Here is a 56501-nt window from a genome sequence, read left to right as displayed (position 1 = left end):
TGAGGACCGTGAACTTGCGGATCGACTCGGCGCGGGAGACGGCCTGGTTCGCGCGCGTGACCGCGGCGTCGAGGGCGGCGAGGACGTCCGGGTCCTTGGCCGCCTGCTCGACGGTCAGGGACTCCTTGCCGTGCATGCTGGCCCAGCCGGGCAGGCCCTCCGGGTCGATCGTCACCAGGGCGCCGATGAACGGCTTCTGGTCGCCGACGACGACGCACTGCGAGACGAGCGCGTGCGCGCGGATCCGGTCCTCGAGGACGGCGGGCGCGACGTTCTTCCCGCCCGCGGTGACGATGATCTCCTTCTTGCGCCCGGTGATGCGCAGGAAGCCGTCCTCGTCGAGCGAGCCGAGGTCGCCGGTGCGGAACCAGCCGTCGACGAACGCGTCCGCGGTCGCCTGGTCGTTGTTGTGGTAGCCGCGGAAGATGTGGTCGCCCCGCAGGAGGATCTCGCCGTCCTCGGCGATCCGGGCGCCGCAGCCCGGGAGCTGCTCGCCGACGGTCCCGATCTTCGTGTTCCCGGGGCGGTTGACGCTCGTCGGTGCCGTCGACTCGGTGAGACCGTAGCCCTCGAGGATCCGCACGCCGATGCCGCGGTAGAAGTGGCCGAGGCGCTCGCCGAGCGGCGCGCCGCCGGAGACGGCGTACTTCGCGCGGCCGCCGAGCGCGTGCCGGAGCTTCTTGAAGACGAGCGCGTCGGCGACCTTGTGCTGCAGGCGCAGCCCGACGCCCGGCCCGGACGGCTCGTCGAGCGCGCGCGAGTACGCGATCGCGGTCGCGGCGGCCCAGTGGAAGATCTTCAGCTTGCCGCCCGCGGCCGCCTTCTGCTCCGAGGAGTTGTAGACCTTCTCGAAGACGCGCGGCACCGAGAGGATGTACGTCGGCTTGAACGTGCCGAGGTCCTCCAGCAGCGTCTTGGTGTCCGGCGTGTGGCCCAGCACCGTGCCGCCGGCCACGACGAGCACGCCGATGAACCGCGCGAACACGTGGGCGAGCGGCATGAACAGCAGCGTGCGGCCGCCCGGCTCCCCGAAGACCTCGGGCACCGCGGCCACGGCGTTGACCGTGAGGGAGTAGAAGTTCTGGTGGGTGAGCTCCGCGCCCTTGGGGCGGCCCGTCGTGCCGGACGTGTAGATGATCGTCGCGACGTCCGCGAGGTCGGCGAGGCCGCGCCGGCGCACGATCTCGGCGTCGTCCACGCCGGCGCCGTCGGCCGTGAGCGTGGCGATCGCGCCGGAGTCGATCGCGAGCACGTCCCGCAGCCCGGGGGCCTGGTCGCGCACCTCCTCGACCGTCGCCGCGTGCGCCTCGGTCTCCACGACGAGCAGGCGCACGTCCGCGTCCGAGAGGATCCACTGCACCTGCTCCGGGCTCGACGTCTCGTAGAGCGGCACGAGCACCGCGCCCGCCGCCCACGTCGCCCAGTCGAGGAGCGTCCACTCGTAGCGCGTGCGCGACATGATGCCCACGTGGTCGCCGGGCTCGATGCCGCGGGCGACGAGCCCCTTCGCGACCGCGACGACCTCGGCGTCGAACTCGCGCGCGCTGAGCGCCTGCCACGCACCGTCGGCACCCGTGCGGCGCTCGACCATCGGCGCGGCCGGGTCGGCCGCGACGCGGCTCGCGAGGAGGTCGTTGAGGTTCTTCGAGGGATCGACTTCGACGATCCGTGGGGCGCTGATCTCGTCCATTCTGGCTCCAGTGGCAGTAGTCGACGGTGGGAGAACCCTACCCAGTGGCGGCGTGTGCCCGAGACCTGCCGTTGTCGGTAGGCTTCAGGTGCTGTGCGCTGCTTGCGCAACGTTTCGCGCGGGCGCGGAGTTCCGGTGGCCCGACCCGTGGCGCGGGGTCGAGGCCCCGTCGTCGTGCGTGGTCCGTGAGCGGGCGAGCACCCGCAGCGAGACCTTGCAGTCAGCGGAACCGAGCGAGTAGAGGACGGGACATGCACGCCATCGGGGTGGACATCGGCGGGACGAAGATCGCGGCCGGGGTCGTCGACGAGAAGGGCGAGATCCTCGTCCAGACGCGCCGCGACACCGAGCCCGACGACGTCGCGAGCATCGACCGCGCCATCGCCGACGTCTATGCCGAGCTCACCGCCGACCACGAGGTCGGCGCGATGGGCCTCGCGGCGGCCGGCTTCGTCAGCCCCGACCGCACCTCGGTGCTCTTCGCGCCGAACATCGCCTGGCGCGAGTACCCGCTGGCGCGCAACGTGCGCGAGCTCATCGGCGACGTCGACGTCCCGATCGTCGTCGAGAACGACGCGAACGCGGCGGGCTGGGCGGAGTTCCAGTTCGGCGTCGCGCGCGACGCGACGGACATGCTCATGCTCACGGTCGGCACGGGGCTCGGGGGCGCGATCGTCGTCGACCGCGAGCTCGTGCGCGGCAAGTGGGGCGTCGCGGCGGAGGTCGGCCACATGCGCGTCGTCCCGGGCGGGCACTACTGCGGCTGCGGCCACGAGGGCTGCTGGGAGCAGTACGCGTCCGGGCGCGCCCTCGTCCGGGACGGGCAGAACGCCCTCATCGCCCAGCCGGACCGCGCGACGCGCCTGCTCGAGATCTGCGGCGGCGACCCGGACAAGCTCAACGGTCCCCAGATCACCCAGGCCGCGCAGGAGGGTGACGACCTCGCGGTCGAGCTGCTCGCGAACCTCGGCCGCTGGATCGGCGAGGGCGCGGCGTCGGTCACGGCGCTGCTCGACCCGGAGCTCATCGTCATCGGCGGCGGTGTCGGCGCGGCGGGCGACCTCCTGCTCCAGCCGGTGCGGCGCGCGTTCGCCGACCAGCTCTCCGCGCGCGGGCACCGCCCGGAGGCGCGGATCGAGCTCGCCGAGCACGGCAACGAGGCGGGCATCGTCGGCGCCGCGGACCTCGCCCGCCGCTGACGGGCGGCACGGGCGCGGTGCGGGGGAGGCGCGGGCGTCAGACGACGGCGCCCGGCCCTCGGTCGTCGTCGTCCCGCCGGTGCGGCATGCGCCAGAGCAGGATCGCCAGCCCCACGAGGAAGGCGCCGCCGCCCACCTGCGCGACGATCACGGGGTACGGGCGCGCCACGACGAGCACGACGAGCAGCAGGATCGGCACGCCGACGACGAGCGCCCACGCCATCGTCAGGAGCGGGTCGCGCCCGAGGACGAGCGGCGGGTCCGGGGGCACGAAGTGGCTCTCGGCCTCCTCGAGATCCTCGACCTCGGGCGTCGTGGGCCAGTCCCGCGGGCCGGTCGGGCGCACCCAGGGCGCCACGGGCACGGACCCGAGCACGTCGCGGCCGCTGCGCGGGGAGCCCTCGGTCGCCCCGGCCGCCGGGTCCTCCGCGGCCCCGGGATCGTCGCCCGGCCGGGCGCCCGGGTCGGACCGGTCGAGCTCGGAGAGGTCGGAGAGCTCGGCCACGATGCCGGCCCACCGGGCGTCGACGTCGAGCGCGGGCTCGGGCGCCTCGTCGTGCGACGCCGTCGCCTCCCCGTCGGCGGCGGCAGGGTGGTCCGCACCCGGCGCCGCGTCGTCGGGCGTGGGGTCGGGGACGTCGTCGGGCTGCGGGGAGTCCGGCTGGGCGTTCGGTGCGGCCATGGGAATCACTCTAGAGTCGGATGCACGTCCCGCGCCGGGACCCCGCGAGGAGGAACGTTGTTCTACTGGTTCATGAAGCAGGTGATGGTCGGCCCGATCCTGCGGCTCCTGTACCGTCCCTGGACGCGGGGCGTCGAGCACGTGCCGGACGAGGGCGGTGCCATCCTCGCGAGCAACCACCTCGCGGTGATCGACTCGTTCATCCTGCCGCTCGTCCTCGACCGCAAGGTCCAGTTCCTCGGCAAGTCCGACTACTTCACGGGCACGGGCGTCAAAGGGCGTCTGACCGCCGGCTTCATGCGCGGCGTGGGCACGATCCCCGTGGACCGGGCCGGTGGCAAGGCGAGCGAGGCCGCGCTCGAGACGGGCCTGCGCGTCCTGCGCGAGGGCGACCTGTTCGGCATCTACCCGGAGGGCACGCGCAGCCCGGACGGGCGGCTGTACCGCGGCAAGACGGGCGTCGCGCGCCTCGCGCTCGAGTCGGGCGCCCCGGTGGTCCCGGTCGCGATGGTCGGGACGAACATCGCCCAGCCGATCGGCAAGGTCATCCCCACGCCCATGCGCATCGGGGTCGTCATCGGCGAGCCGCTCGACTTCTCGCGCTACCGCGGCATGGAGAACGACCGCTTCATCCTGCGCGCCGTCGCCGACGAGATCCAGTACGCGATCATGCGGCTGTCCGGGCAGGAGTACGTCGACATCTACGCGGCCACGGCGAAGGCGCGCCTCGCGGCGGGCCACACCGAGTCCGAGGTGGCGGGCGGTGCGCCCGGCGGGCGTCCCGCTCCCGACGTCCAGGTCCCGGAACCGCCGCCGGAGCCCGGCGCGGCGTCAGTAGACTGAGCGACGGCCGGTCGTGCCGGGCCCGCAGGCCCGAGCCCCGTCGCCGCCACCCCGCCGGACCGCGTCCGTCCGGCCAGGATCCGTCCTACGAGAGGTTCTGAGTTCACATGTCGGTTCGTCGCGTCGCCCTCCTCACTGCGGGCGGTTTCGCCCCGTGCCTGTCCTCCGCGGTCGGGGGTCTCATCGAGCGGTACACGGAGCTCGACCCGGAGATCGAGATCATCGCCTACCAGTACGGCTACCACGGCCTGCTGACCGGCACGAAGATCGTCGTGGACTCCGAGGGGCGCAAGCAGGCCGGGATCCTGCACCGCTTCGGCGGCTCGCCGATCGGCAACTCGCGCGTCAAGCTCACCAACGCGGCCGACTGCGTCAAGCGCGGCCTCGTCCAGGAGGGCCAGGACCCGCTGCAGGTCGCCGCGGAGCAGCTCAAGGCGGACGGCGTCGACGTGCTGCACACGATCGGCGGCGACGACACGAACACGACCGCGGCCGACCTCGCCGCGTACCTCCACGAGAACGGTTACGAGCTCACGGTCGTGGGCCTGCCGAAGACGATCGACAACGACGTGATCCCGATCCGTCAGTCGCTCGGTGCGTGGACCGCCGCCGAGGAGGCCGCGGGCTTCGCCGCCAACGTCATCGGCGAGCACCGCTCGGGCCCGCGCATGCTCATCGTGCACGAGGTCATGGGGCGGCACTGCGGGTGGCTCACCGCGGCGTCCGCCGCCGAGTACCGCAAGTGGCTCGACGCCCAGGAGTGGGCCCCGGCCCTCGGTCTGACGCGCGAGCGCTGGGACGTCCACGCGGTCTTCCTGCCGGAGCTCGCGCTCGACATCGACGCCGAGGCCGAGCGCCTCAAGGCGATCATGGACGAGCAGGGCAACGTGAACATCTTCCTGTCCGAGGGCGCCGGCATGCACGAGATCGTGGCGCAGCTCGAGGCGGCGGGCGAGGAGGTCCAGCGCGACCCGTTCGGCCACGTCAAGCTCGACACGGTCAACCCGGGCCAGTGGTTCGCCAAGCAGTTCGCCGAGAAGCTGGGCGCCGAGAAGGTCATGGTCCAGAAGTCCGGCTACTTCTCGCGCGCGGCCGCCGCGAACGCCGAGGACCTGCGCCTCATCAAGTCGATGACGGACCTCGCGGTCGAGTGCGCGCTGCGCGGCGAGTCGGGCGTCATCGGCCACGACGAGGAGAACGGCGACCGCCTGCGCGCCATCGAGTTCCCGCGGATCGCCGGCGGCAAGGCGTTCGACGTGTCGCAGCAGTGGTTCGGCGAGCTCCTCGAGGGCATCGGCCAGCCGCTCGTGCCCGCGGCGCCCGCGGCCCACTGACCGGCACCACCGCACCAGGAACCTCGTCAGGGGACGCCGTATGACCACCACGAGCGAGCCGGGGACCGACTCCGGGCTCGACCACTTCCGCACGCTCGTCGCGCTCCAGCAGCCGACGTGGCCGGACGAGGCGGCGCTCGACGCCGTCCGTGACCGGCTGGCGGCCTCCGCGCCGCTCGTGGTGCCGGCGGCGGCCGACACGCTGCGCTCCCGCCTGGCCGCGGCCGGGCGGGGCGAGGCGTTCCTCCTGCAGGGGGGCGACTGCGCCGAGACGTTCGCCGAGGCGAACGCCGACCGGATCCGCAACAAGATCCGCACCATCCTGCAGATGGCGGTCATCCTCACGCACGGCGCGAGCATGCCCGTCGTGAAGATGGGCCGCATGGCCGGGCAGTACGCCAAGCCGCGCAGCTCCGACTCGGAGACGCGCGACGGCGTGACCCTGCCCGCCTACCGGGGCGACATGATCAACGGGCACGCGTTCACGCCCGAGGCGCGCATCCCGGACCCCGAGCGCCTCGTGCAGGCGTACCAGATCTCGGCGGCGACGTGGAACGTCGTGCGCGCGTTCACGACGGGCGGCTTCGCCGACCTGCGCCAGGTCCACGAGTGGAACCGCGGCTTCATGCGCAACCCCGCCTACGCGCGGTACGAGCGGACGGCGTCCGAGATCGACCGCGCGATCCGCTTCATGGACGCGTGCGGCGCCGACTTCGACGCGCTGCGCACCGTCGAGTTCTTCGTCAGCCACGAGGCGCTCGTGCTGGACTACGAGCGCGCCCTCACGCGCCGCGATGCGCGCACCGGGGACGCGTACGACACGTCCGCCCACTTCCTGTGGATCGGGGAGCGCACGCGCCAGCTCGACGGCGCGCACGTGGACTTCCTCTCGCGCGTCGCGAACCCGATCGGGGTCAAGCTCGGCCCGACGACGACGCCCGACGTCGCGCTCGAGCTCGCTCGCCGTCTGAACCCGGACGACGTCGAGGGCCGCCTGACCTTCGTCACGCGCATGGGCGCCGGCAACGTGCGGGACGCGCTCCCGCCGCTCGTCGAGGCCGTCGCGCGCGCGGGCGTGCCCGTCACGTGGGTCACGGACCCCATGCACGGGAACACCATCACGTCGGCGAGCGGCTACAAGACGCGCCGGTTCGACGACGTCCTCGACGAGGTGCGCGGCTTCTTCGAGGTGCACCGCGCCGCGGGGACCGTGCCGGGCGGGCTGCACGTCGAGCTCACGGGCGACGACGTCACCGAGGTGCTGGGCGGGAGCGAGGAGATCGACGACGCGGGGCTCGCCCTGCGCTACGAGACCCTCGTCGACCCGCGCCTCAACCACCAGCAGTCGCTGGAGATGGCCTTCCAGGTCGCGGAGATGCTGCGCGGCTGAGACCGCGGGGGGAGCCGGTCGTCTCCCGTCGAGCGCAGGGCCGTGGCCCGTCCCGTGGTCGGGGCGGGCCACGGCCGTCCGCGCGGGACGCGAGGTCAGAAGACGTTGAGGACGATCGTCGAACCCTTGGGCGCGGTGCGCCCGTCCCCGCCCGGCGGGTCCTGGGCGTAGACGATGTTGAGCGGGTGGATGCCCTGCGGGTAGCGGATCTCCACCTGGAAGCCCGCGTCCTTCAGGGCCTTCTCGGCGTCCCCGACGTTGCGCGTGCTGACGTTCGGGACCTCGACGAGCGGGGGGCCGAGCGACACCACGACGTTCACGGTGTCCTTCCGGTGGGCGTCGGAGCCCTGTTCGGGGTCCTGGCGGATCACGAGCCCCGCGCCGACGGTCTCGGAGTACTCCTCGGTGACCGCGGGGACGAGGCCCTGCTCCTCGAGCGCGGCGACGGCGGCGTCCTTCGCGGAGCCCGTGACCTGCGGCACGACGACGGGCGCAGGCCCGGACGAGACGGTGAGCACGACCGGCACGTCGTGCCGGATCGTGGCGCCCTCCTCGATGGCGTTGCCGTCGGGGTCCTTCACGGCCATGACCTGGCCCGACGGCACCTCGTCGTGCGGCTCGGCGACGGGGTCGCCGAGCGTGAGGTCGGCGCCCTCGATCGCGGCGGTCGCCTCCTCCTGCGTCGCGCCCACGAGGCCCGTCGGCACCGTGAGCATCCGCACGCCCTTCGACACGACGAGCTGCACGCTGCCGTCCTTGCGCACGTCCTCGCCGGACGCCGGGTCGGTCGCCACGACGGCGCCCTCGGGCACGGCGTCGTCGTAGCGCTCCTCGACCGTGTGGGAGAGGCCCGCGCCGTCGAGGATCGCGACCGCCTCCGGACGCGGCGCCTCGACGAGGCCGTCCGGGACCTGGGTGTAGGCGCCCGGACCGGACGAGAACCACCACGCGGCACCGCCGCCGACGCCCGCGAGGACGAGGAGGACGACGAGCGACCAGACGACCACGCGGCCGTGGCCACGTCGCCGCGCCGGGGCCGGGGGAGCAGGGGGCGGCGGGCCGGGCCGCGTCGTCGGCGCGACGACGTGCCCGACCGCGAGCGGCTCCGTGAGGCCCGCGGCCTCGCGGTCGCGCAGGCTGAGCGCCGCGAGGGACGCCGTCGCGGCGGCGGACGGGTCGACCGGCGCGGTCCGCGGGCCCGGACCCGGCGGGGGCGGCACGACGGCGGTCGACCCGGCGGGCGGGTCGACGCGGCGCTCGAGGTCGGCGGGGTCGAGCGCCGCCCGGGTCGAGCGCACGAGCGCGAGCGCGGCGCCCGCGTCGGCCGGGCGGTCGGCGGGGTCGCGCGCGGCGAGCGCGCAGAGCAGGTCGTCGACCTCGGGCGGGATCCACGGGGCGACGTCCGACGGCGGCGGCACGTCGTTGTTCACGTGCTGGAACGCGACCTGGATCGGCGTCGTCCCGGTGTGGGGGACGGTGCCGAGCAGCATCTCGTACGCGAGGATGCCCGCGGCGTAGACGTCGGTGCGGGCGTCGCACGTGCCGGTCGCGATGAGCTCGGGGGAGAGGTAGGCGACGGTCCCGAGGATCGTGCCCGTCGTCGTCGCGGTCACCTCGTTCACGGCGCGCGCGAGACCGAAGTCGGTGACCTTGAGCCGACCCTCGGTGTCGAGCAGGACGTTCTCGGGCTTGATGTCGCGGTGCACGAGCCCCGCGCGGTGGGCCGCGGCGAGCGCGTCGAGCACGTGCTCGAGCACGTCGAGCGTGCGACCCAGCGTCAGGGTGCGCTCGGTGAGCATGGTGCGGCGCAGGTTCGACCCCGCCACGTACTCCATGGTCAGGTAGCTCGTGTCGCCGTCGAGGCCCTGGTCGTACACGGCGACGAGGCCCGGGTGGGTGAGCCGGGCGGCGGCGCGCGCCTCGCGGCGGAAGCGGGAGACGAAGTCGGCGCCGGACGCGCCCTCGGCGAGGTGGGCGTGCATCACCTTGAGCGCGACCTCGCGCTCGAGCCGGCGGTCGATCGCCAGGTACACCGTCGCCATGCCGCCTCGCGCGATGCGCGAGACGACCTCGTACCGCCCGTCGACCAGGCGGCCGACGAGGGGATCGGTCGTCACGGTGGCCACGGGGAGAGTCTAGGTGGCCGGGTGTCACGATCCGGTGAGCGCGGCGCGCACGGCGTGGGTGTCGTGTGGAGGCACGCCGTAGGCTTGCCCGGTGACCGATCGCGACACCAGCCCCCGCCCCACGCTCGACGACCTGGTCGGCGAGTGGCTGACCCTCCCCGACGTCGCCGAGGCGCTCGGCACCGACGTCGGCAAGGTGCGCCGCCTCGTGCAGGAGCGGCGCGTCGTCGGCGTGAAGCGTGGCGAGCGCACGACGTTCCAGGTCCCGGCGCGCTTCCTCGTGCCGCTGCACCTCGTGGACCCGGCGAACGCCGGCCGCCCGGACGAGAGCGGCCGCGTGGGCGTCCTGTCGAGCCTGCAGGGCACGATCGTGGTGCTCACCGACGCCGGGTTCGACGACGCCGAGATCCTCGAGTGGCTCTTCACGCCGCACGACGAGCTCGGTGAGGCCCCGTTCGACACGCTCCTCAGCGGGCACAAGGCGCGCGTGCGCCGCGTGGCGCAGTCCGAGCTCTGACGCGCTCCGCCGTCGGCCCGGGAGCCCGGGCCGACGGGCGGCAGCGCGGTCAGGCGGTGCGCTCGACGGCGGCGCGCGCGAGCAGCGCGAGCATCGTCGCGCCCGGCTCCGCGAGCCCGGCCCCGTCGAGGGCGGTCGCCGCGCGCTCGGTGAGCTCGGCGATGAGGGACTCGACGGCGTCGCGCGCGCCCGTCTCGACGAGGACGGCGCGCAGGTCCTCCACCGTGGCCGGGTCGAGGTCCGGGTCGCCCAGGTGGGTGAGCAGGAGCTCGCGCTGCGCGGGCGTCGCCGCCGCCAGCGCGCGCACGACGAGCACCGTCCGCTTGCCCTCGCGCAGGTCGTCGCCCGCCGGCTTGCCCGTGACCTGCGCGTCGCCGAAGACGCCGAGCACGTCGTCGCGGAGCTGGAACGCCTCGCCCACGGGCAGGCCGAACGCGCTCGTCGCAGCGACCGCGTCGTCGTCGGCCCCGGCGAGCGCGGCGCCGAGCGCGATGGGGTGCTCGACGCTGTAGCGCGCGGACTTCGAACGGATGACGGCCCGGGCCCGCTCCTCGTCGGCCGCCGGGTCCTCGCCCCACGGCAGGACCTGCGCGTGCACGTCGAGGTATTGGCCGGCGGTGACCTCCGTCTGCATGCGGCCGAAGACGCGTCGCGACCGCGTCGCGACCGCGGGCGTCAGGTCGTCGAGCGCGTCGCCGAGCTCCCGGTGGCTCGCGATGAGCGCGAGGTCGCCGAGCAGGATCGCGGCGTTCTCGCCGTACCGACCGCCGTCGCCGGACCAGCCGAGGTCGCGGTGGCGCGCCGCGAACGCGCGGTGCGCCGTCGGACGGCCCCGCCGGGTGTCCGAGGAGTCCATGACGTCGTCGTGGAAGAGCGCCGCCGCCTGGAACAGCTCGAGCGCCGCGCCGGCGCGCAGCACCGTGGACCGGTGCGGGCCCGCGGCGTCACCGCCGTGCGCGCGCCACGACCAGTAGCAGAACGCGGCGCGCAGGCGCTTGCCGCCCGCGAGCAGCTCCTGCGTCGCGTCGGCGAGCAGGTCCGTGTCCGGGTGGGTCTCGGCGAGCTCGGCGCGCAGCGCCGCGGTCGAGGCGTGCAGCGCGTCGTCGACACCGACGCGCACCCCCTCGCGGTCGACGAGCGCGGCGGGGCTCGGGTCGGTGAGGTCCTCGGACGCCTGGGGAGGGACGGAGGGCGAGGTCGGCAGCGACGGGTTCGGCACGGGGGCAGCCTATGCGGAGCGAGGACCACCCTGCCCGCCCGGACTCGTGGCGGTGGTGCGGCGCGGCACGTCAGGCGGGGGCGACCTGGCCGCTGATCGTCACGAGGCGTTCCGTCTCGTCGTCGAAGACGCCGACGGCGACCGACTCGGTGGGGGCCTCGGGCGCCGTCGTGCGGACGAACGTGGTGAGCGACGTGAGCGCGCTCGGCACGGTCGACGGGGAGACCACGAACCCGGCCGCGCCCAGCGCCTCGGTGTAGTAGGCGGTGAGCGCCTCGACCGTCTCGGTCGAGCGCAGGTTCAGCGTGAGGTCCACGAGCGTGCCGTCCTGCGACGGCCGCGCCGAGCTCGCGAGCACCTCGGCCCCCGGCGCGACCGGGACGAGCGTGGTCGGGAACCCCTCGACGAGGTCCCCGACCGCCGACGCGGCGTCGTAGTCGGGCAGCGGGGTCCCCGGCGAGCCGGCGCCGGCCTCCGGTGCCGGCTGCTCCTCGCGGGGTGCCGCGGCGCCCTGCACGTCGGCCAGGTCCGCCTGGCACCCCGCGAGCGCCGTGCTCAGCACGGCCGCGACGAGGACGACGGCGGCCCGTCCGACGGGGGAGGGCGCCGGGTGCGCGGCGGCGCGGGTTCGTGGTGGCACGCGCACACCGTAGTCACCCGCGCGTGCGCGAGCCACCACCAGGGTCGGGGGCCGACCACAGCGACCGGCGTGCGCTTCGCGTCGTCCACAGCCGGGCGGCGGGCGCTCCGCACGCCGCGCGCACCGGCTGGGATGGGCGCATGACGACCCTCATCCGGGCCCAGAGCCCGCGCGAGCTCCTCGCCTACGTCCCCTTCCGGCTCGGCTACCGACCGCAGGACAGCGTCGTCCTCGTGGGGCTGCGGCCACCGCGCGGCCGCATCGGTCTCGTCGTGCGCGTCGACGTCGCCGACGCGGCGGACGTCGAGCACGGCCCGCAGCTCGCCCGGTCCGTCGTCGGGCACCTCGCGGCCGACGGCGCGCGGCGCGTCGTGCTCGTCGTCTACTCCGACGCGCCGCTGCGCGCGGCAGGGGTCGCCGCGGCCCGGGCGCGGGCCGCCGTCGAGCACTGCCGCGAGGCCGCCGAGCCGCACCACGGGCCCGTCGAGACGTGGGTCGTGTCGTCGACGGGCTGGTACGCGCTCGACTGCGACGAGGACGACTGCTGCCCGCCCGCGGGGCGGTCGCTGCGCGAGCTCGAGTCGAGCGAGGTCGGCGCGCACATGGTGCTGTCCGGGACGGCGCTCGCGGACTCCCGCGAGGAAGCCCTGCGCATCCCGCGCGCGGGGCCGGACGCACGGCGCCGTGCCGCACGCGCCGCACGCCGGGTGCACGACCGCGCCCGGGCGGAGGGGTCCGGCGCCGGCCGCGACGCCGGGACCGCGGCCCGGTCGGCCGCCCTCGCCCTGTGGCGCGCGGCGGTCGCGCAGGCCGCCGCGCACGAGGCGTCACGGGCCGACGGACCCACGCCGCACGAGGGAGGGGGTGCTGCGGCTCCCGCCGCGACGGTCCTCGGGCGCCTGGCCGCCGGGCTCGAGTCGGTCCCCGTGCGCGACGCCGTGCTCCTGTCCCTCGTGCCCGGGACGGGCGACCTGCCGGACCGGACCGTGCGGGGCGGGGACGTGGACGCCGGCACAGGCCGCGCCATCGCCGTGGTGGTGGACCCGGGTGCGGGGCTCGCGCCCGACCCGGCGCTCACCGGCCCGGCCCGCGCCGTGCTGGAGGCCGTCGTGGCGCACGCCCCGCGCGGGAGCACCGCGCCCGCGCTGACGCTCCTCGCGCTCGTGGCGTGGTGGCACGGCGACGGCGGCCGAGCGCGGCGCCGGCTCGACGAGGCGCTCGCCGAGGACCCGGCCTACCGCCTCGCGCTGCTGCTCGCGAGCGCGCTCGACGCGGGGGTCCCGCCGGGCTGGATCCGCGCCGACGCGTGCGCCGACACGCACGAGGTCGGGTAGGTTCGACGCAACACGACCTGCGGTCGCCCCCGCGGCCGGCCGCACCCACGAGCCGTCTCCGGAGGACACATGAGCGTCGTCGTCGCGCACCTGAGCACGCCCGAGGGCCGCGAGGCTCTCGACAGCGCGGCCACCGAGGCCGTCCGGCGCGGCACCGAGCTCGTCGTCGTCGTGACCGAGGCCTCCACGTCGACCCCCGAGCTCGCCGCCGCGCACGAGGACGACCTGCGACGCGTGGAGGCCCGCCTCGAGGGGACGGGCACGACGCTGCGTCGTGAGCAGGGCTCGTCGGACCTCGCGGACGACCTCGTGAGCGCCGCGGAGCGGTCGTCGGCGGACCTCATCGTCATCGGGCTGCGTCGGCGCAGCCCCGTGGGCAAGCTGATCCTCGGCTCGAACGCCCAGCGCATCCTGCTCGACGCCCCCTGCCCCGTGCTGGCCGTCAAGCCCGAGCGGCCCGCCGGCGTCTGACCCGGTCGGCGCCGCGAGGGGGAATCTTCCGAGGGCCCGGCCCGTTGTACACGTCACGAACCGGGTGACGAGACGCCGTGCGACGTGGTGCGCCGGGCCGTCGAGAGGCGGTCAGGTCCGACATCACCCCGTGTCGCGGCGTCCGGCGCACGGATCGCCGGTACAATATAGGTAGTCCGCCAGAGCCCGACGACTCACCGTGAGAGTCCAGAGCAGCCCGCACTTCACGGTTCACGTCCCCGCTCCGGCGGCCCTACCGCCCCCCATGATTGCCGAAAGGTCGGTTTGTGGCGCCCTCAACCCCGATTTCCGCACTCCCGCGAGAGTTCGAGCACCCCGCCCTGCAGGAGCTCCTGCGGCGCGGCAGCGCGAACGGTCGCGTCGACGCCGAGAGCTTCCGCACCGCGTGCGAGCAGGCTGCCGTCAACGACGCCAAGCGGCTGAAGGCGGTCTTCCGCGCGCTCGCGGGCGCCGGCGTCGAGGTCGACATCCCGACCACGACGAAGGTGGCCGCGGCGGCTTCCCCGCGCAGCACGACGACGGCGCGCACCAAGCCCGCCGCGACGAAGTCCGCGTCGGCGACCAAGCGCACGACCACGACGAAGGCCGCCCCGGCGGCCGACGCCGAGGGTGCGGAGACCCCGTCGACCGGCCCCGCGAAGCCTGCCGCGCGCAAGACCGCGGCCAAGGCCCCCGTCAAGTCCAAGGCGACGCCCGCGCGCGCCAAGAAGAAGGACGACGACGAGGACGACGCCGAGGTCGAGATCGAGGACCTCGAGATCGACGTGGCCGAGGACGAGGAGGCCGCGGAGCCGGGCGCCAAGAAGGCTGCCGCCGCCGCGCCGAGCGACGAGCCCGAGGAGACCGGCTTCGTCGTCTCCGACGCGGACGAGGACGACGCCCCGGTCCAGCAGGTCGTGACCGCGGGTGCGACGGCCGACCCGGTCAAGGACTACCTCAAGCAGATCGGCAAGGTCGCGCTGCTGAACGCGGAGCAGGAGGTCGAGCTCGCGAAGCGGATCGAGGCCGGTCTGTTCGCGGAGGAGAAGCTCGCGGCCGAGGGCGACGACCTGGACCGCAAGCTCAAGCGTGAGCTCCAGTGGATCGCGCACGACGGCAAGCGGGCGAAGAACCACCTGCTGGAGGCGAACCTGCGTCTGGTGGTGTCGCTGGCCAAGCGGTACACGGGTCGCGGCATGCTGTTCCTGGACCTGATCCAGGAGGGCAACCTCGGTCTGATCCGTGCAGTCGAGAAGTTCGACTACACCAAGGGCTACAAGTTCTCGACGTACGCGACGTGGTGGATCCGGCAGGCGATCACGCGAGCGATGGCGGACCAGGCGCGCACCATCCGTATCCCGGTGCACATGGTCGAGGTCATCAACAAGCTCGCGCGCGTGCAGCGCCAGATGCTGCAGGACCTGGGCCGGGAGCCCACGCCCGAGGAGCTCGCCAAGGAGCTCGACATGACCCCCGAGAAGGTCGTCGAGGTCCAGAAGTACGGCCGCGAGCCCATCTCGCTGCACACGCCGCTCGGCGAGGACGGCGACTCCGAGTTCGGTGACCTCATCGAGGACTCCGAGGCCATCGTCCCCGCGGACGCGGTGAGCTTCACGCTCCTACAGGAGCAGCTGCACCAGGTGCTCGACACGCTGAGCGAGCGCGAGGCGGGCGTCGTCTCGATGCGGTTCGGCCTCTCGGACGGCCAGCCCAAGACGCTCGACGAGATCGGCAAGGTCTACGGCGTGACGCGTGAGCGCATCCGCCAGATCGAGTCGAAGACCATGTCGAAGCTGCGCCACCCGAGCCGCTCGCAGGTGCTGCGGGACTACCTCGACTGACGCGTCGCGGCGGGCGGCCGGTGCGCACCACCGGTCGCCCGCCGTCGTCGCACGACGAAGGCCCCGAGGAGATCTCCTCGGGGCCTTCGTCGTGTCTGGGTCTGTGTCTGAGGTGGTCGTCGCGGGGGACCGGGCGGTGGAGCCGGGCCTCGCGGTCGTGCGCTCCTGGCGCGGGACGGTGCTCGGTGGGCCGGCGCGTCAGCGCGCGCCGTGCTCCGCGAGCAGCTTGTCGGTCTCGTCCTGGATGGACGTCGCGAGGTCGGTGTAGGCATCCGCGTGCGCCCGCGCGTGGTGGCCGCAGAACAGCAGCTCGCCGCTCGGCAGGACCACACGGACGTACGCCTGGGCCCCGCAGCGGTCGCAGCGGTCGGCCGCGGTCAGCGGTTCGGTGGTGGTCGTCGTAGCAGTCACATGAACATCAAACCATCACCTCCCGCGGTTTCGTCCCGGGGGAGCGCCGGGTTCGCTACCCGCGAAGCGCGCTCACCCGCGCCGCCCTAGCCTCCCGTCGGCATCCCGCCCGATCGCGCGGCGTCCGCGGCACCGCGGCGGGGCAGCACCGCGGTGTGGGCGCCCTCGTCTAGGCTTGCCGCCGTGACGACCACCTCCGCTGAGTCCAGCTACACCGCTCGGCACCTGTCCGTGCTCGAGGGCCTCGAGGCCGTGCGCAAGCGCCCGGGCATGTACATCGGCACGACCGACTCGCGCGGTCTCATGCACTGCCTCTGGGAGATCATCGACAACTCGGTCGACGAGGCGCTGGCGGGCAACTGCTCGAAGATCCGGGTGGTGCTGCACGCCGACACCTCTGTGACGGTCGAGGACGACGGCCGCGGCATCCCCGTGGACATCGAGCCCAAGACCGGCCTGTCCGGCGTCGAGGTCGTCTTCACGAAGCTCCACGCGGGCGGCAAGTTCGGCGGCGGGTCGTACACCGCGTCGGGCGGCCTGCACGGTGTCGGCGCGTCCGTCGTCAACGCGCTGTCCTCGCGCCTCGACGTCGAGGTCGACCGCGGCGGCAAGACGCACCGCATGACCTTCCACCGCGGCGAGCCCGGCGTGTTCAGCGACCCGAAGACGGGCCCGACGCCGGACGCCCCGTTCGAGCCGTTCGTGTCCGGGTCCGAGCTCGCGGTCGTCGGGAAGACGAAGCGCGGCGTCACCGGCACGCGCGTCCGCTACTGGGCGGACCGCCAGATCTTCCTCAAGACGGCCGTCTTCTCCTACGACGAGCTCGTCACGCGCGTGCGCCAGACGACGTTCCTCGTCCCCGGCCTCGAGATCACGGTGCGCGACGAGCGCGGCGTGCCCGGGACGCCGGGGGAGTCCGGGCCGCACGAGGAGACGTTCGTGCACACGGGCGGGTCGGTCGACTTCGTCGACTTCCTCGCGCCGGACACCCCCGTCACCGCGACGTGGCGCCTCACGGGCTCGGGCTCGTTCACGGAGACCGTCCCGGTGCTCGACGACCGCGGACACATGACCCCGCAGGCGGTGCAGCGCGACTGCGAGGTCGACGTCGCGCTGCGCTGGGGCACCGGCTACGAGACCGAGGTCCGCAGCTTCGTCAACATCATCGCCACGCCCAAGGGCGGCTCCCACCTCGGCGGCTTCGAGCAGGGACTGCTCAAGGTGCTGCGCAAGGCGGTCGAGACGAACGCGCGCCGTCTCAAGGTGTCGACGAAGGACGCGTCCGAGCGCATCGAGAAGGACGACGTGCTCGCCGGTCTGACGGCCGTCGTCACCGTGCGCCTCGCCGAGCCGCAGTTCGAGGGCCAGACGAAGGAGGTGCTCGGTACGGCGCCGGTGCGCGGCATCGTGGCGCGCGTCGTGGAGAAGGAGCTGAACGCGCTCCTCACCTCCACCAAGCGCGACGAGAAGACGCAGGCCGCGCTGCTGCTCGACAAGGTCGTGGCCGAGATGCGCGCGCGCATCACCGCGCGCAAGCAGAAGGAGATCTCCCGGCGCAAGAACGCGCTCGAGACGTCGTCCCTGCCCGCCAAGCTCGTCGACTGCCGCAGCGACGACGTCGAGCGCAGCGAGCTGTTCATCGTCGAGGGCGACAGCGCGCTCGGCACCGCGCGCCTCGCGCGCAGCTCCGACTTCCAGGCGCTCCTGCCGATCCGCGGCAAGATCCTCAACGTGCAGAAGGCGTCCGTGAGCGACATGCTGCGCAACGCCGAGTGCACCGCCATCATCCAGGTGCTCGGCGCCGGGTCCGGTCGCTCGTTCGACCTCGAGGCGGCGCGCTACGGCAAGATCGTGCTCATGACGGACGCCGACGTCGACGGCGCCCACATCCGCACCCTGCTGCTCACCCTCTTCTACCGCTACATGAAGCCGCTCGTCGAGGCGGGGCGCGTGTTCGCGGCCGTGCCGCCGCTGCACCGGATCGAGGTCATCGGCGCCGGACGTCGCAAGAACGAGTACATCTACACGTACTCCGAGGCCGAGCTCGCCGCGACGCTCAAGAAGCTCGACAAGGCCGGCCGCCGCTACAAGGACGACATCCAGCGGTACAAGGGCCTGGGGGAGATGGACGCCGACCAGCTCGCCGAGACGACGATGGACCCGCGCCACCGCACCCTGCGTCGCGTCACGGCCGAGCACGCCGAGGCGGCGGAGCGCGTGTTCGAGCTGCTCATGGGCAGCGACGTCGCGCCGCGCAAGGAGTTCATCGTCGCCGGCGCGGCCGAGCTGGACCACGCCCGCATCGACGTCTGACGATGTCCGGCGGGCAGGACGCGCGCCTGGTGGGCGACCCAGACGTGATCCGCCTGCTGCGGCGCACCGTCCTGCTGGTCGCCGGCCTCAACCTCGCGTACTTCGTCGTCGAGCTCACGGTCGCGCTCGCCGCGGGGTCGGTGTCCCTGCTCGCCGACAGCGTGGACTTCCTCGAGGACACCGCGATCAACCTGCTCATCGCCGTCGCGCTGGGCTTCCCGCTCGCGCGGCGCGCGCTCCTGGGCAAGGCGCTGGCCCTGCTCATCCTCGTCCCCGCGCTGTTCGCCGCCTGGGAGGTCGTGCGCCGGTTCGGGGACCCGCCCGCACCCGAGGTGCTGCCGATCGTCCTCGCCTCGCTCGGGGCGGTCGTCGTCAACGGGGCGTGCGCGTGGCTCCTCGTCCGGGTCCGCCACCACGGCGGGTCGCTGAGCCGGGCCGCGTTCCTGTCGGCCCGCAACGACGTCCTCGTCAACGTCGCCGTCATCGCGATGGGGATCGTGACCGCGTGGACGGGGTCCGGCTGGCCGGACCTCGTGCTGGGGTGCGGGATCATCCTCCTCGCGGGCCACTCCGCGTACGAGGTGTGGGAGGTCAGCGAGGAGGAGCGGCTGGCGGCCAAGGCCGTCGCGGGCGAGGAGATCGGGTGAGGGGCCGTCGTCCGACAGGCGGGCGACCCGGCGCGAGCCGGGCGGCGCTCCGTACGCTGGCGAGGTGACCCTCCGAACGCTCCGCGCCACGTCCGCGCGCCCGCTCACCGCCCTGACCGCCGTCCTGCTCGCCGCGGGCCTGCTGGCCGGGTGCTCGTCCGCCGACGAGCCCGCCGCCGACACCACGTCGACCTCCACGGCGACTGCGGGCGAGGAGTCGAGCGCCCCGGCCGACGACGCGACGGACGAGGCGTCCGACGACGAGTCCGGCGACGACGAGGACGCGCCCGAGCTCTCCTACGAGGGGCGCGAGGGCGCGACGGCCCTCGACCTGCTCCTCGAGGCGGACCCGTCCGCCCAGGTGACCGGTGAGGGCGAGAACGCGTTCGTCACGGCGATCGACGGCGTCGCCGCCGACCCCGACAGCGAGTTCTGGGCCCTGTACGTCAACGACGAGATGGCTACCGTGGGAGCAGGATCCCTCGAGACGAAGGACGGGGACGAGATCACGTGGAAGCTCGAGACGTTCACCTCGTGACGCGCCCGGAGAGCACGGCGCTGCGCTGGTGGCGCCCGGCGCTCGTCGTCACGCTCGCGGCGCTCGCCGTCGTCTGGCGGCTCGTGCGCGCCGACCTCGGCGCACCTCCGAACCTCGAGCTCGTCACCGCGGCGACGTTCGCGGGGACGATCCTGCTGCGCTCGCGGTGGGCGTTCGCCGTGCCGCTCGCGGTGACGGTCGTGTCCGACGTCGTGCTCGGCAACACGGCGATCGCGCTGTTCACGTGGAGCGCGTGGCTCGTCGTCGGGCTGGGGTCGCTGCTCGCGCGGAACACCACCGGCTGGCGCCGCGTCGGCGCGGGCGCGGCGTTCGGCGTGGCGGGCTCGCTGTGGTTCTTCGCGTGGACGAACTTCGGCGTCTGGCTGCAGGGGCGTGGCGTCTGGTATCCGGCGGGAGCGGACGGGCTCGTCGCGAGCTACGTCGCGGGTCTGCCGTTCCTGCGCACCATGCTGCTCGGCAACCTCGTGCTCGTGCCGCTCGTCGCGGCCGGGACGCTGCTCGTCGACCGGCTCGAGGCGTCGCACGGGATGGTCGGCGCCCGTACCGTCCCCGCCGCGCGGTAGCGTGGTTCGCGCCGGGCGGCGCACGGGCTGAGCCGGCGACGGGCTCGACCGGGGCAGGAGGAGGACACCCATGGCGGGACACCGGATCTTCGGCATGAGCTTCGCGAGCCTCTACCCGCTCTACGTGACCAAGGTGGAGCGCAAGGGGCGCACGACGGACGAGCTCGACCAGGTCATCGGCTGGCTCACCGGCTACGACGACGCCGGCCTGGCGCAGGCGATCGCCGACGAGATCACGCTCGAGGAGTTCTTCGACCGGGCGCCCGCGTGGAACCCGAACGCCTCGCTCATCACCGGGGTGATCTGCGGCGTCCGCGTCGAGGACATCGAGGACCCGCTGATGCAGAAGGTCCGCTACCTCGACAAGCTCGTCGACGAGGTCGCGCGCGGCAAGAAGATGTCGTCGATCCTGCGCGGCGAGGCGGCCACCGCCTCCTAGCGGCGCCCGGGGCTCACCCGAGCTCTTCCGCGAGCCCGACGATGATGCCGCCGGGTCCCCGCAGGTAGCAGAGCCGGTACGCGTCCTCGAAGCGCACGATCTCCCGCAGCACCGCTCCGCCGTGGCGGGCGAGGCGCTCGACCGTGTCGTCGAGGTCGTCCACGGCGAACATCACCCTATGCAGGCCCAGCACGTTCGGCGACGCCGTGCTCAGGCCGAGGTCGAGCGGCGCCGGCGCGTGGTACCGCGTGAGCTCCAGCCGCCCAGGGCCGTCGGGGACACGCATCATCGCGATCTCCGACCGCAGGCCGTCGAGCCCGACGACGCGCTCCGCCCACCGCCCCTCGATCGTCATCCGGTTCTCGAGCTCCATCCCGAGCTCGGCGAAGAACGCGACGGCCGCGTCGAGATCGTCGACGACGACGGCCACGTTGTCGAGGCGCTGGATCGCCACGGGTGCCTCCTGAGGTCTGGTGTCGGTGGGTCGTCCAGGGTGCCGGGCTGCCGTGCCGGGCGGCGGTCTCCCCGGGTCAGGTGTCCTGCCCGACGCCGCGTTCCGGCTCGCTCATGTCGCCCGTCCCGGGTGTGCCGTCCGCGAGGCCGTAGCGCAGCAGGACCGTGCCGGTCGGGCTGGGTACCGGTGGTTCGAGGAGCGTGAGGTTGGTGGGGACGGTACCGCCGTCGAACACGGTCTTGCCCGTGCCGAGCACGATCGGGTGCACCCACAGGTCGAGCCGGTCGAACAGCCTCTCGCGCAGCAGCGTCTGCACCAGGTCGAGACTGCCGACGACCTTGACGTGCTCGTGCCGGTCGCGCACCTCGCGCACCGCGGCGGGCAGGTCCGGGCCGAGAAGCGTCGACCCGGCCCATGACAGGTCCGGCGTGCCGCGCGACGCGACGTACTTGGGGATGCGGTTGAACAGGGCCGCGAAGTCGTCGTCCTGCCCGCCCTCCTGGAACGGCCAGTACGACGCGAAGATGTCGTACGTGCGGCGCCCGAGCAGCAGCGCGTCCGTGCCCTCGTACGCCGCGGCGATCTGCGCGCCCGCGACGTCGTCGAGCAGCGGCGCCTGCCACCCGCCGAACGCGAACCCGCCCTCCGGGTCCTCCTCGGGCCCGCCGGGCGCCTGCCCGACGAGGTCGAGGGTCGTGAACAGCTCGATCTCGATGGCTCCCATGGCTCGGCTCCCGTGGTGTGGTGGTCTCGGTCACGGGTAAGACGTCGTCCGGTCGCCGAACTCATCGACGCGGCGGTCGAGGCGGGTCAGGAGGCGGGCGGACCCGCGTCGTCGGGCTCGTCCGGGACCCACCGGAGGACGTCGCCGGGCTGGCACCCGAGGACGCGGCAGACGGCGTCGAGCGTCGAGAAGCGCACGGCCTTGGCGCGCCCGTTCTTCAGGACGGCGACGTTCGCCGGAGTGATGCCGACCGCGGCGGCGAAGTCGCCGACGGACAGCTGCCTCCGCTCCAGGAGGACGTCGAGGTCGATGACGATCGGCACCTAGATCACCGCGGCCAGCTCGCGGCGGTCGGTGGTCGCGGCGCGGAGGAGCTCGCGCAGGACCACGACGAGCAGGGCCAGCGCGCCCCCGCCCACGAGCGAGCCCAGGAGGCCGAGCAGCACGAGCGGGCCGCCGACCTGCGCGCCGAAGGTCAGGTGACCGAAGGCCGTCGCGGCGAGGGTCGCGACCGTGGCCACGCACCCGATCACCACGGTGACCGAACGCAGGGCGCGCGGGTCGAACACCTCGTCACGGGCGGCGAGGCCGAGGAGGCGCCACACCGCTACGAGCGCGACCTCGACCGCGAGCAGCGCCAGCACGGCCAGGACGGAGTACGGGACCACGAGGCCGCGGACCTCCGGGTACTGCGCGCCGACCTCGGCCGCGAGGAGCGGGGCGAGGAACATCGACAGAGCGGTGCCGAGGGCCACGAGGACGAGGAGCGTTCGTGTGCACGCGACGAGAGGACGTTTCATCTATCGATTGTCGATAGATGACGTGCTGGTGTCAACGAACGAGGCACGACCGTGGCGCGGAGGGAATCGCGTGGCCCGACCGTCCTCGGCAGCGCGGCACCCGCCGACGCCCCCGGCCTCCGCCGTTCTCTCGTCCGTGAGACGGACGATCAGCCGAGTCACAGCGTGTCGCCCGAGGCACCCGCGGATCCAAGCCTGTGGATAACCGGTGCCCTCGTCGTCGCGGCGTCTACCGTCCGGTCGAGGAGCCCACGACCAGGAGGATCATCATGCTCGACCAGCACGAGCGCACGAGCCAGCCCGAGCGATCGGCCGGGGTGCCTCGTACGGGGCACCGTCCCCGTGCTTCCCTCGCCGCCCGTCGGAGAGCCGCCGTCGACCGTGTGCTCTCAGGACTCGTGGTCGCCGTCGTCCTCGCGGTCGTCCCCGGGTGCGCGCTGCCGATCGTCGAGACCGACGACGGCGCGACCCCTGTGGCGGCAGCGTCATCCCGGGGCGAGAACGAGTCGAGCGAGGGCGAGTCGGCGACCCCCGGACCTGCCTCGGGAGCGGAGCACGCGATCGTGTCGGGCCAGCCGATCCGGACGCCGTGCTGGTCCTACGAGGGTCCTGAGGCCTTCGTGAACAACGTGTCCACGGAGGAGGAGGACCGCTGCCACGGGGCCCTCGAGCTCTGGGGCGAGGTCGTCGACGGGGCGGTGGTGCCCACGGGCGTCGGGACGGTCTACGGGCAGGTGTCGGTCCAACCGGTGCGGGTCGCGACGTCCGAGGCGTGGGGGGTCGGGACCGATCTCGGGGGAGCGGTCGACCTCCTCGCGGACTCGTACTTCGCGGAGAACGGCAGCATCCTCAGCCTGCACGAGGCGACCACCCTCGACGGCGTCCCGGCGAACATCACCCGGGTCGACGGAACCTTCGAGGAGACGCGGACGAAGGCCTTCGTCACGGCCTTCGCACCCGAGCGGTTCACGACGGGCACCGACGAGGTGCAGTTCTTCGTGATCGCGATCATCACCCCCTACGACAACGGCGACGAGCTCATCGAGCAGGTGGCGGGTTCGTGGACGTGGTCCTGACGCGGCACCTCGTGCGCTCGGGGACGTCGTCCCCAGGAACGTCAGACGCTGAAGTACTTGGCCTCGGGGTGATGGAACACGAAACAGTCTGTCGACTGCTCGGGGTGGAGCTGGAGCTCCGCGGAGAGCTCGACACCCACGCGCTCGGGGCGCAGGAGCTCGACGACCTTCGTGCGGTCCTCCATGTCCGGGCAGGCGGGGTAACCGAGCGAGAAGCGTGCCCCGCGGTACTCGAGCTTGAACATGCCCTCGACCTCGCTCGGGTCCTCGTCGGCGAACCCGAGCTCGGCGCGCACGCGCGAGTGCCACATCTCGGCCAGCGCCTCGGTGAGCTGCACCGAGAGGCCGTGCAGCTCCATGTACTCGCGGTAGTGGTTCCCGGCGAACAGCTTCGCCGTGTGGTGGTCGACGCTCGCGCCCATGGTCACGAGCTGGACGGGCAGCACGTCGTAGCGGCCGGTCTCCTCGACCCACGACCGCGGCTTGACGAAGTCGGCGAGGCACAGGTGGCGGTCGCGGCGCTGGCGCGGGAAGGTGAAGCGCAGCCGCTCGGTCCCGGGCTCGCCGCCCGACCCGCCGTCGGGCGCGCCGATCCCCGCGAGCCCGGCGCCGTGGTGCGCGACGACGACGTCGTCACCCTCCGACCACACCGGGAAGTACCCGTACACGACCGACGGGTCGACGACGCCCTCGGTGCGGATCCGCTCGTACCAGGCGTTGAGGCGCGGGCGACCCTCGGTCTCGACGAGCTCCTCGTACGACGCCCCGTCGTCGCCACGCCCCGGCTTGAGACCCCACTGGCCCATGAACGTCGCGCGCTCGTCGAGGAACGCCGCGTACTCGGCGAGCTGGACGCCCTTGACGAGGCGCGTGCCCCAGAACGGGGGAGCGGGCACCGGGTTGTCGGCCGCGACGTCGGACCGCGCGGGCAGGTCCTCGACGGGCGTCTCGGTCACGGTGACCACCGCGTGCCGGCGCTTCTTCAGCGCGGGCAGCCCGACGGCGTCGGGCGACTCGCCGCGCGCGACGCGCACGAGCGGCTCCATGAGGCGCAGGCCCTCGAACGCGTCGCGCGCGTACCGGACCACGCCCGGGAACTGGCCCGCGAGGTCGTCCTCGACGTACGTGCGCGTGAGCGCCGCGCCACCGAGCAGGACCGGCCAGCGGCCGGCGAGCCCGCGCGACGCGAGCTCCGCGAGGTTCTCCTTCATGACGACGGTGGACTTCACGAGGAGCCCGGACATGCCGATGACGTCGGCGTCGTGCTCCTCGGCGGCCTCGATCATCGCGGAGATCGGCTGCTTGATGCCGATGTTCACGACCGTGTAGCCGTTGTTGGTGAGGATGATGTCGACGAGGTTCTTGCCGATGTCGTGCACGTCGCCGCGCACGGTCGCGAGCACGATCGTGCCCTTGGACCCGCTCGCGCCCTCGACCTTCTCCATGTGCGGCTCGAGATAGGCGACCGCCGTCTTCATGACCTCGGCCGACTGGAGCACGAAGGGGAGCTGCATCTCACCGCGCCCGAACAGGTCGCCCACGACCTTCATGCCCTCGAGCAGGTGCTCGTTGACGATGTCGAGCGCCGAGATGCCCGACGCCATCGCGGCGTCGAGGTCGTCCTCCAGTCCCTTGCGCGCGCCGTCGACGATCCGGCGCTCGAGCCGCTCGCCGACGGGGAGCGCCGCGAGCTCGGCCGCGCGCTGGTCCTTGAGCGCCGCCGAGTCCACGCCCTCGAACAGCTCGAGCAACCGGGCGAGCGGGTCGTGCACGAGGTTCCCCTCGTCGTCGTACCGCCGCCGGTCCCACACGAGGTCGAGCGCTGCCTCGCGCTGCTCGTCGGGGATCTGCGCGAGGGGGAGGATCTTCGCGGCGTGCACGATCGCGGAGTCCAGCCCGGCCTCGACCGCCTCGTGGAGGAACACCGAGTTGAGCACCGTGCGGGCCGCGGGGTTGAGGCCGAACGACACGTTCGAGACGCCGAGCGTCGTGTGGATGCCGGGGTAGCGGCGCGTGATCTCGCGGATCGCCTCGATCGTCTCGATCGCGTCGCGCCGCGTCTCCTCCTGACCCGTGGCGATGGGGAACGTGAGGGCGTCGACGATGATGTCGTCCACGCGCAGGCCCCAGTCACGCGTCAGCGTCTCGACGAGCCGGGTCGCGATCTCCACCTTGCCCGACGCGGTGCGGGCCTGGCCCTCCTCGTCGATCGTCAGCGCGACGACGGCCGCCCCGTGCTCGACGACGTGCGGCATGATCCGCGCGAACCGCGACGTCGGCCCGTCGCCGTCCTCGAAGTTCACCGAGTTCACGACGGCGCGCCCGCCCACGAGCTCGAGGCCCGCCGCGATGACCTCGGGCTCGGTCGAGTCGATGACGAGCGGGAGCGTCGACGCGCTCGCGAGGCGCGAGACGACCTGCTGCACGTCCGCGACGCCGTCGCGACCCACGTAGTCGATGCAGACGTCGAGGAGGTGCGCGCCGTCGCGCGTCTGGGCGCGCGCGATCTCGACGCACTCGTCCCAGTTCTCCGCCAGCATCGCCTCGCGGAACGCCTTCGACCCGTTCGCGTTCGTGCGCTCGCCGATCGCGAGGAAGGACGCGTCCTGGTGCAGGTCGGTGTGCGAGTACAGGCTCGCGACGCCGTTCTCCCGCTCAGGGTGGCGCTCGACGACCGGCCGCGCGCGCACCGCCTCGACGACGCGGCGCAGGTGCTCGGGCGTCGTGCCGCAGCAGCCGCCCACGAGGCCCAGGCCGAACTCGGTGACGAACTGGGTGTGCGCGGCGGCGAGCTCGTCCGGCGTCAGCGGGTACGTCGCGCCGTTCGGGCCGAGCACCGGCAGCCCCGCGTTGGGCATGCACGTCACGGGGATCTCCGCGTGCCGCGACAGGTGCCGCAGGTGCTCGCTCATCTCGGCCGGGCCGGTCGCGCAGTTGAGACCGATCGCGTCGACGCCGAGCGCCTGGAGCGTGGTCAGCGCGGCCCCGATCTCGGAGCCCATGAGCATCGTGCCCGTGGTCTCGACCGTCACCTGGACGATCACGGGCACCTCGCGCCCGACGTCGCGCATCGCGTTCCGCGACCCGGTCACCGCGGCCTTCGCCTGGAGCAGGTCCTGGCTCGTCTCGACGAGGATCGCGTCGGCTCCGCCCTCCAGCAGGCCCGCGGCCTGCTCGGCGAACGTGTCGCGCAGGTGCGCGTACGTCGTGTGCCCGAGGCTCGGCAGCTTGGTCCCCGGACCCATCGAGCCGAGCACCCAGCGCGGGTGGTCGGCGGTCGCGTGGGCGTCCGCGCGCTCGCGCGCGATCCGCGCCCCGGCCGCGGCGAGCTCGCGGATCCGGTCGTCGATGTCGTAGTCCGACAGGTTGGACCAGTTGGCGCCGAACGTGTTCGTCTCGATCGCGTCCACCCCGACCTCGAGGTACGCGTCGTGCACCGCGGCGATGATGTCGGGTCGCGAGACGTTGAGGATCTCGTTGCAGCCCTCGAGCCCCTGGTAGTCCTCGAGCGTCGGGTCCTGCTCCTGGATCATCGTGCCCATCGCGCCGTCGGCCACGACGACGCGCGTGCGCAGCGCGTCCGCGAGGGCCCGGGAGCGGGCGTCGGCGAGGTCCTGAGGAACGGCGGTCGGCATGCTCGCAGCGTAGATCGCGTGCGGCACGGCACGGGGAGCCGTCTCAGCCTGCCGACGCGCCGCGCGGACGTCATGGGAAAAGCACGTGCCCGACGGCGCGAGCCCCCCTACCGTGGTCGCCATGTCCTCTCCCTCGACGACCGACCGCGCCGAGGCGGCGCCCCCGACGCTCGCCCCGATCGCCGAGCGCGCCGCCGCGCCGTCGACCCTGCCGCCGGTCACCGCGGCCGGGCTCACGTGGCGCTCCGCCACGCCTGCCGACGCGCCGGCCCTGCTCACGCTGCGCAACGACATCGCGGAGGCGGACGACGAGCCGTACCGCGAGACGCTCGCGGAGATCGAGGAGATCTTCACCGCTCCGTGGCGCGACGTCGCGGCCGACTCGATCGTCGGCGTCGACGCCGACGGGACGCTGCGCGCCTACGGGATGGTCGACACCAACCCGGGGGACGAGCGCACCGTGCGGGCGTTCCTCGGCGGCGGCGTCCACCCGACCCACCGGGGGCGGGGCATCGGGCGCGAGGTGCTCGCCTGGCAGGTCGCTCGTGCCCGGCAGGTGCTCGCCGCGAGCGGCAAGGAGCTGCCCGCGCGGCTCGCCGTCTTCGGGGAGGACACCGACCCGCCCGAGAAGGCGCGGCTCTACGCGCGGTTCGGGTTCGCCGCCCGCCGCTTCTACTCCGACCTGCGCCGCGACCTCGCGGCCCCGGTGCCCGACGTCCCGCTCGACGGGTCCCTGCGCGTCGTCCCCTGGACCACCGAGCTCGACGAGGCGACGCGCCTCGCGCACAACGACGCGTTCCGCGACCACTGGGGGAGCGAGCCCCGCACCGCCGAGGCCTGGACGCACGGGCGCAGCGAGTTCGCGCCGCAGTGGTCGTTCCTCGTGGTCGACGACGCGCCCGACGTCGACGCGCTCCTCGCCGACCCGGCCACCGACCCCGAGACCGCGGCCGCGCTGCGCGCGGGCGAGCCGCTCGTCGTCGGCTACGAGATGGCGGGCCGGTACGACGAGGACTTCCCCGTGCGCGGGTACACGTTCGGGTACACCGAGCTCCTCGGTGTCCGACGCGCGTACCGCGGCCGTCGCGTCGCCGTCGCGGCGCTCGCGGCCGCGATGCGCGCGTTCGCGGCGGACGGCATGCAGTACGCCGCGCTCGACGTCGACACCGAGAACCCGTCCGGTGCGCACGGCCTCTACGCGAGCCTCGGCTACGAGAAGGTCACCGGCTCGCGCATGTACTCGATCGAGCTCTGAGCGACCTCGGCGGGAGCGGTCACAACGTCGACGCGGAGAGCGCGTCGCAGTCCTGGAGCGTGCCGCCCTCGTAGCCGGTCGTGAACCAGCGCTGGCGCTGCTCGCTCGACCCGTGGGTCCAGCCCTCGGGGTTGACCTGGCCGGTCGCGGCCTCCTGGATGCGGTCGTCGCCGACGGCGGACGCCGCGGACAGCGCGTCGTCCAGCTGCTGCTCGGTGATCGGGGCGAGGAACGTCACGCCCGTGTCCGGGTCGACGGTGGTCGCGGCGTGCCCCGCCCACATGCCGGCGAGGCAGTCGGCCATGAGCTCGATGCGCACGGAGTCGGACTCCGGGCCCGTGCCCTGCCGGTCCGCCGTGTCCATGGCGCCGGTGAGCTGCTCGATGTGGTGCCCGAACTCGTGCGCGACGACGTACATCTCCGCGAGGCCGCCGTCGTTCGCGCCGAAGCGGTTCGTCAGGTCGTCGTAGAAGCCGAGGTCGATGTACACCGTCTGGTCGGGCGGGCAGTAGAACGGCCCGACGGCGCTCGTCGCCGCACCGCAGCCCGTCGAGACCTGCCCGGTGAAGCTCACGACCTCGGGCAGCGCGTACTCGACGCCGGCCTGCTCGGGGAGGGCCTCGGTCCAGTAGGCGTCGAGCGACTGGACGGTGCCGTTGAGCCGGCACTCGCGCGTCGTGTTCGCCTGCTCGGCGGTGCACGTGTCGATGTACTCCTGCTGACCGTCGCCGTACGCGCCCGGGTCCGACCCGTCGCCACCGGTCAGCGCGCTGAGGTCGACGCCCGTCTGGTTGCCGACGAACGCGATGAGCAGCGCGACGAGCACCGCGCCGATCCCGCCGCCCGCGATCAACGGGCCGCGCCCGCGGCCGCCACCCTTGCGGACGCGTCCGCCCTCGAACGATCCGCCTTCCTGGAATGTCACAGGGGAACGCTACCGCCGAGCGCGGCCGCAGGCCTCAGAAACGGACCAGTGCGCGCAGCACACGCGCGAGCAGGTCGTGGTCGCCGCGGTGCTCGTGCCGCTCACCGGGCCCGACGACGGGCGCCGGTGGCTCGCGACGCGGCAGCGTCCCGGGGTCCTCGCCCGGGGCCTCGGCGACGGTCTCGGCCAGGTAGGTGTCGACGAAGTCGACGAGGAACCGTTCGACGCGGCGGCCCGTGAGGGCGATGTTCCAGTCCGTCGGGCCCACGAGGATGACCGACAGGTCCTGCCCGAGCAGGTAGACGAAGACGCACGCCTCCGCGGTGTTGAGGATGCACCGCGCCGAGCTGCCCGGGACGGCCGGGCCCCGGGTGAGGGCCGCGGCGACGGCCCGCGCCACCTCGACCACCGGCCCGGGGGAGGGGCCGGCGCTGCCGAGGACCCGGCCGCCGGGCCCGAGCGCCAGCACGTGCGCCTCGTGGTCGAGGGCGTCGTCGATGCCCCGCAGCACGTCCACCACGCTGCGGGGGGCGACCCGCCCGGGCTGGTCGAGGGCGTCCGCGACCACGGGCGTCAGAGCGACAGCGACTCGTCGAGCTGGGCCAGGCCGCGGCGCGCGAGCGCGAGGTTCGCCCGTCCGCGGTCGAGCACGAGGTAGGAGAACGTGCCGCGCAGGCTCTCGCGCTGCGCGAGACGGATGAGGTGGTACTGGCGGCCGAGCGTGATGAGGATGTCCTCGATGCCGTCCTCGAGACCGAGCTGCTCGATCGCCCGGAGCTTGGCACGGATGACCTCGGTGTTGGCCGCCGCGGCGAGCTCGAGGTCGAACGGGGCGGTCTGCTTCTGGACCAGGGCCATCCCGCTGCTGTAGTCGACGACCGCGATCGCGATCGCCCCGTCCAGCTCGAGGACCGTGCTCAGTGCTGCTTCGGCGTTGCTCAACGTGCTCTCCTTGCTCGGGCCGGACCGCGGTCTCGTCCGTGGTCCGGGTCGTCCGGAGGCTAGCATGATGGGCTGATTGTCCCGTTCTGTTCCACGCCCGTCGGAGGCCCGGTGCGAGGGTTCGCGGGACCGGTCCGTGGAAAGACCGCGCGAGAGCGAGCCCGCGGCCCGTAGAATCGTCGGGCCCCGTCGATCGGATCGCCCCACCAGGCTGGATCCACCGGGGTCACCCCTTCGGAGAGGACCTGCACGTGATCACCGCCCACGGCGTCGAGCTGCGCGTCGGCGCCCGCGTCCTGCTGCACGAGGCGACGTTCCAGATCGCCGCGGGCGACCGGATCGGCCTCGTCGGCCGCAACGGCGCCGGCAAGACGACCCTGACCAAGACCCTCGCGGGCGAGACCCAGCCCACGGCGGGCAAGATCACGCGCGGCAACGACATCGGCTACCTGCCTCAGGACCCGCGCACCGGCGACCTCGACGTCATCGCGCTCGACCGGGTCCTCTCGGCACGCAACCTCGACAGGATCGTGCGCCAGATGCGCGAGACCGAGGGCGCGATGGCGAGCGCGGACGCGGAGACCCACGAGGCCGCGATGGAGCGCTACCCCAAGCTCGAGGCACGGTTCCTCGCGGCGGGCGGGTACGCGGCCGAGAGCGAGGCGCACCGCATCACGAGCAACCTCGGACTCGACGACCGCGTGCTCGGTCAGCCGCTGAGCACGCTGTCCGGCGGGCAGCGCCGCCGCATCGAGCTCGCGCGCATCCTCTTCTCCGGCGTCGAGACGCTGCTCCTCGACGAGCCGACGAACCACCTCGACGCGGACTCGATCGTCTGGCTGCGCGACTACCTCAAGTCGTACAGCGGCGGCTTCGTCGTGATCTCGCACGACGTCGAGCTGCTGCGCGCGACGGTCAACAAGGTGTTCCACCTCGACGCCAACCGCGGCGAGCTCGACCAGTACAACCTCGGCTGGGACGCCTACCTCGCGCAGCGCGAGTCCGACGAGCGGCGTCGTCGTCGCGAGCGGCAGAACGCGGAGAAGAAGGCGGGCGCGCTCCTCGCCCAGGGCGAGAAGATGCGCGCCAAGGCCACCAAGGCCGTCGCCGCGCAGCAGATGATGCGGCGCGCCGAGAAGATGCTCGCCGGCATCGAGGGCGAGCGCCAGAGCGACAAGGTCGCGAAGCTGCGCTTCCCGAAGCCCGCGCCGTGCGGCCGCACGCCGCTCACCGCGAGCGGGCTGTCCAAGGCCTACGGCTCGCAGGAGGTCTTCGCGGGCGTCGACCTCGCGATCGACCGCGGCAGCCGCGTCGTCGTGCTCGGCCTCAACGGCGCCGGCAAGACGACGCTCCTGCGCATCCTCGGCGGCGTCGAGCAGCCGGACACGGGCGAGGTGCACCCGGGCCACGGCCTGAAGATCGGGTACTACGCCCAGGAGCACGACACGCTCGACATGGACGCGACCGTCGTCGAGAACCTGCGTCACGCGGCGCCCGACCTCACGGACACGCAGGTGCGCTCGGTGCTCGGGTCGTTCCTGTTCTCCGGCGACGACGCGGACAAGCCGACGAACGTGCTGTCCGGCGGGGAGAAGACGCGCCTCGCGCTCGCGACGCTCGTCGTCTCGGCGGCGAACGTGCTGCTCCTCGACGAGCCGACGAACAACCTCGACCCGGCGTCGCGCGCCGAGATCCTCGGCGCGCTCAAGACGTACGAGGGCGCGGTCGTCATGGTCACGCACGACGACGGCGCGGTCGAGGCGCTCGAGCCCGAGCGGGTCCTCCTGCTGCCGGACGGCGACGAGGACCTGTGGAGCGACGAGTACGCGGAGCTCGTCTCGCTGGCCTGACGTGGCCTGATCCCCCCGGCGGGGCCTACCGCGGCGTGGGCTCCTGGGCGTCGAGCTGCGCGTCGATGAGCGCGTCCTCCTCGTCCTCGGCGCTCGGACGGCGTGAGCGCGGCTCCCGCCGGGCCCGCGCGGCGTCCGGGTCCTGGGCCGCGAGGAGGTCACCGGCGGTGAGGGTGGTCTCCTCCCCGCGCGCGTCGCGCCGGTCGCGGCGCACGAGGAGCCAGAACCCGGTGACGGCGCCGAGGGCGAACACCGCCCACTGGAACGCGTACGACAGGTGCGAGCCGGGGTCGGTGTCCGGCTTCGGCAGCGCCTCCAGGGTCTGCGCCGCGGCCGGGACCTCGGTGCGCAGCTGCCCGTAGGCACCCACCGTGCGGCCCTCGGCCCAGCCGCCGCCGTCCGGGCCGGCGGCGAGGACCTGGTCCGTCGCGATGGCCTGCACCTGGCCCGCGGGCGCGTCCCGGCCCGACGGCGGCTCGTCGCCGCGCAGCGTGACGGTCGCCTCGACGTCGCCCGCGGGGGGCGGGGGCACGTCCCCGGGGGTGACGGCGTCGGTCCCCAGCGGCACGAACCCGCGGTCCACGACGACGACGAGCCCGTCCGGCGCGGACGGCGTGGGGTTCGTCACGAACGGGACGAGCACGTGGAAGCCGGGGCTGCCGCCGACCGGCCGGTTGCGCAGCAGGACCGTGGCGTCCGTCTCGTAGCGGCCCTCGAGCGTCACCGGCCGCCAGAGGTCGGCCTCGTCGAGCTCCGCACCGGGGGCGGGGAGCACGTCCTCCACCGGGACCGGGGTCGACGTGTAGTTCGCCTCGATGCGCTCGATCTCGGCGTCGCGCGAGACGTAGCGGTTCCACTGCCAGCGGCCCGCGACGAGGCACAGCGCGACGAGGACGAGGACCCCGACCGCGAGCGTCGCCCACTGGCGCGGCGTGCGCGGCTGGTGGGCGTCCGCGGTGGCGCGCTGCGGCGTCGGGCCCGCGGGGACGTGCGGTGGTGCGGCCTGCGTCACGGGGCCGCCCGGCGCTCGAGCTCGTCGACCGGCACGGTCGAGCGCCAGAACGAGCGGGCGCCGAGGAACGTCTCCAGGTGCTCCCGGTGCGCGTCGCACGCGAGCCACACCTTGCGCCGCTCAGGCGTGTGGATCTTGGGGTTGTTCCACAGCAGACCCCACGCGGCGGCCTCGCGGCAGCCCTTGGCGCTGCACACCAGCTCCTCCTCGCCGACGGGGTCGGCGAGGCCCAGGACGTCGGTCACCGGCGGTCCTCCTCGTCGTCGTGCGGCTCGCGGGGCTCGGCGCCCGCGATGCCGTGGCTTCCGGGTGCTCCCGCCGTGGGCAGCGCCCGGTGCTCCATGGGGGAGGTGTCGTAGTGCGCCTGGTCGCGGCCCGCGTTGGCGACGAGCACCGCGCTGTACGGCAGCACGACCGCGCCGACGGCGAGGACCCAGGTCACCCAGCTGCCCTGCGCCAGGATGGCGCCGAAGATGCACACGAGGCGGATGCCCATCTGGATCAGGTACTTGCGCTCCCGGCGCGCCTGGTCCGCGGCGAGCGGTTCCGGGGCGGCGGTGATGCTCGGGACCGCCTCGGCCGACCTCCGGGCGGCGCGTCGTGTGGTCACCCGTCCAGTCTACGTTTGTCGGGACCCCACAAAGTGTGGGGGAGCGGTGTGACCTCGCCGCACCGCGCACCGCGGGCCCCGCGCACGGTACGGTCGGTGCGGCGCCGTCGCGCCGGGCCCGGCAGGGCCCACCCGGCACCGGCCGCGCGGGACCCGTCCCCGGCCGCCGACCCACCCGACCGTCCCGAGGAGCCGCACGTGTCCGAAGCCACCGCCCCCGCCCCGCGCACCGTCGTCGTCACCGGCGCGAACCGGGGCATCGGCCGTGCCATCGCCGAGCGCTTCGTCGCGAACGGCGACCGCGTCGCGACCGTCTACCGGGGCGGTGACCTGCCCGAGGGCGTCTTCGGCGCCGTGGCGGACATCACCGACACCGCCGCCGTCGACGCCGCGTTCTCCGAGATCGAGAAGGAGCTCGGCCCGGTCGAGGTGCTCGTCGCGAACGCGGGCGTCACGCACGACCAGCTCCTGCTGCGGATGACCGACGAGGACTTCGAGTCCGTGATCGACGTCAACCTCACCGGGACGTTCCGCTGCGTGCGCCGGGTGACGAAGGGCATGATCCGGCAGCGCCGCGGCCGCATCGTGCTCGTGTCGTCCGTGATCGGCCTCTACGGCGGCGCGGGCCAGGTCAACTACGCCGCGTCGAAGGCCGCGCTCGTCGGCATGGCACGCTCGATCACGCGCGAGCTCGGGTCGCGCAACATCACGGCGAACGTCGTGGCGCCCGGGTTCATCGACACCGCGATGACCGCCGAGCTCCCCGAGGAGCGCCAGGCCGCCTACAAGGCCGCCATCCCCGCGGGCCGCTTCGCCCAGGCGGACGAGGTCGCCGGCGTCGTGCAGTTCCTCGCGTCCGACGACGCCGCGTACGTCTCGGGCGCCGTGATCCCCGTCGACGGCGGCCTCGGCATGGGCCACTGACCGCTCTCGGCGGCGCGTCCCGCGCCCGCCAGCGGCGCCGTCACCGACGCGCCCGCCCCACCTCTCTTTCAGTACGCTCGCCTCAGCGCGCCCACAGCGGGCGCACGACGGAAGGAAACCGATGGGTCTGCTCGACGGCAAGAAGCTCCTCGTCACGGGAGTGCTCACCGACTCCTCGATCGCGTTCCACGCGGCGCGGCTCGCGCAGGAAGAGGGTGCCGAGGTCGTGCTCTCCTCGTTCGGCCGCCAGATGAAGCTCACGCAGGCCTTCGCGAAGCGCCTGCCGGTCGAGGCGCCCGTCGTGCAGCTCGACGTCACGGACGCCGACGACCTCGCCGGCCTCGCGGACGCGGTGCGCGAGCACACGGACCGCCTGGACGGCGTCGTGCACTCGATCGGCTTCGCGCCGCAGAGCGTCATGGGCGGCAACTTCCTCTCCGCCACCTGGGAGGACGTGGCGACCGCGCTCCAGGTCTCGACGTTCTCTTACAAGTCCCTCGCGGTCGCCGCGAAGCCCCTCATGACCGACGGCGGCGCCGTCGTCGGCCTGACGTTCGACGCGCAGTTCGCGTGGCCGGTCTACGACTGGATGGGCGTCGCGAAGGCGGGCCTCGAGTCCGCGAACCGCTACCTCGCGCGCGACCTCGGCCCCGACGGCATCCGGGCCAACCTCGTCTCCGCGGGCCCGATCCGCACCACGGCGGCGAAGTCCATCCCGGGCTTCGAGCAGATGGAGGACGGCTGGCCGAACCGGGCGCCCCTGGGCTGGGACCAGACGACGGCGGAGCCCGCCGCGCGCGCGGTCGTCGCGCTCCTGTCCGACTGGTTCCCGGCGACGACCGGTGAGATCGTGCACGTCGACGGCGGCGTGCACGCCATGGGGCAGTGACCGCGGAGCAGCGCAACGGCGCGCAGACCCCCGACGGCGGCACGCGCCGCCTCGTCCTGCTGCGCCACGCGAAGGCGGAGCCCGGCGGCGGGAGCGTCGACGACGTGCTGCGTCCCCTCGCGCTCAACGGCCGCCGGCAGGCGGTGCGCGTCGGTGCGGCGCTGCGCGAGACGGGGCTCGTCCCCGAGCGCGTGCTGTGCTCCTCCGCGCTGCGCACGCGCCAGACGTGGGAGCTCCTCGCGGCGCACCTGGGCGACGTCGAGCCCGACGTGCTGGTGAGCGACGGGCTGTACGCGGCCGACGTGGCCGACGTGCTGGACCTCCTGCGCACCACGGACCCGCGCGTCCGCACGCTTCTCGTCGTCGGGCACGAGCCCACGATGGCGGCCACGGCGTCGTACCTGGCCGACCCGGCGTCCGACGGCGGCGCGCTCGCCCAGGTGCGCGTCGGCGTGCCGACCGCGACGTACTCGGTGCTGGAGTCCGGGGCGTCGTGGGACGCGTGGGAGCCGCAGGCCGCCCTGCTGACGTACGTGGGCCGGCCGTCCTGACCCGAGCCCGGCGCACCCGCACGACGGAGCCCCGGCACCTCACGGTGCCGGGGCTCTCGCGCGTCCGGGGTCAGCGCGCGGCGTCGACCTGGTCGACGACCCCGAGCACCGCGTCGAGGCGCGGTCCGTCGACGCCGTAGGGCGCCTGCTCCCGCACGACGGGCTTGGCCGCGAAGGCGATGCCGACGCCCGCCGCGCCGATCATGTCGAGGTCGTTCGCGCCGTCGCCCACGGCGATCGTCGCGCTCATCGGCAGGCCGAGCTCGGCCGCGAACTCGCGCAGCGCCGCCGCCTTCGCCGCGCGGTCGACGACCGGCCCGGTCGTGCGGCCCGTGAGCCGCCCGTCGGAGACCTCGAGCCGGTTCGCGCGGAAGCGCGTGATGCCGAGCTCGGCCGCGAGCCCGGCGACGACCTCCTCGAAGCCGCCCGAGACGAGCGCGACCTCCCAGCCGCGGCGCCGGGCCTCGGCGACGAGCTCCCGCACGCCGGGGGTGAAGGTCGCGCGCGCGCGGACGTCGGCGAACGCCGCGACGGGCACGCCCGCGAGGGTCGCGACCCGTTCGCGCAGCGAGGCGCCGAAGTCGATCTCGCCGCGCATCGCGCGCTCGGTCACCGCGGCGACCTCGGCCCGCGTGCCCGCGTGGTCGGCGAGCAGCTCGATGACCTCCTGCTCGATGAGCGTCGAGTCGACGTCCATGACGAGGAGCCGCACGGGGGCGCTCGACGGGTCGGGGGTCACGCGAGGGCTCCTCGGGCTGGCGGTCGCGGGCGGGGCAGGGCTCGGCGCGGCGTCGGGCACGTGCACGACGCCGGTCGGGGAAGGCGTCACTCGACGACCGTCCCCTTGGGGACGACCGTGATCCCGGACTCGGTGACCGTGAAGCCGCGCGCGCGGTCCTGCTCGGGGTCGAGACCGATGCGGGCCTGCTCCCCGACGACGACGTTCTTGTCGATGATCGCGCGGTGCACCTGCGCGTGGCGGTGCACCTGCACGCCGTCCATGAGCACGGAGTCCGAGACGGACGACCACGAGTGCAGGTAGGTGCCGGGCGACAGGACGGAGCCGACCGCCGTCGCACCCGAGATGATGACGCCGGGGGAGACGATCGAGTCCGCGGCGTGGCCCAGGCGGCCGCGCCCGGCGTGCACGAACTTCGCGGGCGGCAGACCGGTGTAGCCGGTGTGCAGCGGCCACTCCTCGTTGTAGAGGTTGAAGACCGGCGTGACGGCGATGAGGTCCTTGTTCGCGTCGTAGTACGAGTCGATCGTCCCCACGTCGCGCCAGTAGTCGCGGTCGCGGTCGGTCGAGCCCGGCACGTCGTTGCGGATGAAGTCGTAGACCGCGGCGGTGCCCTTCTCGACGAAGGCCGGCACGATGTCGCCGCCCATGTCGTGGCGGGAGTCCGCGTTCGCGGCGTCGGACGTGACGGCCTCGATCAGCGCGTCGGTGTCGATGACGTAGTTGCCCATCGAGGCGAGCACCTCGTCCGGGGAGTCGGCGAGGCCCACCGGGTCCGCGGGCTTCTCGCGGAACGCGGCGATCTTCGTCGGGTCCTTCGGGTCGGTCTCGATGACGCCGAACTGGTCCGCCATCGAGATCGGCTGGCGGATGCCCGCGACGGTGAGCTGCGCGCCCGACTCGACGTGCGCGTCGACCATCTGGGAGAAGTCCATGCGGTACACGTGGTCCGCGCCCACGACCACGACGATGTCCGGGCGCTCGTCGTCGATGATGTTGAGGCACTGGTAGATCGCGTCCGCGCTGCCGAGGTACCAGTGCTTGCCGACGCGCTGCTGCGCGGGCACCGGCGCGACGTAGTTGCCGAGCAGGGACGACATGCGCCACGTCTTCGTGATGTGCCGGTCGAGGCTGTGCGACTTGTACTGCGTGAGCACGATGATGTGCAGGTAGTGGGAGTTCACGAGGTTGGACAGCGCGAAGTCCACGAGGCGGTAGATGCCCCCGAAGGGCACCGCGGGCTTGGCCCGCGAGGCGGTGAGCGGCATGAGGCGCTTGCCCTCGCCCCCGGCGAGGACGATGGCGAGGACTCGGGGTGCGGCGGCCATGCCCAGACGGTAGCCCCTCGGGGCGGGACCACGCAGCAGGACCCGCATCCTGGGCGCGGGTCGCTTCGGCCCCGCCCACCGGGGGGTCCGCGGCGGGCGACTCGGCTACGGTGTGGCGCGTGAGAGTCGACCTCCTGACCCGTGAGTACCCGCCGCACGTCTACGGCGGGGCCGGCGTGCACGTCGCCGAGCTGTCCGCGGTGCTGCGGCGCCACGTCGACGTGCGCGTGCGCTGCTTCGACGGCCCGCGCGGCGAGGACGGCGTGACCGGCTACTCCGTGCCCGGCGTCCTGTCCGGGGCGAACGCCGCGCTCGGCACGTTCGGCGTCGACCTGCAGATGGCGGACGACGTCGCGGGGGCCGACCTCGTGCACTCGCACACCTGGTACGCGAACCTCGGGGGCCACCTCGCGGGGCTGCTGCACGGCGTCCCGCACGTGCTGTCCGCGCACTCGCTCGAGCCCCTGCGGCCGTGGAAGGCGGAGCAGCTCGGCGGCGGGTACGCGCTGTCGTCGTGGGCGGAGCGCACCGCGTACGAGGGCGCGGCGGGGATCGTCGCGGTCTCCGGCGGGATGCGCGACGACATACTGCGCGTCTACCCGCAGGTCGACCCGGCGAAGGTGCACGTCGTGCACAACGGGATCGACCTCGACGGCTGGCGTCGCCCCGAGCCCGGCACCCAGCAGGACGTCGCCGACCGCGTCGTGCGCGACCTCGGCATCGACCCCGCCCGGCCCGCCGTGGTGTTCGTCGGGCGGATCACGCGCCAGAAGGGCCTGCCGTACCTGCTCCGGGCCGCGCGCTCGCTGCCCGACGAGGTCCAGCTCGTCCTGTGCGCGGGCGCCCCGGACACCCCGGAGATCGCCGCCGAGGTGAGCGGCGCCGTCGCGGAGCTCCAGGCCGAGCGCAGCGGGGTCGTCTGGATCGAGCAGATGCTGCCGCGTGCCGAGCTCGTCGCGGTGCTCGCCGCGTCGACCGTGTTCGTCTGCCCGTCCGTGTACGAGCCGCTCGGCATCGTCAACCTCGAGGCGATGGCCGTCGGGCTGCCCGTCGTCGGGACCGCCACGGGCGGTATCCCCGAGGTCGTGGACGACGGCGTCACCGGCCTCCTCGTGCCGATCGACCAGGCTGACGACGGCACGGGCACCCCGCTCGACCCCGACCGCTTCGTGGCCGACCTCGCGGCCGCGCTCACCCAGGTCGTGACCGACCCCGAGCGCGCCGCCGCGATGGGCCGCGCGGCCCGGCAGCGCGTCGAGGACCACTTCGCGTGGGACGCGATCGGCGATCGCACGCTCGAGGTCTACCGGACGGTGCTGGAGCAGTCGTGACCACCGCGGGGAGCGGCCGGGTCGACGAGGCGTCGCGCCTCGTCGCCGCCGCGCCCCGTGCCGTGTACCGCGCGCTCGTCGACGAGGACGCGCTCGCGGCCTGGCTCCCGCCCGACGGCATGACCGGCCGCTTCGAGCGCTTCGACCTGCGCCCCGGCGGCGGCTACCGCATGGTCCTCGCCTACGACGACCCGCAGGCCGACCCCGGCAAGACGGGCGAGGGGACCGACGTCGTCGACGTCGCGATCGTCGACCTCGACCCGGGCCGGAGCGTCGTGCAGCGGGTCGTCTTCGCCGCGGACGACCCGGCGGTCGCCGGGACCATGACGATGACGTGGACCGTCGAGCCGACCGCGGGCGGCACGCTCGTCACGGTCCGCGCCACGGACGTGCCGTCGGGCATCTCCCCGCAGGACCACGCCGTCGGGATGGCCTCCTCGCTCGCCCACCTCGACGCGTACGTGACGTCGCGCGCCTGACGACGGTGCCTGACGGGCCCTCGGCAGCGCGCGAGGTCGACCTCGCGGACGGGGTCAGGTGGTGGCGGTCCAGAGGGTGGCGGCGCCCACTGCGTGGCGCGACGCGCGGTCCACCTCGCGCAGCGCCGTCGAGCGCTGGTCTGCCTGCCAGAGGTTGACCGACCCGCCGTCGTCGGCGGTCGCGAGGTCGACGATCGCCCTCAGCCGGACGGCCTGCACGAGGACCTGGACGGCGCGCGGCGGGACGGCGGACGGGAGCTGCCACGTCGGGGCGCCGCCCGCGCGCAGGTCGGCGATGGCGCCCGCGGCGTCGTCGCGCCAGCGGGCGACGTCGAGCTCGTCGAGGGCGCGCGTGGCCAGCAGCAGCGCCGTGCGCAGGTCGCGCTCCGCCTCGGGGAGCGACCCGACCGCGCCGAGCACGCGGGCGCTCCACGGCCCGACCTGCGTCACGTGCCACGTGACGAGGTGGCCCGGCTCCAGGTCGCTGCCGAACTCCGTGACCTCGGGGACGAGCGCCCACGACCCGGACGACGTCGTGACCACGACGCACTCGCCCGCGTCCGTCGCGTGCGCGGCGGCCTCGGGCGGCACGCCCGACACGTCGCCGGGGACCGGCGCGAGCGCGACGACCTCGCGCGCGTCGCCGGCCCACGCGCCCGCGAGGTCCGCGAGCCGGACGTCGCCGAGCGCCCCGGACACCACGTGCGGCTCGTCGTCGCGCTCCACGGCGCGCACGAGGCGGGCCGTCCCGTCGTCGTCGCCGAGGCGCGCGGCGCGCAGCCAGAGCGCGAGCAGGGCGCTGCGGGGGAGGGCGCCCGCGCTCGACGCGGAGCCAGGGCCCGGGGTGGGCTGCGGGGCGTCGTGCGGACCCCCGGACGAGTGTGAGACCACGACGGCCAACCTATAGGGTCGGTGACCATGAGCGCGGTTCTCGACCTGAAGGGCGTCACCGTCCGACGCCACCCCAAGACCATCCTCGACGCGGTGGACTGGCAGGTGAACGAGGGCGAGCGGTGGGTCGTGCTGGGCCGCAACGGCGCCGGCAAGACGACGCTCCTGCAGATCGCGTCCGCACGCATGCACCCCACGGCCGGCACGGCCGACGTCCTCGGCGAGCGGCTCGGCCGCGTCGACGTGTTCGAGCTGCGCCCGCGCGTCGGGCTCGCGTCCGCGGCCCTGGCCGACCGCATCCCCGGCGACGAGACCGTGCGCGACGTCGTGCTCACCGCCGCCTACGGCGTCACGGGCCGGTGGCGCGAGGAGTATGAGGAGTTCGACGCGCAGCGCGCGGACGACCTGCTCGCCGCGTTCGGCGTCGACCACCTCGCGGACCGCACCTTCGGCACGCTGTCCGAGGGGGAGCGCAAGCGCACGCAGATCGCGCGCGCACTCATGACGGACCCGGAGCTCCTGCTGCTCGACGAGCCCGCCGCGGGCCTCGACCTCGGCGGTCGCGAGGAGCTCGTGGGGGCGCTCGCGGAGCTCGCGGGCGACCCGGCGTCGCCGGTGCTCGTGCTCGTCACGCACCACGTCGAGGAGATCCCGCCGGGCTTCACGCACGTCCTGCTGCTCAAGGACGGCGTGGTGCACACCGCCGGCCCGATCCGCGAGGTGCTCACGGCGGAGAACCTCAGCGACGCGTTCGGCGTGCCGCTGCTCGTCGCGCACGGCGGCGGCCGGTGGATGGCGCGGGCCGCACGAGCCTGACCTCCGCACCGGGTGCGCCCGGGGCGTGCACCACGGGCGGAAATTCGGTAAAGTACACGTAAAGCGCGCACGTGGGAACGGGGGTTCGAGATGGACTGGCTGTGGTGGGTCGGAGCGGCGCTGCTCCTCGGTCTCGTGGAGATCATCTCGCTCGACCTCGTGCTCATCATGCTCGCCGGGGGATCCCTCGCCGCGGCGGGCGTCAACGCCGCCGACGGGCCGCTCTGGCTCCAGATCGTCGCGTTCGCGGTCGTGAGCGTCATCCTGCTCCTCACGCTGCGCCCGTGGCTCCTGCGGCACCTGCGCTCGCGCGTCCCGCTCACCGAGACGAACGTCGCGGCGCACGTCGGCCGCACGGCGCTCGCCGTCGACCGCGTGAGCGAGTTCGGCGGCCGCGTGAAGCTCGTCGGCGAGGTCTGGACCGCGCGGACCGAGCCCGACGCGCCGCAGATCCCCGTGGGCACCGAGGTGCGCGTCGTCCGGATCGACGGGGCGACGGCCGTCGTCGCGCCGCTGCCCGCACAGCACCCCACCGGGTCGTGACCACCCGGCACACCCGTACCGCGCCGCCGGGCGACCGGTCGCGCGACCGACGACCAGGAGGCAGTCGATGAACGACCCCAGTCCCGGAACGATCCTCGCGTACGTCGTCCTCGCGCTGATCCTGATCTTCGTCATCGTCGCGCTCGTCAAGGCGGTGCGCATCGTGCCGCAGGCGGTCGCGATCATCGTCGAGCGCCTGGGCCGGTACTCGCGCACGCTCGAGCCGGGCCTGCACCTGCTGGTGCCGTTCATCGACCGCGTCCGAGCGTCGGTGGACCTGCGCGAGCAGGTCGTGTCGTTCCCGCCGCAGCCGGTCATCACGTCCGACAACCTCGTGGTCAGCATCGACACGGTGATCTACTTCCAGGTCACCGAGCCGAAGTCCGCGGTCTACGAGATCGCGAACTACATCACCGCGATCGAGCAGCTCACCGTCACGACCCTGCGCAACGTCATCGGCTCGATGGACCTGGAGCAGACGCTCACGAGCCGCGACCAGATCAACGGCCAGCTCCGCGGCGTCCTCGACGAGGCGACCGGTCGCTGGGGCATCCGCGTGAACCGCGTCGAGCTCAAGTCGATCGACCCGCCCCCCAGCGTGCAGGGCTCGATGGAGCAGCAGATGCGCGCCGAGCGTGACCGCCGCGCCGCGATCCTCACCGCGGAGGGCGTCAAGCAGTCCCAGATCCTCACGGCCGAGGGCGAGAAGCAGGCGGCGATCCTCCGGGCCGAGGGTGACGCGCAGTCCCAGATCCTCCGGGCCGAGGGTGAGGCGCGCGCGATCCTCCAGGTCTTCGACGCCATCCACGAGGGTGACGCGGACCCGAAGCTCCTCGCGTACCAGTACCTCCAGATGCTCCCGCAGATCGCGAACGGCACGGCGAGCAAGCTGTGGGTCGTGCCGACGGAGTTCACCGCGGCGCTCGGCTCGATCGCCAAGGGGTTCGGCGGCGTGCCGGGGATCGACGGCGGGGGAGTGCCGAGCGGGGGCCCCGCCGAGGACGCGGAGGCGGCCGAGGCGAGCGCCGAGGCGCGTCGCGAGCGCGAGCGCGACCGTGTGAAGTTCGGCGTCCCGTCGCTCACCGACCCCGCCGAGGCCCTCGCCGAGGCGCGGCGCCAGGCGGAGGCGGCGACCGCCGACGCGACGAGCTCGGGGACCCGGTCCGGCCTGCCGTTCGACCCGCAGACCGAGCGGGGCCAGCACCCGGGCGGCGCCGGCGAGCACCACGCGGCCGCGCCCGAGCCGGGCGCCGCCACGCCGCGTCCGCTGGGCGGGCCGTCGCAGTACGCGCCGCCGCCCCCGCAGCCGATCGTCGAGGACGCGCCCACCACGGACCAGCCCCCGACCGACGAGCCGCCCGCCGGCGGGCCGCCGTCCTTCTCGCCGCGGCACTGACGGGGCGCGCCACCCGCGCCACCCGCGCAGCCTGGGCGGCCGCGGTGGCCCCCGGCCACGCACGACGACGCCCCTGCACCCACCCGGGTGCGGGGGCGTCGTCGTGCCGCCCGCCGGAGATTCGCCGGGAGCGGACGACCTTGAGAGTGAGTGCTCACTCAGTTACCGTCGAGGCGTGGTCCCCGTCTCCGTGCCCCCTGACGCCCCGACCGACGCCCGCGTCGACGCACCCACCGACGCGCCGTCCGACGCGTCGGCCCCGGAGCGCACGCGCGCGCGCCCGCTCTCGCGCGAGGAGCGCCGCGACGCGATCGCCGCCGCGACGATCCCGCTGCTCGTCCAGCACGGCGCCACCGTGACGACGCGCCAGATCGCCGACGCCGCGGGCGTCGCGGAGGGCACGCTGTTCCGCGCGTTCGCGGACAAGGACGAGATCCTCCACGCCGCGGTCGTGCGCTCGCTTGACCCGGCGCCCGCCGTCGCCGCGATCGGCACGCTCCCGGACGACGACGGGCTGCGCCCGCTCGTCGTGAGCATCGTCGACTTCCTGCTCGAGGCGCAGCGCGTCGGCATGCGCATCTTCGCCGCGGCGCACCAGGTGCTCGACCCGCACCGCGGTGCGACGGCGGACCGCGCCGAGGCCGTGCGCCGGATGCGGGCCGGGGGCGCCCCGGACGCCCGCCGCGCCGGGTTCGACGCGCGGGAGCGCTCGGCGCGCGAGATCGTCGCGGCGATCGAGCGCAAGCTCGCGGCACACCGGGCGCAGCTGCGCGTGGACCCGGCGCTGGCCGCCCGGGCGCTGTTCTCGCTCGTCTTCGGAAACGCCTTGCCGCACCTCTCGGGCGGTGACAGGCTCGACGCCGTGCAGCTCGCCGACCTGATCCTCGGCGGCATCGGGGCGGACGTCACGACCGACCCGTCGCCCTGACCCGGCGGCCCCGTCCACGACGCGCGCGCACCCTCGCCCGGTGCCGCCCGCCCCGCGCACCCGCGACCCGCGGCTCGCGCCCTCGTCCCGCAGCCCCCTCCCGGACAGGAAGCCCATGCTCGTCAGCCTCTTGCGGACACGACTGCGTCCCTACCGGACGCCGATCGCCGTCCTCCTCGTGCTCCAGCTCCTCGCGACGCTCGCGTCGCTCTACCTGCCGAGCCTCAACGCCGACATCATCGACCAGGGCGTCACGCAGGGTGACACCGCCTACATCATGCGCACCGGCGGCCTCATGCTCCTCGTGAGCCTGGGCCAGGTCGTGTGCGCGGTCGCGGCCGTCTACTTCGGCGCGCGGGTCGCCATGTCGTTCGGCCGCGACGTCCGCGCCGGCCTGTTCACCAACGTGCAGCGCTTCTCCGCGCAGGAGATGGGCCAGTTCGGCGCGCCGTCCCTCATCACCCGCACGACGAACGACGTGCAGCAGGTGCAGATGCTCGTGCTGCTGTCGCTGACCATCATGGTGATGGCGCCGATCATGCTGGTCGGCGGCGTCGTCATGGCGCTGCAGGAGAACGTCGAGCTCTCCGGGCTGCTGCTCGTCATCGTGCCCGTCCTCGGGGTGAGCGTCGGGCTCATCATCTGGCGGATGGTGCCCTACTTCCGGCAGATGCAGAAGAAGATCGACGGCATCAACGCCGTGCTGCGCGAGCAGATCACCGGCATCCGCGTGATCCGCGCGTTCGTGCGCGAGCGGCGCGAGGCCGAGCGGTTCGACGTCGCGAACGACGCCCTGTTCGACGTCTCGCTCAAGGCGGGCAAGCTCATGGCGCTCATGTTCCCGACCGTCATGCTCGTCATGAACGCGTCGAGCATCGCGGTCCTGTGGTTCGGCGGACGACAGATCGATGCCGGCGACATGGAGGTCGGGGCGCTCACCGCGTTCCTGTCCTACCTCATGTACATCCTCATGGCCGTGATGATGTCGACGATGATGTTCATGATGGTGCCGCGCGCGGCCGTCTCCGCGGAGCGCATCACCGACGTCGTGCAGACCCGCGCGACGGTCGTCGAGCCCGAGCGGCCCGTCGCGCTCACCACGCGGACGGGCCGCGTCGAGCTCGAGGGCGTCGAGTTCCGCTACCCCGGGGCCGAGGAGCCCGTGCTCCACGACGTCTCGTTCGTCGCCGAGCCCGGGCGGACGACGGCGATCATCGGCTCGACCGGCTCCGGCAAGACCACGCTGCTCAACCTCGTGCCGCGGCTGTTCGACGTGACGGGCGGCGCCGTGCGGATCGACGGGACCGACGTCCGCGACCTCACCGGCGCGGACCTCGGCTCGCTCCTCGGCCTCGTGCCGCAGAAGGCCTACCTCTTCTCCGGGACGGTCGCGGACAACCTCCGCTACGGCCGGCCGGACGCCACCGAGGAGCAGATGTGGGACGCCCTCGAGGTCGCGCAGGCGCGCGACTTCGTCGAGGCGCTCGACGGCGGCCTCGACGCGCCGGTCGCGCAGGGCGGCACGAACTTCTCGGGCGGTCAGCGCCAGCGGCTCGCGATCGCCCGGGCGATCGTGCGCGATCCCGCGGTCTACCTGTTCGACGACTCGTTCTCCGCGCTCGACTACGCGACGGACGCCCGCCTGCGTGCGGCGCTCGCACCCCGCACGCGGCGCTCGACCGTGATCGTCGTGGCACAGCGGGTCGCGACGATCCGGGGCGCCGACCAGATCCTCGTGCTCGACCACGGCCGCATCGTCGGTCGTGGCACGCACACCGAGCTCCTCGAGTCCAACGAGACGTACCAGGAGATCGTCTACTCCCAGCTCTCGATCGAGGAGGCAGCATGAGCGGCGAGCAGGACGCCTCGCGCACGCCCGCGACGTCGGGCGCGGCCTCGCCCGAGGGCGCACCCGCGGCGGCCGGCACGGAGCGCGACGTCGCCCGGACCCGGCTCGCGGGCCGACCCCGCGGTGGCGGCGGGCACGGTCCCATGGGTGGCATGGGCGTCCCCGGGGAGAAGGCGCTCGACTTCAAGGGCTCCCTGCGCCGGTTCGTCGCCTCGCTGCGCCCCGAGCGGGTGCCGATCGTCGCCGTCGTGATCCTCGGCGTGGTGTCGGTGGCGCTCGCGGTCGCGGGTCCGAAGCTCCTGGGCAACGCGACGAACATCATCTTCGCGGGCGTCGTCGGCTCGCAGCTCCCGGCGGGTGTCACCCAGCAGCAGGCCGTGGACGCGCTGCGCGCCCAGGGGCAGGACCAGGTCGCCGACCTCGTCTCGGGCGTGCCCGGCCTCGTCCCCGGTGAAGGCATCGACTTCACGGCGCTCGCGACCGTGCTCGCGTGGGTGCTCGCCGTGTATGTCGGCTCGTTCCTCTTCGGCTGGCTCCAGGGCCGGATCACGGCGATCGTCGTGCAGCGCACCGTCTACCGGCTGCGGGGCGAGGTCCAGGCCAAGCTGGGGCGCCTTCCGCTGTCGTACTTCGACCGCAACCCGCGCGGCGAGATCCTCTCGCGCGTGACGAACGACATCGACAACATCTCCCAGACGCTCACGCAGACGCTGTCGCAGCTCGTGACGTCCGTGCTCACCGTGGTCGGCGTGCTCGGTGTGATGTTCTGGATCTCGCCGCTGCTCGCGGTCGTCGCGCTCGTGACGGTGCCGCTCTCCGTGGTCGTCACCACGCAGATCGCCAAGCGGTCCCAGCCGCAGTTCATCCGGCAGTGGGCCGCGACGGGCCGTCTCAACGCGCACATCGAGGAGATGTACACGGGCCACACGCTCGTCAAGGTCTACGGCCACCAGCAGGCCGCGATCGACGACTTCGAGCGCGAGAACGCGGCCCTCTACGACGCGAGCTTCCGCGCGCAGTTCATCTCCGGCACCATCCAGCCGGCGATGGGCTTCCTCGCGAACCTCAACTACGTGATCGTCGCGGTCGTGGGCGGCCTGCGGGTCGCGTCGGGCACGATGACGCTCGGCGACGTGCAGGCGTTCATCCAGTACTCGCGGCAGTTCACGCAGCCCATCACGCAGATCGCGTCGATGATGAACCTGCTCCAGTCGGGCGTCGCGTCGGCGGAGCGCGTCTACGACCTGCTCGACGCCCACGAGCAGACGCCGGACCCGTCGCCCGCGGCGACGGTGGACCCGGTGCGCGGCCGCGTCGCGTTCGAGGACGTCTCGTTCTCCTACGACCCGGACGTCCCGCTCATCGAGCACCTCGACCTCGTCGTGGAGCCCGGGCAGACGATCGCGATCGTCGGGCCCACGGGCGCGGGCAAGACGACGCTCGTCAACCTGCTCATGCGGTTCTACGACGTGGACGGGGGCCGCATCACGCTCGACGGCGTGGACACGCGGGACATGACGCGCGACGACCTGCGCTCCGACATCGGGATGGTCCTGCAGGACACGTGGCTCTTCAAGGGCACGATCGAGGAGAACCTGCGCTACGGCGTGCGCGACGGCCGCACCGTGGACGACGAGGCGTTCCTCGCCGCCACGCGCGCGACCCACGTCGACCCGTTCGTGCGCACGCTGCCCGACGGGTACGCCACGGTGATCGACGACGAGGGCTCGAGCGTGAGCGCGGGGGAGAAGCAGCTCCTGACGATCGCGCGCGCGTTCCTCGCCGACCCGGCGATCCTCGTGCTCGACGAGGCGACGAGCTCCGTGGACACGCGCACGGAGGTGCTCGTGCAGCAGGCGATGAACGCGCTGCGCGAGGGCCGCACGTCGTTCGTCATCGCCCACCGCCTCTCGACGATCCGCGACGCGGACACGATCCTCGTCATGGAGCACGGCTCGATCGTCGAGCAGGGCTCGCACGACGAGCTGCTCGCGGCGGGCGGCGCCTACGCCCGGCTGTACGAGAGCCAGTTCGCGGCGCCGCTCGGCGCCGAGGCGGAGGACCCGGAGGGCGTGGGCGCTCCCGCGGGCGGTCCCGCGGGGCGCTGACATGCCGCGGCCCGCACCCCTGCCCACCCCGAGGGGTGAGCCGAGGTGCGGGCCGCGTGCCGCCCGGCGCCGTCGCGCTCAGGCGAGCGAGAGGAAGAGCTTCTCGAGCTTGGCTACGTCGAGCGTCGGGTCCTCACCGTCCTCGGCCGGCTCGGTGAGGCACTGACGCATGCCGGACGCGATGATCGCGAACCCGGCGCGGTCCAGGGCCCGCGAGACGGCCGAGAGCTGCGTGACGACGTCCTCGCAGTCCCGCCCTTCGTCGAGCATGCGCACGACGGCCGCGAGCTGGCCCTGGGCGCGCTTGAGCCGGTTGGCGACCTTGCCCATGTCGGTGGGGTCGAGCTCCACGATCGTTTCTCCTGCGTTCGTCGGTTCTGGTCTCGGTGTTCGTCGTGCTGAGGTCGGCAGCGGGCTGCCGTCGTGGTGCGGCCCCGGTGTCTCCCGGGCGGGTCGCGTCAGGCGCAGGTGCAGCGCTGCTCGGGCGGCACCTCGGCCATGACCTCGTCGGCGTGCATGCCGCAGCCGGTCCAGGTGGTCTTGCCGCACGTGCGGCACAGGGCGGGACTGCACATGGTGTGTCTCCTCGGGAGTGGGGTGTCGATCAGGGGTGGGGGGTGTCGATCAGGGGTAGGGGTTCGTCGCTCGGTGGGGCCGGGGCCGGCCCGCGCGCGGAGGTGCAGGATCAGCGTCGCACGGCCCCGCCCGCGGCCTGCCACGCGCCGAGCCCGCCGGACAGGCTCGTCGCGGCGTAGCCGAGCGAGCGGAGCTGGCGGGCGGCGGTGCGCGAGCGCATCCCCGACGCGCACACGACGACGACGGTCGCGCCGTCCTTCAGCCGCCGCGGCGCGGCGGAGGGGACGTCGGCGAGCGGCACGTGCACGGCCTGGGGCGCGTGCCCGGCGCGCCACTCGTCGCGCTCGCGCACGTCGAGCAGCGTCGCGCCGTCGCGGACGAGCTGCACCGCGGTGGTGGCGTCGACGGTCGGGCGCAGGCCGCCGTCGTCGGACGAGCGGGAGAACAGGCGGCGGAGGCGGTCGATCATGCGGGGACTCCTTCGAGGGTGCGCGCGGCGCGCGGCGTGGTGGTCAGGGTGAGCCAGCCGCCGGAGAGGTTGCGCGCGTCGAGCCCGGCGGCGAGCAGGACACGGGTCGCGAGGTAGGAGCGCACACCGCTCGCGCAGTGCACGGCGACGGGGCGCCCCGCCGCGGCGGCGCGCACCTCACCGAGCCGCTCGCGCAGCTCGGTGTGCGGCACGTTGAGAGCCCCGTCGAGGTGGCCCCCGGCGTGCTCGGCGCGCGACCGGACGTCGAGCACGAGGGAGGTCGCGACGACCTCGTCGAGGTCGGCCGCGTGCCACTGCGGCATGGTGCCGTCGAGCACGTTCTGGGCGACGAACCCCAGCATGTTGACGACGTCCTTGGCGGCGCCGTAGGGCGGGGCGTACGCGAGCTCGAGCTCGGCGAGGTCGTCGGCGGTGAGCCCGGCGCGCAGCGCGGTCGCGAGCACGTCGATGCGCTTGTCCACCCCCGCGCGGCCCACGGCCTGCGCGCCGAGCAGGCGGCCGTCGGGCGCGAAGCTCGCCGTCACGTGCACGGGCTCGGCCCCGGGGAACCAGCCCGCGTGGTGGGCCGCGTGGACGCGCACCTGCTCGTGCGCGACGTCGGCCGCCGCCAGGGTGGCGTGGCTCGGCCCGGTCACGGCGGCGGTGAGGCCGAACACGCGCACGATCGCCGTCCCGAGCACGGGCGCCTGCGGCGTGGTGCGGTGCCCGGTCATCGCGTCCGCGGCGCGGCGGCCCTGGCGGTTGGCCGGGCCCGCGAGCGGGACGGGGCCGGTCGCGCCGGTCACGGCGTGCACGACCTCGACGGCGTCACCGACGGCCCACACGTGCGGGTCGGACGTGCGCTGGTCGCCGTCGACGCGGATCGCGCCGCGCTCGCCGAGGGCGAGCCCGGCTGCCGCCGCGAGGTCGCTCGCGGGTCGCACACCCACGCTGACGAGCACCACATCGGCGTCGAGGGCCGTGCCGTCCGTGAGCTCGAGCGCGACGGCGTGGTCCGCGCCCGCCGGCTGCGGCACGACGGCGCTCGCGGAGGTCCCGAGGTGCAGCCCGACCCCGTGGTCGCGCAGCTCGTCCGCCAGCAGCGGCGCGAGGTCCGGTTCCAGCGGCGGGAGCACCTGGTCGGCGCGCTCGACGACGTCGACCGTGAGGCCCCGCCCGACGAGCGCCTCCACGGCCTCGAGCCCGATGAAGCCCGCACCGACGACGACGGCCCGCACCGGGGCCGTGCGGCCGTCGGCCACCTCAGCCTCGAGCTCGGCGAGCCGGCCGGTGAGGGCGTCCAGGTCGCCGATCGTCCGCAGCGTGTGCACGGCCGGGTGGTCCAGCCCCGTGACGGGCGGGAGGACCGTCGTCGCGCCCGGTGCGAGGAGGAGCGCGTCGTAGCCGAGCTCGTACGTCCCGCCCTCGGCGGCGACGGTGACGGTGCGTGCGGCGCGGTCGACCGCGGTGACGCGGTGGCGCGTGCGCACGTCGAGGTCGAGGCTCGCGCGGAGCGAGCCGGGCGTGTGCAGCAGGAGGGGGTCGCGGTCCGCGATCTCGCCCGACACCTGGTACGGCAGGCCGCAGCCCGCGAACGAGACGTGGTCGGACTGCTCGAGCACGATGATCGACGCGCGCTCGTCGAGGCGGCGGGCGCGCGCGGCGGCGCTCATGCCGCCCGCGACGCCGCCGACGACGACGATGCGGCGGGCGCCGTCGAGGTCGGACGGAGGGGTCGTCGAGCCAGGAGTCGAAGGGATCATGCTCCGACGATACCCCCGGGGGTATCGCTTGACGCAAGTCGACGGGCTGAGAGGTGGGTCACGGGACGCCCCGGGCGCGGGCGCGGCTGCTCACAGCCGACGGACAGCCGTGGCATCCCGGCAGCACACGCACGCTTCGTAGACACGGCCCATGAGCACTCCCACCCCGCCCCCCGCCTCGTCCGCCTCGTCCGCGCCGCCCGCGCCCCGACGCCGACCGCGGTGGCGTGCCGCGCTCGTCACCACCCTTGCGGTGCTGCTCCCGCTGGGTGGCGCCTCGGCGTGGGCGCTGGACCGGTTCGTCGTCGAGCACGTCGAGATCGCCGACGTGTCGGCCTACGAGGCCTCGCAGGGTCTCGACGCACACGGGACGTCGAGCCAGGGCGCGACGGCGGACGACGGCGCGGGCACCTCGGCGGGCACCGGCGCGGTCGACGGCGACACGTACACGTCCGACGCCACGAGCATCACGGTCTCCCGGGTGACCACCGGGTCGGGCGACGCCACCCTGACGTACTACGTGGCCGACGTCGTGCTCTCCGACATGACGGACCTGCGCTCCGCGTTCGCCCAGGACGCGTTCGGCACGAACATCACGGAGAAGACGTCGGACATCGCCGCCGACAACGGTGCCGTCCTCGCGGTCAACGGCGACTACTACGGGTTCCGCGACACCGGCATCGTCGTCCGCAACGGCGTCGTGTACCGGGACGAGGGCGCGCGCGAGGGCCTCGCGCTCTACCGCGACGGTCACGTCGAGGTCTACGACGAGACGACGACGGACGCGCAGAGCCTCGTCGACGCCGGGGTGTGGAACACGCTGTCGTTCGGGCCCTCGCTCGTCGAGGACGGCGAGGTCGTGGCCGGGATCGAGGACGTCGAGGTCGACACGAACGTCGGGAACCACTCGATCCAGGGCGAGCAGCCGCGCACGGCGATCGGGGTCGTCGACGCGAACCACCTCCTCCTGGTCGTCGTGGACGGCCGCCAGGAGGGCTACTCGCGCGGCGCGACGACGACCGAGCTCGCCGGGATCCTGCAGGACCTCGGCGCGACGACCGCGTACAACATCGACGGCGGCGGGTCCTCGACCCTCTGGTTCGACGGAGAGGTCGTCAACAGCCCGTCGCAGGGTCGGGAGCGCGGCACGTCCGACGTCCTCTACGTCGCGGACGGTGCCTGATGGCGGCCGTGACCACGCGCGAGCAGCCCGCGGACCCGGCGACGAGCGTCGCGCGGACCGCCGTCGTGGTCCCCGCCTACCAGCCCGACGCGCGGCTCGTCGCGCTCGTCGACGCGCTGCGGGCGGCCGCCCCCGGGTCCCCGGTCGTGGTGGTCGACGACGGCAGCGACCGGCGGTGCGGGAGAGTGTTCCGCGCGGTGCGGGCGCTGGGCGCCGTGGTGCTCACCGTCCCGGTGAACCGTGGGAAGGGCCATGCGTTGCGGACCGGGATCCGCTGGGTGCGCGACCGGCTGCCCGGCCACGGCGTCGTGTGCGCCGACGCGGACGGGCAGCACACCGTGGTCGACGTGCTGCGGGTCGCCGCGCGCTCGCAGGCCGAGCCCGAGGCCGTCGTGCTCGGCGCGCGCCGCTTCGCGGGCGACGTGCCGGTGCGCAGCCGTGTGGGCAACGCCGCGACCCGCTGGGCGTTCGCCGCGACGACCGGCACGCGTGTCCGGGACACCCAGACCGGCCTGCGCGGCTACGGGCCGGGCCTGCTCGCCGATCTCCTCGCCGTGCGCGGGGACCGGTACGAGTACGAGCTGCGGGCGCTCCTCGAGGCGACCCGCGCGGGCCGCCGGATCGTCGAGGTGGACGTCGCGACGGTGTACCTCGACGACAACGCGTCCTCGCACTTCCGGCCCGTCGCCGACTCGTTGCGCGTGTGGGCGCCGCTGCTGCGGTTCGCGGCGTCGTCGCTCGGGTCGGCCGCGGTCGACGTCGTCGCGCTGCTCGCGCTGCACGCGCTCACCGGGTCGCTCCTCGCGGCCGTGGTGAGCGCGCGCCTGCTCAGCGCGGGCGTGAACTTCGCCGTGAACCGCCGCCTGGTGTTCCCGGGCGGGCGTGGTCTCCCGCTGCGCGTCGCGGCGACCCGGTACCTGGCGCTCGCGGCCGTGCTGCTCGCGGCGAGCTACGGGCTGGTCGCGCTGCTGACGGGACTCGGCCTGCCACTCCTCGCGGCCAAGGTCGGCACCGACGCCGCGCTCGTCGCGACGAGCTACGAGGTGCAGCGGCGCGTGGTGTTCGCGCCTCTCAGTGCTGCCCGGCGTCGCGCTCGACGAGCGCGGGGACGTGGTCGCGGGCGGTCCAGCGCCGGCCGACCCACTTGATGACCTCGACGAGCAGGAAGACGACGAGCGCCAGCCCGAGGGTCTTGCCCCACTCCGCGAGCGCGATGGGCGCCGAGTCGAACCACGAGTGCATGAACGGCGCGTAGACGAAGACGGCCTGGAGGGCGAGCAGCGTCGCCGCCGAGACCCAGACCACCCGGTTGCCGCGCAGCACGTCGACCGTGAGGCTCGACCGGTCGAGGAACCGGCAGTTGAACAGGTAGGCGAGCTGGCCGAGCGCGAGCATCGTGACCGCCGTCGTCTGCGCCTCGGCGAGCGGGACGCCCTGCGCCCGCTCGACGTAGAACAACAGGATCGTCGCGCCGCCGATGAGGAGCGACACGAGGAGGATGCGGCGCACGTACGCGCCGTCGAGGATCGACGCCTTCGGGTCGCGCGGGGCGCGGCGCATGACGTCGGGCTCCGCCTTCTCGTACGCGAGCGCGAGCGACAGCGTGACCGCGGTGATCATGTTGATCCAGAGCACCTGGACCGGCTGGAGCGGCAGGGTGAGGCCGAACAGGACCGCGACGAGGATGACGAGCGACTGCGCGCCGTTGGTCGGGAGCAGGAACAGGACGGACTTGCGGATGTTGTCGTAGATCCGCCGCCCCTCCTTCACCGCGCGCTCGATCGTCGCGAAGTTGTCGTCGGCGAGCACGACCTCGGCGGCCTCCTTGGTCGCCTCGGTGCCCTTGATGCCCATCGCGACGCCGACGTCCGCCTGGGTGAGCGCGGGGGCGTCGTTGACGCCGTCGCCCGTCATCGCGACGACCTCGCCGTGCGACTGGAGCGCGGACACGATGCGGATCTTGTGCTCGGGGCTCGTGCGCGCGTACACGTCGACGTCGCGCACGACCGCGCGCAGCCGCTCCGTGCTCATCTCCTCGAGCTCCGGCCCGGTGAGGACGGCCGGCGCGGAGGAGCCGTCGTGGGCGTCGACGATGCCCATCTCCCGGCCGATCGCGAGGGCGGTGCCCGCGTGGTCGCCGGTGATCATCTTCACGCGGATGCCCGCGTCGCGGCACTCGGCGATGGCCTCGATCGCCTCGGGGCGCGGCGGGTCCACGATGCCGACGAGCCCGCACAGCTCCAGGCCGTCCGCGACGTCGGCGACGTCGAGGTCCACCGTGCCGTCGGCGGCCGGGCGTCGCGCGGCCGCGAGCACGCGCAGACCCTGCCCGCCGAGCGCGTCGATCTGCGCGTCCCAGAACGCGCGGTCGAGCGGCTCGGGCGCGCCCTCCGGGCCGACCTGGGTCGCGCAGCGGTCGAGGACGCGGTCGGGCGCGCCCTTGACGTGCACGTGCAGGCCGCCGTCGGGGTCCGCGTCGAGCGTCGCCATGAACTTGTTCTCGGACTCGAACGGCACGACGGCGACGCGCCGCCACCCCGTCGGGTCGACGCCGGCCTTCATGCCGAGCGTGCGCAGCGCGCCCTCCGTCGGTTCGCCCACGAGCCGCCAGCCGTCGGCGTCCTCGCCGTCGGGCACGATCCGCGCGTCGTTGCACAGCATCATGACCGTCGCGAGGGCGGCGAGGTCGCGGTCGTCGGAGAGGTCCGCGTGCCGCTCACCGTCTTCCTCGTCGAGCGTGACGTCGCCGACGGGCGCGTACCCCGCGCCCGCGACCGCGAACGTGCGCCCGCTCGTGCGGACGGTGCGCGCCGTCATCTCGTTCTTGGTGAGCGTGCCGGTCTTGTCCGAGCAGATCGTCGTCACCGAGCCGAGGGTCTCGACCGCGGGGAGCTTGCGCGTGATCGCGCGGCGGCGGGCCATCTGCTGCACCCCGAGCGCGAGCGTGATCGTCACGAGCGCAGGCAGGCCCTCCGGCACCGCGGCGACCGCGAAGCCGATCGACGCCGAGATGAGCTCCGGGACAGTGAAGTCGTGGAAGACGCGGCCGATGATCACCATGACGACGGCCATCGCGAGGATGAGCACCGCGAGCAGCTTGCCGAACCGGTCGAGCTGGCGGGTGAGCGGCGTCGCGAGGCTGCGGACCTCGGAGATCATCGTCTGGATCCGGCCGATCTCGGTCGCCGTCCCCGTCGCGGTGACGACGCCCACGCCCTGGCCCGCGGCCACGAGCGTGCTCGAGAACAGCATGCTCGACCGGTCGCCCACGCCCGCGTCCGCCCCGACCGCGTCGACCTTCTTGGCCGCCGCGACCGACTCGCCCGTGAGGGCCGACTCCTCGACGCGCAGGTTCGTCGCCTGGATCAGCCGCACGTCAGCGGGCACGCGGTCGCCCGAGCGCACCCGCACGACGTCGCCGGGCACGACGTCGTCGGCGTCCACGCGGGCCCACGCGCCGTCGCGTCGCACCTCGGCGTTGACCGACAGCATGTTCCGGATGCCCTCGAGCGCGCTCTCCGCGCGGCCCTCCTGGATGAACCCGATCGCCGCGTTGATCACCGCGACCGCGAGGATCACCGTGAAGTCGACCCAGTCGCCGAGGATCGCCTTGAGCACGGCGGAGACGAGCAGGATGTAGATGAGGATGTCGTCGAAGTGGACCAGGATCCGCTTCCACAGCGGGTCGCGCTGCGGCGGCGGCAGCCGGTTCGGCCCCACCTCCGCGAGCCGCGCCGCGGCGTCGGCGCTGGAGAGGCCGCCCGCGTCCGTGCCGAGCTCGGCGAGGACGGCGTCGGGCGGGCGCGACCACGGCGCGTCGAGCGAGCGCTCGGTCGTGCTCGCCGAGGTCGAGGAGGCCGCCGTGGCGGGGGTCGGTGCAGCGTCCGGCGCGGATCCCATGCCCCTATTCGACCCCCGATGCCCGGATCGCGCGAGGGGCGAAGGACCGTGACCCGCGCCACGCCAGCGGTGGACGGTCAGCGGTCAGGGCGAGGAGAACGGGTTGACGACGGGGACGCCGCTGTCGACGAAGTCCCGGGTGTTCCGTGTCGCCACCGTGAGCCCGTGGGCGAGCGCGGTCGCCGCGAGCAGGGAGTCGACGACGGGCAGCGGGCGCGCCGCGTGCACGGCCGGCCAGCGCTGCGCGATCTCGAGCGTCACGGGGAGGATGCGGTCCCCGTACGTCTCCTCGAGGCCGTGGACCCACGCCTCGAGTGCGGTCGCCCGCGGGGCGTCG

The 56501-nt window shown here is 73.8% G+C and carries 55 protein-coding genes (2 of these 55 running past the window's edge); 29 read left to right on the top strand and 26 right to left on the bottom strand.

Annotation, left to right across the window (positions count from 1 at the left end):
- A protein-coding gene (locus AC3WT4_RS14855; protein ID WP_492315800.1) for an AMP-dependent synthetase/ligase crosses the window boundary here: on the bottom strand, positions 1-1690 show its 5' portion. 128 nt of this gene lie to the left of the window's left edge; the window shows 1690 of its 1818 coding nt (coding positions 1-1690); the start codon lies at positions 1688-1690; its stop codon lies beyond the left edge, outside the window.
- Positions 1691-1941: 251 nt separating this feature from the next.
- Between AC3WT4_RS14855 and AC3WT4_RS14850 the strand changes: the two genes are divergently transcribed.
- Positions 1942-2889, top strand: coding sequence for an ROK family glucokinase (locus tag AC3WT4_RS14850; protein ID WP_043658218.1), 948 nt, complete (start codon positions 1942-1944; stop codon positions 2887-2889).
- 37 nt (positions 2890-2926) lie between these two features.
- Here the strand turns inward: AC3WT4_RS14850 and AC3WT4_RS14845 are convergent, their stop codons facing one another.
- On the bottom strand, positions 2927-3571 hold the full coding sequence (locus AC3WT4_RS14845) for a hypothetical protein (RefSeq protein WP_074807119.1): 645 nt from the start codon (positions 3569-3571) through the stop codon (positions 2927-2929).
- A gap of 57 nt (positions 3572-3628) precedes the next feature.
- Between AC3WT4_RS14845 and AC3WT4_RS14840 the strand changes: the two genes are divergently transcribed.
- The 3 genes from AC3WT4_RS14840 to AC3WT4_RS14830 all read left to right on the top strand — a co-directional run bounded on the left by AC3WT4_RS14840 (position 3629) and on the right by AC3WT4_RS14830 (position 7138).
- Positions 3629-4414 carry a lysophospholipid acyltransferase family protein gene (locus tag AC3WT4_RS14840; protein WP_228075234.1) on the top strand — a complete coding sequence of 262 codons (786 nt, stop codon included), beginning with the start codon at positions 3629-3631 and terminating at the stop codon, positions 4412-4414.
- A 107-nt stretch (positions 4415-4521) separates the two neighbouring features.
- Positions 4522-5748, top strand: a complete 1227-nt coding sequence (locus AC3WT4_RS14835; protein WP_074807116.1) for a pyrophosphate--fructose-6-phosphate 1-phosphotransferase — start codon at positions 4522-4524, stop codon at positions 5746-5748.
- 40 nt (positions 5749-5788) lie between these two features.
- Positions 5789-7138, top strand: coding sequence for a class II 3-deoxy-7-phosphoheptulonate synthase (locus tag AC3WT4_RS14830; RefSeq protein ID WP_043658206.1), 1350 nt, complete (start codon positions 5789-5791; stop codon positions 7136-7138).
- A 95-nt stretch (positions 7139-7233) separates the two neighbouring features.
- Here AC3WT4_RS14830 and pknB read toward each other — a convergent pair whose 3' ends face one another.
- Positions 7234-9264 (bottom strand): Stk1 family PASTA domain-containing Ser/Thr kinase, encoded by a 2031-nt coding sequence (gene pknB / locus AC3WT4_RS14825; RefSeq protein WP_492315799.1) that lies wholly within the window; start codon positions 9262-9264, stop codon positions 7234-7236.
- A gap of 91 nt (positions 9265-9355) precedes the next feature.
- On the opposite strand from pknB, the gene AC3WT4_RS14820 reads away from it, so the two are divergent.
- The gene (locus AC3WT4_RS14820; RefSeq protein WP_034655478.1) at positions 9356-9781 is read left to right on the top strand and encodes an Rv2175c family DNA-binding protein; all 426 of its coding nucleotides are present in this window, start codon (positions 9356-9358) and stop codon (positions 9779-9781) included.
- 49 nt (positions 9782-9830) lie between these two features.
- On the opposite strand, the gene AC3WT4_RS14815 is transcribed toward AC3WT4_RS14820, so the two are convergent.
- Both AC3WT4_RS14815 and AC3WT4_RS14810 read right to left on the bottom strand, forming a co-directional pair.
- Positions 9831-11000: a polyprenyl synthetase family protein gene (locus tag AC3WT4_RS14815; protein ID WP_492315798.1), complete on the bottom strand. Its 1170-nt coding sequence runs from the start codon at positions 10998-11000 to the stop codon at positions 9831-9833.
- Positions 11001-11070: 70 nt separating this feature from the next.
- A complete protein-coding gene (locus AC3WT4_RS14810) occupies positions 11071-11640 on the bottom strand; it encodes a hypothetical protein (protein ID WP_400113166.1) in 570 nt (189 codons plus the stop codon).
- A 140-nt stretch (positions 11641-11780) separates the two neighbouring features.
- Between AC3WT4_RS14810 and AC3WT4_RS14805 the strand changes: the two genes are divergently transcribed.
- The 3 genes from AC3WT4_RS14805 (at position 11781) to AC3WT4_RS14795 (ending at position 15286) form a co-directional block, all read left to right on the top strand.
- On the top strand, positions 11781-12974 hold the full coding sequence (locus AC3WT4_RS14805; RefSeq protein WP_492315797.1) for a DUF4192 domain-containing protein: 1194 nt from the start codon (positions 11781-11783) through the stop codon (positions 12972-12974).
- Positions 12975-13043: 69 nt separating this feature from the next.
- The gene (locus AC3WT4_RS14800) at positions 13044-13445 is read left to right on the top strand and encodes a universal stress protein (RefSeq protein WP_074807105.1); all 402 of its coding nucleotides are present in this window, start codon (positions 13044-13046) and stop codon (positions 13443-13445) included.
- Between the two features lie 287 nt (positions 13446-13732).
- Positions 13733-15286, top strand: coding sequence for an RNA polymerase sigma factor (locus tag AC3WT4_RS14795; protein WP_492315796.1), 1554 nt, complete (start codon positions 13733-13735; stop codon positions 15284-15286).
- Positions 15287-15484: 198 nt separating this feature from the next.
- Here the strand turns inward: AC3WT4_RS14795 and AC3WT4_RS14790 are convergent, their stop codons facing one another.
- Positions 15485-15697, bottom strand: coding sequence for a DUF7455 domain-containing protein (locus AC3WT4_RS14790; protein ID WP_021479923.1), 213 nt, complete (start codon positions 15695-15697; stop codon positions 15485-15487).
- 183 nt (positions 15698-15880) lie between these two features.
- On the opposite strand from AC3WT4_RS14790, the gene AC3WT4_RS14785 reads away from it, so the two are divergent.
- The 5 genes from AC3WT4_RS14785 to AC3WT4_RS14765 all read left to right on the top strand — a co-directional run bounded on the left by AC3WT4_RS14785 (position 15881) and on the right by AC3WT4_RS14765 (position 20218).
- On the top strand, positions 15881-18010 hold the full coding sequence (locus AC3WT4_RS14785) for a DNA gyrase/topoisomerase IV subunit B (RefSeq protein WP_031315183.1): 2130 nt from the start codon (positions 15881-15883) through the stop codon (positions 18008-18010).
- Positions 18011-18039: 29 nt separating this feature from the next.
- Positions 18040-18657: a cation efflux transmembrane domain-containing protein gene (locus tag AC3WT4_RS14780; RefSeq protein WP_492315795.1), complete on the top strand. Its 618-nt coding sequence runs from the start codon at positions 18040-18042 to the stop codon at positions 18655-18657.
- Between the two features lie 64 nt (positions 18658-18721).
- On the top strand, positions 18722-19195 hold the full coding sequence (locus AC3WT4_RS14775; RefSeq protein ID WP_074807092.1) for a DUF4430 domain-containing protein: 474 nt from the start codon (positions 18722-18724) through the stop codon (positions 19193-19195).
- Positions 19192-19779, top strand: coding sequence for a DUF6580 family putative transport protein (locus AC3WT4_RS14770; RefSeq protein WP_492315794.1), 588 nt, complete (start codon positions 19192-19194; stop codon positions 19777-19779). The genes AC3WT4_RS14775 and AC3WT4_RS14770 overlap by 4 nt, the downstream gene beginning before the upstream one ends.
- Before the next feature lie 70 nt (positions 19780-19849).
- Complete coding sequence (locus AC3WT4_RS14765; RefSeq protein WP_074807087.1) at positions 19850-20218, top strand: DUF2200 domain-containing protein; 369 nt, start codon at positions 19850-19852, stop codon at positions 20216-20218.
- Positions 20219-20231: 13 nt separating this feature from the next.
- On the opposite strand, the gene AC3WT4_RS14760 is transcribed toward AC3WT4_RS14765, so the two are convergent.
- The 4 genes from AC3WT4_RS14760 to AC3WT4_RS14745 all read right to left on the bottom strand — a co-directional run bounded on the left by AC3WT4_RS14760 (position 20232) and on the right by AC3WT4_RS14745 (position 22196).
- Positions 20232-20672 (bottom strand): VOC family protein, encoded by a 441-nt coding sequence (locus tag AC3WT4_RS14760; protein WP_257416948.1) that lies wholly within the window; start codon positions 20670-20672, stop codon positions 20232-20234.
- A gap of 76 nt (positions 20673-20748) precedes the next feature.
- The gene (locus tag AC3WT4_RS14755; protein ID WP_492315793.1) at positions 20749-21396 is read right to left on the bottom strand and encodes a dihydrofolate reductase family protein; all 648 of its coding nucleotides are present in this window, start codon (positions 21394-21396) and stop codon (positions 20749-20751) included.
- Positions 21397-21482: 86 nt separating this feature from the next.
- Positions 21483-21719, bottom strand: a complete 237-nt coding sequence (locus tag AC3WT4_RS14750; RefSeq protein ID WP_074807077.1) for a helix-turn-helix domain-containing protein — start codon at positions 21717-21719, stop codon at positions 21483-21485.
- Positions 21720-22196, bottom strand: a complete 477-nt coding sequence (locus AC3WT4_RS14745) for a DUF2975 domain-containing protein (protein ID WP_492315792.1) — start codon at positions 22194-22196, stop codon at positions 21720-21722.
- 398 nt (positions 22197-22594) lie between these two features.
- Here AC3WT4_RS14745 and AC3WT4_RS14740 point away from each other — a divergent pair, with 398 nt between their 5' ends.
- A complete protein-coding gene (locus tag AC3WT4_RS14740) occupies positions 22595-23272 on the top strand; it encodes a hypothetical protein (protein WP_492315791.1) in 678 nt (225 codons plus the stop codon).
- A 41-nt stretch (positions 23273-23313) separates the two neighbouring features.
- Here AC3WT4_RS14740 and metH read toward each other — a convergent pair whose 3' ends face one another.
- Positions 23314-26907, bottom strand: a complete 3594-nt coding sequence (gene metH / locus AC3WT4_RS14735) for a methionine synthase (RefSeq protein ID WP_492315790.1) — start codon at positions 26905-26907, stop codon at positions 23314-23316.
- Positions 26908-27028: 121 nt separating this feature from the next.
- Between metH and AC3WT4_RS14730 the strand changes: the two genes are divergently transcribed.
- Positions 27029-28162: a GNAT family N-acetyltransferase gene (locus AC3WT4_RS14730; protein WP_492315789.1), complete on the top strand. Its 1134-nt coding sequence runs from the start codon at positions 27029-27031 to the stop codon at positions 28160-28162.
- A 19-nt stretch (positions 28163-28181) separates the two neighbouring features.
- Here the strand turns inward: AC3WT4_RS14730 and ypfJ are convergent, their stop codons facing one another.
- From ypfJ to AC3WT4_RS14715, 3 genes are read right to left on the bottom strand one after another with little or no spacing between them, the layout of a single operon-like run.
- Positions 28182-29087, bottom strand: a complete 906-nt coding sequence (gene ypfJ, locus AC3WT4_RS14725; protein ID WP_108047534.1) for a KPN_02809 family neutral zinc metallopeptidase — start codon at positions 29085-29087, stop codon at positions 28182-28184.
- A 34-nt stretch (positions 29088-29121) separates the two neighbouring features.
- Complete coding sequence (locus AC3WT4_RS14720) at positions 29122-29655, bottom strand: hypothetical protein (RefSeq protein ID WP_108047536.1); 534 nt, start codon at positions 29653-29655, stop codon at positions 29122-29124.
- A 5-nt stretch (positions 29656-29660) separates the two neighbouring features.
- Positions 29661-30029 carry a hypothetical protein gene (locus tag AC3WT4_RS14715; protein ID WP_074807068.1) on the bottom strand — a complete coding sequence of 123 codons (369 nt, stop codon included), beginning with the start codon at positions 30027-30029 and terminating at the stop codon, positions 29661-29663.
- A 251-nt stretch (positions 30030-30280) separates the two neighbouring features.
- Here AC3WT4_RS14715 and abc-f point away from each other — a divergent pair, with 251 nt between their 5' ends.
- The gene (gene abc-f / locus AC3WT4_RS14710) at positions 30281-31879 is read left to right on the top strand and encodes a ribosomal protection-like ABC-F family protein (RefSeq protein WP_255179031.1); all 1599 of its coding nucleotides are present in this window, start codon (positions 30281-30283) and stop codon (positions 31877-31879) included.
- Between the two features lie 25 nt (positions 31880-31904).
- Here the strand turns inward: abc-f and AC3WT4_RS14705 are convergent, their stop codons facing one another.
- From AC3WT4_RS14705 to AC3WT4_RS14695, 3 genes are read right to left on the bottom strand one after another with little or no spacing between them, the layout of a single operon-like run.
- Entirely contained in the window at positions 31905-32891 is a 987-nt protein-coding gene (locus tag AC3WT4_RS14705) for an SURF1 family cytochrome oxidase biogenesis protein (RefSeq protein WP_492315788.1), read from the bottom strand.
- Positions 32888-33136: a hypothetical protein gene (locus tag AC3WT4_RS14700; protein ID WP_108047547.1), complete on the bottom strand. Its 249-nt coding sequence runs from the start codon at positions 33134-33136 to the stop codon at positions 32888-32890. Before AC3WT4_RS14700 ends, AC3WT4_RS14705 begins: the two co-directional genes overlap by 4 nt.
- A complete protein-coding gene (locus tag AC3WT4_RS14695; protein ID WP_074807059.1) occupies positions 33133-33501 on the bottom strand; it encodes a DUF3099 domain-containing protein in 369 nt (122 codons plus the stop codon). Before AC3WT4_RS14695 ends, AC3WT4_RS14700 begins: the two co-directional genes overlap by 4 nt.
- Positions 33502-33699: 198 nt before the next feature.
- On the opposite strand from AC3WT4_RS14695, the gene fabG reads away from it, so the two are divergent.
- From fabG to AC3WT4_RS14680, 3 genes are all read left to right on the top strand, one after another.
- The gene (gene fabG, locus AC3WT4_RS14690; protein ID WP_108047549.1) at positions 33700-34425 is read left to right on the top strand and encodes a 3-oxoacyl-ACP reductase FabG; all 726 of its coding nucleotides are present in this window, start codon (positions 33700-33702) and stop codon (positions 34423-34425) included.
- A 121-nt stretch (positions 34426-34546) separates the two neighbouring features.
- Positions 34547-35314 (top strand): enoyl-ACP reductase FabI, encoded by a 768-nt coding sequence (gene fabI / locus AC3WT4_RS14685; protein WP_074807053.1) that lies wholly within the window; start codon positions 34547-34549, stop codon positions 35312-35314.
- Positions 35311-35865 (top strand): SixA phosphatase family protein, encoded by a 555-nt coding sequence (locus tag AC3WT4_RS14680; RefSeq protein WP_074807051.1) that lies wholly within the window; start codon positions 35311-35313, stop codon positions 35863-35865. Before fabI ends, AC3WT4_RS14680 begins: the two co-directional genes overlap by 4 nt.
- A 70-nt stretch (positions 35866-35935) precedes the next feature.
- Here AC3WT4_RS14680 and serB read toward each other — a convergent pair whose 3' ends face one another.
- Together serB and glgC are read right to left on the bottom strand one after the other, a co-directional pair.
- Positions 35936-36604, bottom strand: a complete 669-nt coding sequence (gene serB, locus AC3WT4_RS14675; protein WP_492315787.1) for a phosphoserine phosphatase SerB — start codon at positions 36602-36604, stop codon at positions 35936-35938.
- 86 nt (positions 36605-36690) lie between these two features.
- Positions 36691-37932, bottom strand: coding sequence for a glucose-1-phosphate adenylyltransferase (gene glgC, locus AC3WT4_RS14670; RefSeq protein ID WP_074807048.1), 1242 nt, complete (start codon positions 37930-37932; stop codon positions 36691-36693).
- A gap of 119 nt (positions 37933-38051) precedes the next feature.
- Here glgC and glgA point away from each other — a divergent pair, with 119 nt between their 5' ends.
- Together glgA and AC3WT4_RS14660 are read left to right on the top strand one after the other, a co-directional pair.
- Positions 38052-39263, top strand: a complete 1212-nt coding sequence (glgA, locus tag AC3WT4_RS14665) for a glycogen synthase (protein ID WP_400113151.1) — start codon at positions 38052-38054, stop codon at positions 39261-39263.
- Positions 39260-39742 (top strand): SRPBCC domain-containing protein, encoded by a 483-nt coding sequence (locus tag AC3WT4_RS14660; protein WP_492315786.1) that lies wholly within the window; start codon positions 39260-39262, stop codon positions 39740-39742. The genes glgA and AC3WT4_RS14660 overlap by 4 nt, the downstream gene beginning before the upstream one ends.
- 54 nt (positions 39743-39796) lie before the next feature.
- Here AC3WT4_RS14660 and AC3WT4_RS14655 read toward each other — a convergent pair whose 3' ends face one another.
- Positions 39797-40633, bottom strand: a complete 837-nt coding sequence (locus AC3WT4_RS14655; RefSeq protein ID WP_492315785.1) for an Rv1486c family protein — start codon at positions 40631-40633, stop codon at positions 39797-39799.
- A 27-nt stretch (positions 40634-40660) separates the two neighbouring features.
- Here AC3WT4_RS14655 and AC3WT4_RS14650 point away from each other — a divergent pair, with 27 nt between their 5' ends.
- From AC3WT4_RS14650 to AC3WT4_RS14625, 6 genes are all read left to right on the top strand, one after another.
- The gene (locus AC3WT4_RS14650; protein ID WP_021483599.1) at positions 40661-41449 is read left to right on the top strand and encodes an ABC transporter ATP-binding protein; all 789 of its coding nucleotides are present in this window, start codon (positions 40661-40663) and stop codon (positions 41447-41449) included.
- A 90-nt stretch (positions 41450-41539) separates the two neighbouring features.
- On the top strand, positions 41540-41992 hold the full coding sequence (locus AC3WT4_RS14645; protein ID WP_492315784.1) for an NfeD family protein: 453 nt from the start codon (positions 41540-41542) through the stop codon (positions 41990-41992).
- Positions 41993-42059: 67 nt separating this feature from the next.
- Positions 42060-43388, top strand: a complete 1329-nt coding sequence (locus tag AC3WT4_RS14640) for an SPFH domain-containing protein (protein ID WP_400113148.1) — start codon at positions 42060-42062, stop codon at positions 43386-43388.
- Positions 43389-43563: 175 nt separating this feature from the next.
- Positions 43564-44316 (top strand): TetR/AcrR family transcriptional regulator, encoded by a 753-nt coding sequence (locus tag AC3WT4_RS14635; protein ID WP_492315783.1) that lies wholly within the window; start codon positions 43564-43566, stop codon positions 44314-44316.
- A 115-nt stretch (positions 44317-44431) separates the two neighbouring features.
- Complete coding sequence (locus tag AC3WT4_RS14630; RefSeq protein WP_257419217.1) at positions 44432-46165, top strand: ABC transporter ATP-binding protein; 1734 nt, start codon at positions 44432-44434, stop codon at positions 46163-46165.
- Positions 46162-48273 (top strand): ABC transporter ATP-binding protein, encoded by a 2112-nt coding sequence (locus AC3WT4_RS14625; protein ID WP_492315782.1) that lies wholly within the window; start codon positions 46162-46164, stop codon positions 48271-48273. Before AC3WT4_RS14630 ends, AC3WT4_RS14625 begins: the two co-directional genes overlap by 4 nt.
- A 78-nt stretch (positions 48274-48351) precedes the next feature.
- Here AC3WT4_RS14625 and AC3WT4_RS14620 read toward each other — a convergent pair whose 3' ends face one another.
- From AC3WT4_RS14620 to AC3WT4_RS14605, 4 genes are all read right to left on the bottom strand, one after another.
- Positions 48352-48624, bottom strand: coding sequence for a metal-sensitive transcriptional regulator (locus AC3WT4_RS14620; protein ID WP_074807037.1), 273 nt, complete (start codon positions 48622-48624; stop codon positions 48352-48354).
- A 107-nt stretch (positions 48625-48731) separates the two neighbouring features.
- Positions 48732-48848 carry a DUF8730 family Cys-rich protein gene (locus tag AC3WT4_RS14615; protein WP_488179681.1) on the bottom strand — a complete coding sequence of 39 codons (117 nt, stop codon included), beginning with the start codon at positions 48846-48848 and terminating at the stop codon, positions 48732-48734.
- A 110-nt stretch (positions 48849-48958) separates the two neighbouring features.
- Positions 48959-49318, bottom strand: a complete 360-nt coding sequence (locus AC3WT4_RS14610) for a rhodanese-like domain-containing protein (RefSeq protein WP_492315781.1) — start codon at positions 49316-49318, stop codon at positions 48959-48961.
- Positions 49315-51081, bottom strand: coding sequence for an FAD-dependent oxidoreductase (locus AC3WT4_RS14605; protein ID WP_492315780.1), 1767 nt, complete (start codon positions 51079-51081; stop codon positions 49315-49317). The genes AC3WT4_RS14610 and AC3WT4_RS14605 overlap by 4 nt, the downstream gene beginning before the upstream one ends.
- A 151-nt stretch (positions 51082-51232) precedes the next feature.
- Here AC3WT4_RS14605 and AC3WT4_RS14600 point away from each other — a divergent pair, with 151 nt between their 5' ends.
- Together AC3WT4_RS14600 and AC3WT4_RS14595 are read left to right on the top strand one after the other, a co-directional pair.
- Positions 51233-52264, top strand: coding sequence for a phosphodiester glycosidase family protein (locus AC3WT4_RS14600; protein WP_492315779.1), 1032 nt, complete (start codon positions 51233-51235; stop codon positions 52262-52264).
- Complete coding sequence (locus tag AC3WT4_RS14595) at positions 52264-53412, top strand: glycosyltransferase (protein WP_492315778.1); 1149 nt, start codon at positions 52264-52266, stop codon at positions 53410-53412. Before AC3WT4_RS14600 ends, AC3WT4_RS14595 begins: the two co-directional genes overlap by 1 nt.
- Here AC3WT4_RS14595 and AC3WT4_RS14590 read toward each other — a convergent pair.
- The gene (locus tag AC3WT4_RS14590; protein ID WP_492315777.1) at positions 53336-56164 is read right to left on the bottom strand and encodes a cation-translocating P-type ATPase; all 2829 of its coding nucleotides are present in this window, start codon (positions 56162-56164) and stop codon (positions 53336-53338) included. The genes AC3WT4_RS14595 and AC3WT4_RS14590 overlap by 77 nt on opposite strands.
- Before the next feature lie 84 nt (positions 56165-56248).
- On the bottom strand, positions 56249-56501 hold the 3' portion of the coding sequence (locus AC3WT4_RS14585) for a type II toxin-antitoxin system VapC family toxin (RefSeq protein WP_492315776.1). The gene runs 161 nt beyond the window's last position; 253 of the gene's 414 nt are visible here — the last part of the coding sequence; the start codon falls outside the window, past its right edge; it ends in the stop codon at positions 56249-56251.

This window comes from Cellulosimicrobium sp. EB106-03-01-XG111, assembly GCF_058792115.1.
Note: the sequence above shows the minus strand (reverse complement) of the source record. Positions and strands in the feature narration are given on the sequence as shown.

What these genes read in the sequence shown, in the direction of transcription:
- AC3WT4_RS14630 (WP_257419217.1), top strand. Translation starts at nt 44,432, where the DNA reads ATGCTCGTCAGCCTCTTGCGGACACGACTGCGTCCCTACCGGACGCCG.
- AC3WT4_RS14610 (WP_492315781.1), bottom strand. Translation starts at nt 49,318, where the DNA reads ATGATCGACCGCCTCCGCCGCCTGTTCTCCCGCTCGTCCGACGACGGC.
- AC3WT4_RS14755 (WP_492315793.1), bottom strand. Translation starts at nt 21,396, where the DNA reads ATGGGAGCCATCGAGATCGAGCTGTTCACGACCCTCGACCTCGTCGGG.
- AC3WT4_RS14835 (WP_074807116.1), top strand. Translation starts at nt 4,522, where the DNA reads ATGTCGGTTCGTCGCGTCGCCCTCCTCACTGCGGGCGGTTTCGCCCCG.
- AC3WT4_RS14645 (WP_492315784.1), top strand. Translation starts at nt 41,540, where the DNA reads ATGGACTGGCTGTGGTGGGTCGGAGCGGCGCTGCTCCTCGGTCTCGTG.
- AC3WT4_RS14600 (WP_492315779.1), top strand. Translation starts at nt 51,233, where the DNA reads ATGAGCACTCCCACCCCGCCCCCCGCCTCGTCCGCCTCGTCCGCGCCG.
- AC3WT4_RS14765 (WP_074807087.1), top strand. Translation starts at nt 19,850, where the DNA reads ATGGCGGGACACCGGATCTTCGGCATGAGCTTCGCGAGCCTCTACCCG.
- AC3WT4_RS14800 (WP_074807105.1), top strand. Translation starts at nt 13,044, where the DNA reads ATGAGCGTCGTCGTCGCGCACCTGAGCACGCCCGAGGGCCGCGAGGCT.
- AC3WT4_RS14640 (WP_400113148.1), top strand. Translation starts at nt 42,060, where the DNA reads ATGAACGACCCCAGTCCCGGAACGATCCTCGCGTACGTCGTCCTCGCG.
- AC3WT4_RS14615 (WP_488179681.1), bottom strand. Translation starts at nt 48,848, where the DNA reads ATGTGCAGTCCCGCCCTGTGCCGCACGTGCGGCAAGACCACCTGGACC.
- AC3WT4_RS14745 (WP_492315792.1), bottom strand. Translation starts at nt 22,196, where the DNA reads ATGAAACGTCCTCTCGTCGCGTGCACACGAACGCTCCTCGTCCTCGTG.
- AC3WT4_RS14625 (WP_492315782.1), top strand. Translation starts at nt 46,162, where the DNA reads ATGAGCGGCGAGCAGGACGCCTCGCGCACGCCCGCGACGTCGGGCGCG.
- AC3WT4_RS14845 (WP_074807119.1), bottom strand. Translation starts at nt 3,571, where the DNA reads ATGGCCGCACCGAACGCCCAGCCGGACTCCCCGCAGCCCGACGACGTC.
- AC3WT4_RS14830 (WP_043658206.1), top strand. Translation starts at nt 5,789, where the DNA reads ATGACCACCACGAGCGAGCCGGGGACCGACTCCGGGCTCGACCACTTC.
- AC3WT4_RS14805 (WP_492315797.1), top strand. Translation starts at nt 11,781, where the DNA reads ATGACGACCCTCATCCGGGCCCAGAGCCCGCGCGAGCTCCTCGCCTAC.
- AC3WT4_RS14650 (WP_021483599.1), top strand. Translation starts at nt 40,661, where the DNA reads ATGAGCGCGGTTCTCGACCTGAAGGGCGTCACCGTCCGACGCCACCCC.
- glgC (WP_074807048.1), bottom strand. Translation starts at nt 37,932, where the DNA reads ATGGCCGCCGCACCCCGAGTCCTCGCCATCGTCCTCGCCGGGGGCGAG.
- metH (WP_492315790.1), bottom strand. Translation starts at nt 26,907, where the DNA reads ATGCCGACCGCCGTTCCTCAGGACCTCGCCGACGCCCGCTCCCGGGCC.
- fabI (WP_074807053.1), top strand. Translation starts at nt 34,547, where the DNA reads ATGGGTCTGCTCGACGGCAAGAAGCTCCTCGTCACGGGAGTGCTCACC.
- AC3WT4_RS14590 (WP_492315777.1), bottom strand. Translation starts at nt 56,164, where the DNA reads ATGGGATCCGCGCCGGACGCTGCACCGACCCCCGCCACGGCGGCCTCC.
- AC3WT4_RS14850 (WP_043658218.1), top strand. Translation starts at nt 1,942, where the DNA reads ATGCACGCCATCGGGGTGGACATCGGCGGGACGAAGATCGCGGCCGGG.
- AC3WT4_RS14605 (WP_492315780.1), bottom strand. Translation starts at nt 51,081, where the DNA reads ATGATCCCTTCGACTCCTGGCTCGACGACCCCTCCGTCCGACCTCGAC.
- AC3WT4_RS14730 (WP_492315789.1), top strand. Translation starts at nt 27,029, where the DNA reads ATGTCCTCTCCCTCGACGACCGACCGCGCCGAGGCGGCGCCCCCGACG.
- AC3WT4_RS14595 (WP_492315778.1), top strand. Translation starts at nt 52,264, where the DNA reads ATGGCGGCCGTGACCACGCGCGAGCAGCCCGCGGACCCGGCGACGAGC.